This window comes from Acinetobacter sp. YH16038 (genome assembly GCF_013417275.1).
Taxonomy (GTDB): Bacteria; Pseudomonadota; Gammaproteobacteria; order Pseudomonadales; family Moraxellaceae; genus Acinetobacter.
Map to the genome: position 1 here is coordinate 1 of NZ_VPEG01000016.1, position 57,671 is coordinate 57,671.

55 protein-coding genes (1 of these 55 running past the window's edge) are annotated in these 57,671 nt (G+C 43.7%); 25 read left to right on the forward strand and 30 right to left on the reverse strand.

Going from position 1 to position 57,671, the window contains the following annotated elements:
• The 3 genes from FTV34_RS08475 to FTV34_RS08485 form a co-directional block, all read right to left on the reverse strand.
• On the reverse strand, positions 1-152 hold a 152-nt coding region (locus FTV34_RS08475; RefSeq protein ID WP_141214591.1), incomplete at its 3' end, for a DUF4372 domain-containing protein.
• A gap of 130 nt (positions 153-282) precedes the next feature.
• A complete protein-coding gene (locus tag FTV34_RS08480) occupies positions 283-807 on the reverse strand; it encodes a YecA family protein (protein WP_004784868.1) in 525 nt (174 codons plus the stop codon).
• A gap of 71 nt (positions 808-878) precedes the next feature.
• Positions 879-1,085: a PA3496 family putative envelope integrity protein gene (locus FTV34_RS08485; RefSeq protein ID WP_004784869.1), complete on the reverse strand. Its 207-nt coding sequence runs from the start codon at positions 1,083-1,085 to the stop codon at positions 879-881.
• A 373-nt stretch (positions 1,086-1,458) separates the two neighbouring features.
• Here FTV34_RS08485 and rpoD point away from each other — a divergent pair, with 373 nt between their 5' ends.
• The 6 genes from rpoD (at position 1,459) to FTV34_RS08515 (ending at position 8,010) form a co-directional block, all read left to right on the forward strand.
• Complete coding sequence (gene rpoD, locus FTV34_RS08490) at positions 1,459-3,345, forward strand: RNA polymerase sigma factor RpoD (protein ID WP_004784872.1); 1,887 nt, start codon at positions 1,459-1,461, stop codon at positions 3,343-3,345.
• A 107-nt stretch (positions 3,346-3,452) separates the two neighbouring features.
• A complete protein-coding gene (locus FTV34_RS08495; protein ID WP_159123449.1) occupies positions 3,453-3,740 on the forward strand; it encodes a YbeD family protein in 288 nt (95 codons plus the stop codon).
• A gap of 163 nt (positions 3,741-3,903) precedes the next feature.
• Positions 3,904-4,563 carry a lipoyl(octanoyl) transferase LipB gene (gene lipB / locus FTV34_RS08500; RefSeq protein ID WP_159123448.1) on the forward strand — a complete coding sequence of 220 codons (660 nt, stop codon included), beginning with the start codon at positions 3,904-3,906 and terminating at the stop codon, positions 4,561-4,563.
• A 74-nt stretch (positions 4,564-4,637) separates the two neighbouring features.
• Positions 4,638-5,171, forward strand: a complete 534-nt coding sequence (locus FTV34_RS08505) for a hypothetical protein (RefSeq protein ID WP_005236882.1) — start codon at positions 4,638-4,640, stop codon at positions 5,169-5,171.
• Position 5,172: 1 nt separating this feature from the next.
• Positions 5,173-6,357 carry an iron-containing alcohol dehydrogenase gene (locus FTV34_RS08510; RefSeq protein ID WP_180069916.1) on the forward strand — a complete coding sequence of 395 codons (1,185 nt, stop codon included), beginning with the start codon at positions 5,173-5,175 and terminating at the stop codon, positions 6,355-6,357.
• Between the two features lie 264 nt (positions 6,358-6,621).
• The gene (locus FTV34_RS08515) at positions 6,622-8,010 is read left to right on the forward strand and encodes an APC family permease (RefSeq protein ID WP_004784881.1); all 1,389 of its coding nucleotides are present in this window, start codon (positions 6,622-6,624) and stop codon (positions 8,008-8,010) included.
• A gap of 69 nt (positions 8,011-8,079) precedes the next feature.
• Here FTV34_RS08515 and FTV34_RS08520 read toward each other — a convergent pair whose 3' ends face one another.
• The 8 genes from FTV34_RS08520 to rplU all read right to left on the reverse strand — a co-directional run bounded on the left by FTV34_RS08520 (position 8,080) and on the right by rplU (position 14,432).
• Entirely contained in the window at positions 8,080-8,469 is a 390-nt protein-coding gene (locus tag FTV34_RS08520) for a hypothetical protein (protein ID WP_180069972.1), read from the reverse strand.
• 183 nt (positions 8,470-8,652) lie between these two features.
• Positions 8,653-9,129: a tRNA (cytidine(34)-2'-O)-methyltransferase gene (locus tag FTV34_RS08525; protein ID WP_180069918.1), complete on the reverse strand. Its 477-nt coding sequence runs from the start codon at positions 9,127-9,129 to the stop codon at positions 8,653-8,655.
• Between the two features lie 34 nt (positions 9,130-9,163).
• On the reverse strand, positions 9,164-10,537 hold the full coding sequence (gene cysG / locus FTV34_RS08530; RefSeq protein ID WP_180069920.1) for a siroheme synthase CysG: 1,374 nt from the start codon (positions 10,535-10,537) through the stop codon (positions 9,164-9,166).
• A 73-nt stretch (positions 10,538-10,610) separates the two neighbouring features.
• Positions 10,611-11,882: a serine--tRNA ligase gene (gene serS, locus FTV34_RS08535; RefSeq protein ID WP_005236894.1), complete on the reverse strand. Its 1,272-nt coding sequence runs from the start codon at positions 11,880-11,882 to the stop codon at positions 10,611-10,613.
• Positions 11,883-11,982: 100 nt separating this feature from the next.
• Positions 11,983-12,741 (reverse strand): DUF3298 domain-containing protein, encoded by a 759-nt coding sequence (locus tag FTV34_RS08540; RefSeq protein WP_180069922.1) that lies wholly within the window; start codon positions 12,739-12,741, stop codon positions 11,983-11,985.
• Positions 12,742-12,906: 165 nt separating this feature from the next.
• The gene (gene lolA / locus FTV34_RS08545) at positions 12,907-13,599 is read right to left on the reverse strand and encodes an outer membrane lipoprotein chaperone LolA (protein ID WP_004784895.1); all 693 of its coding nucleotides are present in this window, start codon (positions 13,597-13,599) and stop codon (positions 12,907-12,909) included.
• A 247-nt stretch (positions 13,600-13,846) separates the two neighbouring features.
• Positions 13,847-14,101 carry a 50S ribosomal protein L27 gene (gene rpmA, locus FTV34_RS08550; RefSeq protein WP_004784896.1) on the reverse strand — a complete coding sequence of 85 codons (255 nt, stop codon included), beginning with the start codon at positions 14,099-14,101 and terminating at the stop codon, positions 13,847-13,849.
• Between the two features lie 19 nt (positions 14,102-14,120).
• On the reverse strand, positions 14,121-14,432 hold the full coding sequence (gene rplU, locus FTV34_RS08555; protein ID WP_004784898.1) for a 50S ribosomal protein L21: 312 nt from the start codon (positions 14,430-14,432) through the stop codon (positions 14,121-14,123).
• Positions 14,433-14,876: 444 nt separating this feature from the next.
• Between rplU and sdsA the strand changes: the two genes are divergently transcribed.
• The 9 genes from sdsA to FTV34_RS08600 all read left to right on the forward strand — a co-directional run bounded on the left by sdsA (position 14,877) and on the right by FTV34_RS08600 (position 26,427).
• Positions 14,877-15,854 (forward strand): All-trans-nonaprenyl-diphosphate synthase, encoded by a 978-nt coding sequence (sdsA, locus tag FTV34_RS08560; protein ID WP_004784900.1) that lies wholly within the window; start codon positions 14,877-14,879, stop codon positions 15,852-15,854.
• A 15-nt stretch (positions 15,855-15,869) separates the two neighbouring features.
• The gene (locus tag FTV34_RS08565; RefSeq protein WP_180069924.1) at positions 15,870-17,912 is read left to right on the forward strand and encodes a site-specific recombinase; all 2,043 of its coding nucleotides are present in this window, start codon (positions 15,870-15,872) and stop codon (positions 17,910-17,912) included.
• Positions 17,913-18,071: 159 nt separating this feature from the next.
• Positions 18,072-18,674 carry a phosphatase PAP2 family protein gene (locus FTV34_RS08570; protein ID WP_180052311.1) on the forward strand — a complete coding sequence of 201 codons (603 nt, stop codon included), beginning with the start codon at positions 18,072-18,074 and terminating at the stop codon, positions 18,672-18,674.
• Between the two features lie 35 nt (positions 18,675-18,709).
• Positions 18,710-19,981, forward strand: a complete 1,272-nt coding sequence (locus FTV34_RS08575; RefSeq protein WP_166137622.1) for an efflux RND transporter periplasmic adaptor subunit — start codon at positions 18,710-18,712, stop codon at positions 19,979-19,981.
• A 13-nt stretch (positions 19,982-19,994) separates the two neighbouring features.
• Positions 19,995-23,165 carry an efflux RND transporter permease subunit gene (locus FTV34_RS08580; protein WP_180069926.1) on the forward strand — a complete coding sequence of 1,057 codons (3,171 nt, stop codon included), beginning with the start codon at positions 19,995-19,997 and terminating at the stop codon, positions 23,163-23,165.
• 5 nt (positions 23,166-23,170) lie between these two features.
• Complete coding sequence (gene adeK / locus FTV34_RS08585; RefSeq protein WP_103799675.1) at positions 23,171-24,637, forward strand: multidrug efflux RND transporter AdeIJK outer membrane channel subunit AdeK; 1,467 nt, start codon at positions 23,171-23,173, stop codon at positions 24,635-24,637.
• A 137-nt stretch (positions 24,638-24,774) separates the two neighbouring features.
• Positions 24,775-25,572 (forward strand): RsiV family protein, encoded by a 798-nt coding sequence (locus FTV34_RS08590; RefSeq protein WP_159123400.1) that lies wholly within the window; start codon positions 24,775-24,777, stop codon positions 25,570-25,572.
• Positions 25,573-25,629: 57 nt separating this feature from the next.
• Positions 25,630-25,986 carry a YbjQ family protein gene (locus FTV34_RS08595; RefSeq protein ID WP_103799673.1) on the forward strand — a complete coding sequence of 119 codons (357 nt, stop codon included), beginning with the start codon at positions 25,630-25,632 and terminating at the stop codon, positions 25,984-25,986.
• 3 nt (positions 25,987-25,989) lie between these two features.
• Positions 25,990-26,427 (forward strand): YbjQ family protein, encoded by a 438-nt coding sequence (locus tag FTV34_RS08600; RefSeq protein ID WP_159123399.1) that lies wholly within the window; start codon positions 25,990-25,992, stop codon positions 26,425-26,427.
• Here the strand turns inward: FTV34_RS08600 and def are convergent, their stop codons facing one another.
• The gene (gene def, locus FTV34_RS08605; protein ID WP_180069928.1) at positions 26,428-26,916 is read right to left on the reverse strand and encodes a peptide deformylase; all 489 of its coding nucleotides are present in this window, start codon (positions 26,914-26,916) and stop codon (positions 26,428-26,430) included.
• Positions 26,917-27,232: 316 nt separating this feature from the next.
• On the opposite strand from def, the gene FTV34_RS08610 reads away from it, so the two are divergent.
• Positions 27,233-28,510 (forward strand): MFS transporter, encoded by a 1,278-nt coding sequence (locus tag FTV34_RS08610; RefSeq protein WP_179992624.1) that lies wholly within the window; start codon positions 27,233-27,235, stop codon positions 28,508-28,510.
• A 53-nt stretch (positions 28,511-28,563) separates the two neighbouring features.
• Here FTV34_RS08610 and FTV34_RS08615 read toward each other — a convergent pair whose 3' ends face one another.
• The gene (locus FTV34_RS08615; RefSeq protein ID WP_159123396.1) at positions 28,564-29,061 is read right to left on the reverse strand and encodes a DUF2505 family protein; all 498 of its coding nucleotides are present in this window, start codon (positions 29,059-29,061) and stop codon (positions 28,564-28,566) included.
• A 138-nt stretch (positions 29,062-29,199) separates the two neighbouring features.
• Positions 29,200-29,472: a hypothetical protein gene (locus FTV34_RS08620; RefSeq protein WP_004784921.1), complete on the reverse strand. Its 273-nt coding sequence runs from the start codon at positions 29,470-29,472 to the stop codon at positions 29,200-29,202.
• A gap of 157 nt (positions 29,473-29,629) precedes the next feature.
• Between FTV34_RS08620 and FTV34_RS08625 the strand changes: the two genes are divergently transcribed.
• A complete protein-coding gene (locus FTV34_RS08625) occupies positions 29,630-30,511 on the forward strand; it encodes an alpha/beta fold hydrolase (RefSeq protein ID WP_180069930.1) in 882 nt (293 codons plus the stop codon).
• 34 nt (positions 30,512-30,545) lie between these two features.
• On the opposite strand, the gene FTV34_RS08630 is transcribed toward FTV34_RS08625, so the two are convergent.
• Complete coding sequence (locus FTV34_RS08630) at positions 30,546-31,031, reverse strand: hypothetical protein (RefSeq protein WP_180069974.1); 486 nt, start codon at positions 31,029-31,031, stop codon at positions 30,546-30,548.
• 379 nt (positions 31,032-31,410) lie between these two features.
• Here FTV34_RS08630 and FTV34_RS08635 point away from each other — a divergent pair, with 379 nt between their 5' ends.
• Positions 31,411-31,869, forward strand: coding sequence for a GNAT family N-acetyltransferase (locus FTV34_RS08635; RefSeq protein WP_227607400.1), 459 nt, complete (start codon positions 31,411-31,413; stop codon positions 31,867-31,869).
• Between the two features lie 13 nt (positions 31,870-31,882).
• Here FTV34_RS08635 and FTV34_RS08640 read toward each other — a convergent pair whose 3' ends face one another.
• The 5 genes from FTV34_RS08640 to FTV34_RS08660 form a co-directional block, all read right to left on the reverse strand.
• Positions 31,883-33,670, reverse strand: coding sequence for a GGDEF domain-containing protein (locus tag FTV34_RS08640; protein WP_257226141.1), 1,788 nt, complete (start codon positions 33,668-33,670; stop codon positions 31,883-31,885).
• Positions 33,671-33,901: 231 nt separating this feature from the next.
• Complete coding sequence (locus FTV34_RS08645) at positions 33,902-34,240, reverse strand: FKBP-type peptidyl-prolyl cis-trans isomerase (protein WP_004814829.1); 339 nt, start codon at positions 34,238-34,240, stop codon at positions 33,902-33,904.
• Positions 34,241-34,319: 79 nt separating this feature from the next.
• Positions 34,320-34,943 carry an MgtC/SapB family protein gene (locus FTV34_RS08650; protein WP_004784935.1) on the reverse strand — a complete coding sequence of 208 codons (624 nt, stop codon included), beginning with the start codon at positions 34,941-34,943 and terminating at the stop codon, positions 34,320-34,322.
• An 87-nt stretch (positions 34,944-35,030) separates the two neighbouring features.
• A complete protein-coding gene (locus FTV34_RS08655; RefSeq protein ID WP_180014591.1) occupies positions 35,031-35,561 on the reverse strand; it encodes a YaeQ family protein in 531 nt (176 codons plus the stop codon).
• 100 nt (positions 35,562-35,661) lie between these two features.
• Positions 35,662-36,666, reverse strand: coding sequence for a GTP-binding protein (locus tag FTV34_RS08660; protein ID WP_159123390.1), 1,005 nt, complete (start codon positions 36,664-36,666; stop codon positions 35,662-35,664).
• Between the two features lie 393 nt (positions 36,667-37,059).
• Between FTV34_RS08660 and FTV34_RS08665 the strand changes: the two genes are divergently transcribed.
• Both FTV34_RS08665 and FTV34_RS08670 read left to right on the forward strand, forming a co-directional pair.
• Entirely contained in the window at positions 37,060-37,314 is a 255-nt protein-coding gene (locus tag FTV34_RS08665; RefSeq protein WP_034170131.1) for a hypothetical protein, read from the forward strand.
• 327 nt (positions 37,315-37,641) lie between these two features.
• On the forward strand, positions 37,642-39,246 hold the full coding sequence (locus tag FTV34_RS08670; RefSeq protein WP_166137655.1) for a bifunctional 3-(3-hydroxy-phenyl)propionate/3-hydroxycinnamic acid hydroxylase: 1,605 nt from the start codon (positions 37,642-37,644) through the stop codon (positions 39,244-39,246).
• 61 nt (positions 39,247-39,307) lie between these two features.
• Here FTV34_RS08670 and FTV34_RS08675 read toward each other — a convergent pair whose 3' ends face one another.
• From FTV34_RS08675 to FTV34_RS08705, 7 genes are all read right to left on the reverse strand, one after another.
• Positions 39,308-39,922: a glutathione S-transferase family protein gene (locus tag FTV34_RS08675; protein WP_180069976.1), complete on the reverse strand. Its 615-nt coding sequence runs from the start codon at positions 39,920-39,922 to the stop codon at positions 39,308-39,310.
• Between the two features lie 123 nt (positions 39,923-40,045).
• Positions 40,046-40,942: a LysR substrate-binding domain-containing protein gene (locus FTV34_RS08680; protein WP_159123387.1), complete on the reverse strand. Its 897-nt coding sequence runs from the start codon at positions 40,940-40,942 to the stop codon at positions 40,046-40,048.
• Between the two features lies 1 nt (position 40,943).
• On the reverse strand, positions 40,944-42,146 hold the full coding sequence (locus FTV34_RS08685) for an MFS transporter (protein ID WP_159123386.1): 1,203 nt from the start codon (positions 42,144-42,146) through the stop codon (positions 40,944-40,946).
• A 41-nt stretch (positions 42,147-42,187) separates the two neighbouring features.
• Positions 42,188-42,751: a TetR/AcrR family transcriptional regulator gene (locus tag FTV34_RS08690; protein ID WP_166137661.1), complete on the reverse strand. Its 564-nt coding sequence runs from the start codon at positions 42,749-42,751 to the stop codon at positions 42,188-42,190.
• Between the two features lie 142 nt (positions 42,752-42,893).
• Entirely contained in the window at positions 42,894-43,415 is a 522-nt protein-coding gene (locus tag FTV34_RS08695; RefSeq protein WP_004784949.1) for an acyl-CoA thioesterase, read from the reverse strand.
• Between the two features lie 316 nt (positions 43,416-43,731).
• Positions 43,732-43,908, reverse strand: coding sequence for a hypothetical protein (locus tag FTV34_RS08700; protein ID WP_162835329.1), 177 nt, complete (start codon positions 43,906-43,908; stop codon positions 43,732-43,734).
• Between the two features lie 333 nt (positions 43,909-44,241).
• Positions 44,242-45,237 carry a patatin-like phospholipase family protein gene (locus FTV34_RS08705; RefSeq protein ID WP_180069941.1) on the reverse strand — a complete coding sequence of 332 codons (996 nt, stop codon included), beginning with the start codon at positions 45,235-45,237 and terminating at the stop codon, positions 44,242-44,244.
• A 121-nt stretch (positions 45,238-45,358) separates the two neighbouring features.
• On the opposite strand from FTV34_RS08705, the gene chrA reads away from it, so the two are divergent.
• Entirely contained in the window at positions 45,359-46,573 is a 1,215-nt protein-coding gene (gene chrA / locus FTV34_RS08710; protein WP_180069943.1) for a chromate efflux transporter, read from the forward strand.
• A gap of 52 nt (positions 46,574-46,625) precedes the next feature.
• On the opposite strand, the gene FTV34_RS08715 is transcribed toward chrA, so the two are convergent.
• The gene (locus tag FTV34_RS08715; RefSeq protein ID WP_180069945.1) at positions 46,626-48,101 is read right to left on the reverse strand and encodes a sodium:alanine symporter family protein; all 1,476 of its coding nucleotides are present in this window, start codon (positions 48,099-48,101) and stop codon (positions 46,626-46,628) included.
• Between the two features lie 42 nt (positions 48,102-48,143).
• The gene (gene gltS / locus FTV34_RS08720) at positions 48,144-49,382 is read right to left on the reverse strand and encodes a sodium/glutamate symporter (RefSeq protein WP_166137667.1); all 1,239 of its coding nucleotides are present in this window, start codon (positions 49,380-49,382) and stop codon (positions 48,144-48,146) included.
• Positions 49,383-50,309: 927 nt separating this feature from the next.
• Here gltS and FTV34_RS08725 point away from each other — a divergent pair.
• A complete protein-coding gene (locus FTV34_RS08725) occupies positions 50,310-51,017 on the forward strand; it encodes a nitroreductase (protein ID WP_180014575.1) in 708 nt (235 codons plus the stop codon).
• A gap of 79 nt (positions 51,018-51,096) precedes the next feature.
• Here the strand turns inward: FTV34_RS08725 and FTV34_RS08730 are convergent, their stop codons facing one another.
• Positions 51,097-52,308 (reverse strand): multidrug effflux MFS transporter, encoded by a 1,212-nt coding sequence (locus FTV34_RS08730; protein ID WP_180069947.1) that lies wholly within the window; start codon positions 52,306-52,308, stop codon positions 51,097-51,099.
• 145 nt (positions 52,309-52,453) lie between these two features.
• On the opposite strand from FTV34_RS08730, the gene yccS reads away from it, so the two are divergent.
• From yccS to FTV34_RS08745, 3 genes are all read left to right on the forward strand, one after another.
• Positions 52,454-54,628, forward strand: a complete 2,175-nt coding sequence (yccS, locus tag FTV34_RS08735; RefSeq protein WP_180011980.1) for a YccS family putative transporter — start codon at positions 52,454-52,456, stop codon at positions 54,626-54,628.
• 85 nt (positions 54,629-54,713) lie between these two features.
• Positions 54,714-55,274: a YcxB family protein gene (locus FTV34_RS08740; RefSeq protein WP_004784963.1), complete on the forward strand. Its 561-nt coding sequence runs from the start codon at positions 54,714-54,716 to the stop codon at positions 55,272-55,274.
• Between the two features lie 184 nt (positions 55,275-55,458).
• Positions 55,459-57,671, forward strand: partial view of a sulfite reductase flavoprotein subunit alpha gene (locus tag FTV34_RS08745; protein ID WP_180069949.1) — the 5' portion only. Its footprint extends 490 nt past the window's final position; 2,213 of the gene's 2,703 nt are visible here — the first part of the coding sequence; the start codon lies at positions 55,459-55,461; its stop codon lies beyond the right edge, outside the window.

Sequence of the window (57,671 nt, forward strand, 5' to 3'; positions counted from 1 at the left end):
GAGAATTGAGACATCAATATGGCAATAAACTGATCCCACCGGGAAGCCGCTCTAAATTTCTGTCCAACATGGTGTACTTTAGCAAGTTGTTCAAAATCCTGTCGCACAACAGGTTTAATTAGCTCATGAAATACGGTATTCTGATGTGACAAAACCTGAATCCTGGTCGTTAAAGTGTTTGTTTGCACTCATATTTTAACTGTTAGGACTCAGGTTTTTTTATTTAAAGCAAACTATGGGACAGCAGTGACCTGACGGTGCTTTTTCATGGCGGGGCATGACTTATTCTGGTGTGTGGTACATCAGATATAATTCATTCAAGTTTTCTGGAATCTCTTCTGCAAGCTCATCCATTAACTGGCCATTGCGACGGAAAGATTCCATTTGCGGATCTTCTTCATCGATGCCACTGAATACCATAATTGGCAGCGTTAAATCGACCAACTGTTCTTCAAATTCTTCTGTAAACCAGGCTTCTTCGTTTAGGAACATGGCATCTACAAAGCCCACGCTCCAGTCACCTAGACTTGATTCGGTATCTGCTTCTTCAATTTCAAACGGGAAAGTGATCCCTTCTTCATTGGCCAAGCTTTGACGGATTGACTCTAACCATGCTTTAACCTGATTGATGATTTCTGCAGGCACTTTTTTCTGGTTGCCTTCAAAAAGTTCATCCATCCATTTGTCAAATTGCGGGCCTACTGCGATAGCACATAAGAAACCATGAGTTGCCGCAAAATCCAGACCATACTCATTTTGGTCGCCATCCAGATATTCACTCAACAGGTCTAAATCTAAAGCACTCATTTAACATCCAAACTTAGAAAACCGAAAGGATTAGCATAGCATTTATTCAGGCTATGCTAAATCTGAATTCGTTAATCTTCGTCGTCAAAGTCGTCATCATCGTCGAAGTCATAATCAAAATCTTTGAGTTCGCGTTCCAGGCGGCGTTGCGAGAGCAGATCATCAATCAGACGACGTTTTTCCAACGACTCTTTCGCACTTAGCTTACTCGATGCCTCATCGAAATTAACATCATCATCACCGTAGCTATCATCTAGTTCAAAATCTGTCGAAGACACTAAAACTACCTCGTAGTGAAAAATGTAAATGGGTCTAGGCGCTATTTATCTTGCCTTTAAAAACTTGTCAAGTTTTATTTATATATTTTGTATGTTTATACTAGTTGGCTCTTGTTTTTCTACAGCATAATTGTGTATTTATTAGCTGGTTAGATAGTGAACGCTTTTTATCCCATGGATGAGGGACGTTTCTAAAATTAGATTGGGAAATACACTTGAAAAGATAAACTTAGACCCAATATCGATATTCAATTGTTATTCAAACATATTTATAAAATCATGCTTGACTGATCAATTCCAAAACTATTTCAGGTGAATTGTGCTATCATGCACGGTTTTTCACTGCCACAGATTCAACGAAGAGTAAGCAAAGATGAGCGATATGACTTCCCCTACTTCTCAAGTAGCGGCTCTGATTAGCCGAGGCAAAGAACAAGGTTACTTAACCTTCGCTGAGGTTAACGATCATCTCCCGGACTCCATCACAGAAAGCGAACAGATTGAAGACATCATTCAAATGCTGAATGATGTGGGTATTCCTGTCCATGATCGTGCGCCTGAATCTGATGATGCAATGTTCGAGGATACTGCAGAAGCTGCTGATGAAGTTGCAGAAGAAGAAGCTGCGGCTGTACTTGCATCTGTAGAAAACGAACCAGGTCGTACGACTGACCCTGTACGTATGTACATGCGTGAAATGGGTACCGTTGAACTTTTAACGCGTGAAGGCGAAATTAGCATTGCAAAACGCATTGAAGAAGGTATCCGAGACGTTCTTCACTCTATTGCTTACTGGCCGAATGCTGTAGAAGTTGTACTACAAGAATACAAAGATTATGAAGCTGGCGAACGCCGCCTTGCTGACATTCTGTCAGGTTATTTAGACCCTGAATCAGATGAAGAAATTCCAGAAGTCCTGGAAGAAGTCGCTGAAATCGAAGAAGACGAAGAAGCAACGACCAAGTCAACCAAAGATGTAAAACTGGATGATGACGAGGAAGATGAAGAGTCTGATAGCGATGACGATTCTGAAGGTGACTCAGGCCCAGATCCAGAAATTGCCAAAGTTCGTTTTGCCGAACTTTCCGATGCCTGGAAAAATACCAAAGCGGTACTGGAAAAACACGGCCGTAACAGCAAAGAAGCAGAAGAAGCACTTCAAGCGCTTGCTACTGTGTTCATGATGTTCAAGTTCACGCCGCGTCTGTTCGATATCATTTCTGAAATGATTCGTGGCACACATGACCAGATCCGTGGTGCAGAACGTGAAGTGATGCGTTATGCCGTGCGTCGTGGCCGTATGGACCGTACCCAGTTCCGTACTACTTTCCCGGGTCAGGAATCGAATCCAGCCTGGTTAGATGAGCAAATTGCGAAAGCGACTGCTGATCAGAAAGCTTATCTGGAAAAAGTACGTCCTGACGTATTGGCCTTCCAGCAAAAAATCGCAGATATCGAAAAAGACCTTGATCTTAAAGTTCGTGACATCAAAGACATTGCCAAACGTATGGCAGTCGGTGAAGCGAAAGCGCGTCGTGCCAAGAAAGAGATGGTTGAAGCAAACTTACGTCTGGTGATTTCGATCGCGAAGAAATATACCAACCGTGGTCTGCAGTTCTTGGATCTGATTCAGGAAGGTAACATCGGTCTGATGAAAGCGGTAGACAAGTTTGAATACCGTCGTGGTTACAAGTTCTCGACTTATGCCACCTGGTGGATTCGTCAAGCGATCACCCGTTCAATCGCGGATCAGGCACGTACCATTCGTATTCCAGTGCATATGATTGAAACGATTAACAAGATCAATCGTGTATCTCGTCAATTGCTTCAGGAAATGGGCCGTGAACCGACACCGGAAGAACTGGGCGAACGTCTGGAAATGGACGAAGTGAAGGTTCGTAAAGTACTGAAAATCGCTAAAGAACCGATTTCGATGGAAACACCGATCGGTGATGATGAAGATTCGCATTTGGGTGACTTCATTGAAGACAGCAACATCACCTCTCCTGTTGATGCTGCTACTTCAGAAGGCCTGAAAGAAGCGACTCGCGAAGTACTGGAAAACCTGACTGAACGTGAAGCGAAAGTCCTGAAAATGCGTTTCGGTATCGACATGCCAACGGATCATACTTTGGAAGAAGTCGGTAAACAGTTCGATGTAACCCGCGAACGTATCCGTCAGATTGAAGCGAAAGCACTGCGTAAGTTACGTCACCCTTCCCGTTCTGAACACCTGCGTTCATTCCTGGAAAATGATTAAGATTTAATACAATTTTGGAGACTTGAAATTTCATCTCTCGTCTCCATTTTGTATTGCAATACACCCAAACGCCTGCGCTATGCAGGCGTTTCGAATAGGGGGACTACATGTTAGACCGTACACCATCTCGTGAACTCCGCGAAGATCTTTGGGTTTTTCCAATGGATTACCCAATCAAACTCATTGGCCTGGCAGGTGAAGAACTGCTGGATGCAGTCGTTGAGATTTTTACCAAGCATTTCCCTGACTTTGATGGCGATAGCGTAAGCATCACTCCATCCCGTACTGGTAAATATCATTCGATCACTGCTCAGCTACGTTTCCTTGAACTAGAACAGGTGCATGCCGTATATGCTGATCTTGCAGCTTGCCCACTAATCAAGACTGCACTTTAAGATTATTCTGCTCCAACCTTGGCAAATTAAAAAACACGCTTTCGGGCGTGTTTTTTATGTGTGTGACTAGCTCACCAACAATTACTACGAATCTCTCCCCTATCTATTGCTGAAATCATTATAATTATTTGCAGTATGATTTAATTTTCTAAGGACGCACACTGTGACAGCTGCGGTTCAAAAACCCTCCCTGATTATCCGTCAATATAATAACCTGACTCCCTACGAAGACCGTTTTCTGGAAATGAAAAGCTTCACGGAAAACCGTGATGAAAATACGCCTGATGAGTTATGGATTTTGCAGCACCATGATGTACTGACCCAAGGTCAGGCCGGTAAACCGGAACATATCCTGATTCCAACTGATATTCCTGTCATTCAAACCGACCGTGGTGGTCAAGTCACTTGGCATGGTCCTGGTCAGCTCGTCGCATACTTTATGTTTGACCTGAACCGTCTGGGCTGGAATGTCCGTACATTGGTGTCTTATGCCGAAAACCTGATGATTGAACTACTTAAAAAGCATGAGATTGAAGCCTATGCCAAGCCCGATGCTCCGGGCGTCTATGTGAATGAGCGAAAGATTGGTTCTCTCGGCTTTAAAATCCGTAAAGGCCGTAGCTATCATGGCTTATCTTTAAATATTGATTGCGACCTGACTGGTTTCCATACCATCAACCCGTGCGGCTATGCAGGCCTGGAAATGGTGCGAATTAATGACCTCGTCAGCAACCCGCCAAAGTTTAATGACTTGTGTGTTGAAATTATTGAAACTTTAAGCAGCAGCGGTTACTTTAAGCAGGTGAACGTCGAGCAAAGATAAAGCCTTTGCATTTTAACAATAAATAAATTAGAGTAATTACTCTAAACCAATAATATCAAGATAGGGATCATCACGTGATTGCGACAAAATCCGTAAAACCCGCTTTGCAGCTTGCCTATGTCAAACTGATGATGGATATCATTGGCCGTGGCCTGGTCATGGCAAGTCAGGTAGACCCAGAAATCAAACAGGAAGTTGCCCAGTTTCCCGCCAATTTTAGGCTTTCAATGAATGTTTTTCCGCATGGCCCGGCCTTCGTTGCCCGGGTCACGGAACAACATCAGCTGGAACTGGTCAAAGACAGCAGCATCAAGCCAGACCTGACCATTACCTTTAAGCATCTGCATCATGCCTTTCTGGTGTTTTCCTTTCAGGAAAGCACGTCTCAGGCCTTTGCCAATGACCGCATGATTGCCGATGGTGATATTTCCTATGCGATCCGTCTGGTACGTTGCCTGAACAAAATGGAAGCGCTGATCTTGCCGAAAATGGTGGCGCAACTGGCAGTAAAAGAATACCCGAATAATCTGGGACTCAAAGATAAAATCATGGAAGCGAGCAGCATCTACTTAAAAGTCGCTCAATCTTATTTGAAACGGAGTGTATAACATGGCAAAACCTTATTATGAATTTTTCTGCCCAGTCAAAGTAATTGCTGGTCATGCCGCGTTAGAACACATTCCTTTTGAATTGGCCACTTTAGGTGCCAAACGTCCACTGATCATTACCGATAAAGGTGTACGTGCCAATAACCTGCTGGCGCCGATTGAAGCTGCTTTTGAATCGACCGATGCCAAAATTGCAGCGATTTTCGATGATGTCCCGCCAGATTCCAGTTTAGGTACAGTGCGCAGCGCAGCACAGCTTTATCATGATCATGATTGCGATGCCATTATTGCTGTTGGCGGCGGTTCAGTGATTGATACCTCAAAAGCGACCAATATTTTGGTCTCTGAAGGTGGTGACGACTTACTCAAATATTCTGGTGCGCATAACCTGCCTAAACCGCTGAAGCCATTTTTCGTAATTCCTACGACTTCAGGAACTGGTTCTGAAGTGACGATGGTTGCGGTAGTTTCAGACACAGAAAAAAATGTGAAAATGCCATTCGCATCTTATTACCTAATGCCGCATGCAGCAATTCTGGATCCACGTATGACTCAGACCCTGCCACCGCATCTAACTGCCATGACAGCCATGGATGCGATGACTCATGCGGTAGAAGCCTACACCTGTATGGCAGCCAACCCAATTTCAGATGCCTATGCCACAGCTGCCGTGAAAAAGGTCAGTGCCAACCTGTTTAACGTACTCGACAACCCAACTGATGCCCAAGGTCGTCTGGAGCTGGCTCAGGCCTCTACCATGGCCGGAATTGCCTTCTCCAATTCAATGGTGGGTCTGGTGCACTCCCTTGGACATGCTCTAGGTGCAGTCGCGCATTTGCCGCATGGCCTATGTATGAATCTGTTCCTGCCTTATGTACTGGAATACAACAAGGAAGTGAATGGCGACAAGATTGCCGAGCTGCTGCTGCCATTGGCGGGTGCAGACATCTATGCACAAACACCAGCACACTTACGTGCAGACAAGACCATTGCTACAATTTTAACCATGCGTGATCGAATCTATAGCTTGACCAAATTACCGCGCACATTAAGTGAAACAGGTAAGATTTCTGAAGCACAGCTGGATGAAGTTGCTGAAAAAGCATTAAATGATGGTTCCATCATTTACAACCCAAAAGAAGCCAGTTTGGAAGATTTGAAATCTATCTTAAAAAAGGCTTGGTAATTACTGAAAAATAAGCCAATATAGCGAAAAATTTAAGCCTGATGTTTTTTTAGACATCGGGCTTTTATCTTGCAGGAAATCGCCGTTTTTTGCTTCGAATGGCACATTTCGTGCAGGCCTAAATTCAAAAAATAGCTAGTAAAAGCCGTAATTTTAAAGTAGATTGGCGCGCTTTTATAGAAAATTGTAGGGGGGATCGTTCGTCTCAAACGATCCTTATTAAATATGACTGATCCTTGATCAACGATTAAGAGGATAACGCCGTTGACAAATTTCTCTGGGACTCAATCGGCAGCTAAACTGCAAAAAACGCTAGGGCTCTGGCACATCATTATTATTGGTTTAGCTTACATTCAACCAATGACCTTATTTGATACTTTTGGTTTGGTATCTGAAGAAAGTCATTTGCATGTTCCTACTTCTTACATCATTGCCCTAATTGCAATTTTGTTTACATCGATCAGCTATGGTCACATGATTCGCCGCTACCCTTCTTCGGGTTCGGCCTACACCTATGCCCAAAAATCGATTCACCCGAATATTGGCTTCATGGTGGGCTGGTCTTCCTGGCTGGATTATCTGTTATCACCAATGGTGAACATCATCCTGGCAGTGATCTATCTTGAAGCACTATTTCCTGATGTGAACCACTGGGTCTGGGTAATCGTGCTGACTGCCTTCATGACCGGGGTAAACCTGCGCGGTGCACGCTTCGTGGCGAACTTTAACAGTTTGATCGTACTGGTACAGTTACTGGTGATCGGTATCTTTACCTGGATGGTCTTTACCAAACTGCAGGCCGGTTTCAATGCTGATGGTCCGATTACAGCTGAACAGCGTTACCAGCTTTGGAGTCTTGAACCGTTCTGGAATGAACTGACTTCGGTAGGCGCCCTGATTACTGGTGCGACCTTACTGTGCTTCTCATTCACCGGTTTTGACTCTTTAAGCTCTCTGGCAGAAGAAACCAAAGATACTGAAAACACCTTGCCTAAAGCGATTTTCTTGACTGCTTTAATCGCTGGTGTGATTTTCATTATCAGCACTTATTTCATGCAGCTGTACTTCCCTTCTACACCGGGTTCTTACTTCAAGAATATTGCTGAAACTCAGCCAGAAATTCTGCTTCTTGTAGGCGGCTCACTGTTCCAGTCTTATGTTCTGACTTTTGCGATCATTACCGTAATGGCGTCTGGTATCTCTGCTCATGCAGGTGTATCTCGTCTGATGTATGTCATGGGTCGTGATGGCGTGATCAACAAGAAAATCTTTGGTCATATCAGTCCGAAAAGCTATACGCCAAACTACAACATTCTGATTGTAGGTGCAGTGGCCTTAACTGCTGGCTTCATGGATCTAGATATCGTGATTTCGATGATTAGCTTCGGTGCCTTGACTGCGTTTACATTCGTGAACCTGTCAGTAATTTCACGTTATGCACTGCGTGATGGCCGTACTAAAACTGCGAAAGATATTTTCAGCTTTGTGGTCATCCCGATGCTTGGTTTTATCAGTATCTTTGCGATGTGGTTGGAAATTGAAGAAACTGCACTGAAATACGGTTTATGGTGGGCGATGTTCGGTATTTTGTACCTGGGTTATAAAACCAAGGGCTTTAAGCACCCTGCTCCACAACATAACGAGTTTGAATAATCGATATTGTTCATACCTAAAAAGGCGCTTTATGCGCCTTTTTTTATTTTCTTGGATAATAGACTGAGCTTATTGTAGGCGACAATCAAAACCCATCTGGGTATTTACCCGGTTATTTTGAAAGCCCAATTTTTCAATAAACTGATCACGATTGGATAATAGTTTCTGATCTTCCGGACTGAGTCGAGCCTTGTTTTTCACTGCCATTTGATACATTTCATTCACCACGCCCTGAAAAATATCACAAACTTCCTGACGTTTGGCTGGTTTCATCTGACGTCCACGCCAGGTCCACTCGAAATCATCACGGCTAAGGGTTTTACCCCATTGCTCAATGCGGCTATTCAAGCGCTGTTGCATCGCTGCCAGTCCCTGACGGATTTCTTCCTGAGTAATGGGCTGAACTGTATCTTGTGATGATACTGATTGCTGTGGCGCTTCTTGAGCCTGTGTCATCATGCTAGCCAGCAATAACGTACTACATCCTGCTAGAATCCATCCTATTTTCACATCTTGTTCCTTTTTTCTACATTCTCAAGAGCTTATCTACAAGATTACCTGAAAGACCTAATATGTACCTGCATCTGTTACATAAAATAAAAAAGCTGCCCTTAGGCAGCTTTTTAAATCGGTACGATGAACTTAAAGCGGTTTAAAACCCTGCTGACGCCATGCTTCATAGACAATCACAGCAGTCGCATTAGACAAGTTTAAGCTACGTGAATTCTCTGCCATTGGCAGACGAATCCAATGCTCTTTCGGAAACATCATACGTACATGCTCTGGCAAGCCACGAGTTTCAGGCCCCATCAACAAGGCTACAGAACGATTTAGATCTGAGGTATGCGGGGTTTCAAAACCTTTGGTAGTCAGCGGATAAACCGCATCCACACCTACGCCCTTAGTAGCCAGATCGGCTAGACAGTCTTCAATATTTTCCCAAATCTGCATATTGGCATATTCGTGATAATCGAGACCGGCACGTCTTAGTTTTTTATCATCTAGTTCAAAGCCAAGCGGCTTGACCAAATGTAACTGTGCTCCCGTATTTGCGCATAGGCGAATAATATTACCTGTATTGGCAGGAATTTCAGGTTCATATAAAACAACATGGATCACAGCTTTTCTCTACTTTTGGGAGTTCAGTGGCCGTTTAGGACCACTTCAATTTTTCACGTAAACGCACCACTTCACCAATAATGGTCAAAGTTGGTGCCTGAATATGGTGCTCATTCACTTTCGATGCAATATCTTGGAGCGTTCCCACCACGACTTTTTGCTCTGGTGTGGTGCCTTTTGAGACTAGGGCTACTGGCATATCTGGACGCTGACCATGCTCAATCAATTGTGCACAGATTTTTTCCAGTCCAACCAGTCCCATATACAGTACTAAGGTCTGGTTTTCATAGACCAGTTCATTCCAAGGCAGCTCTGGTGAACCTTCTTTTAAATGACCTGTCAGGAAGCGCACGCTTTGCGCATAATCACGATGAGTGAGCGGAATACCAGCATAAGCTGAACAGCCTGAAGCTGCAGTAATGCCAGGCACGACCTGAAAGGCCACGCCAGCAGCAAACAGCTCTTCAATCTCTTCACCGCCACGGCCAAAGATAAACGGATCACCGCCTTTTAGACGACAAACGCGCTTGCCTTCGCTGGCATATTTCACCAGTAAGGCATTAATTCCTTCTTGTGGCACTGCATGATTAGACCGCGCCTTACCGACATAGATCTTCTCTGCATCACGGCGACAGAGATCCATGATTGGTGCAGAGACCAAACGGTCATAGATCACCACATCGGCTTGTTGCATCAAACGTAAGGCTTTTAGCGTCAATAACTCTGGATCACCCGGTCCAGCACCGACCAGATAAACCTCACCTTTTGGCTTTTGCCATTCATTTAAAGCTTGTTCAATCAGACGGTCAGCTTCAGCCAGATTGTCATTAAATACCTGTTCTTTCAAAGGACTGGCATATAAATCTTCCCAGAAGATACGGCGTTCATCGGGATTAGTGATCTTAGCTTTAACTGCACTACGCCACTTACCAGAGAACTCAGCCAGTTTACCCATACCATGCGGAATGGTAGCTTCAAGCTGAGTACGGATCTGACGGGACAATACCGGTGAAGTACCGTTACTGGCGACTGAAATAATCAGTGGTGAGCGGTCGATAATTGCTGGAACCATGAAACGGCAATGTGGTGGATCATCAACACTGTTGACCAGCACATTTTCGGCTTCACAGTCTTCAAACACCTGACGGTTGACTCCAGCATCATTGGTCGCTGCAATCACCAGACGATAGGAACGTAGAGAAATTTCAGAATTGAAAGGTGCCTGAACATATTGACCGGCGGTCGCTTGAACAATCTCAAGCAGACTCGCTTCAATCTTAGGTGCAATCACCGAAATGACTGCCCCTGCTTTCTGTAGCAATACCGCTTTACGGTATGCAATATGTCCACCACCGACAATCAGACAAGGTTGCTGTTGCAACTTTAACGAGATTGGAAAGATATCCACAAAATGCCTCAAAAAGTTTTAAATCTGACTGTCTAAGCAATTTTCATGCACATTTTGGTGCATACACCGATATTTAGTCGATGTAAGTTGCGCCACCCATATACGGACGCAGTACTTCAGGGATCTCAATTGAACCATCAGCACGTTGATAGTTTTCCATCACTGCCAGTAAAGTACGACCTACAGCCAGACCTGAACCATTCAGCGTATGTACGAATTCAGTTTTTTTCTGGTCAGCACGGTAACGCGCTTTCATACGGCGTGCCTGGAAATCCCACATATTTGAGCAAGATGAAATCTCACGATACGTATTTTGACTTGGCACCCAGACTTCAAGGTCATAAGTTTTGCATGCACCAAAGCCCATATCACCGCCACACAGAATGATTTTACGGTATGGCAGACCTAATGCCTGCAAAATACCTTCGGCATGACCAGTTAGCTCTTCCAGTGCCTGCATAGAGTCTTCAGGTTTCACGATCTGAACCATTTCAACTTTATCGAACTGATGCTGACGAATCAGACCACGGGTATCACGGCCATAAGAGCCAGCTTCACTACGGAAACATGGGGTATGTGCTGCATATTTTAGTGGCAGACGGTCAGCATCAATGATTTCATCACGCACGAAGTTGGTTACAGGCACTTCAGCCGTAGGGATCAGGTAGAATTCTTTCTCACCTTGCAGCTTGAACAGGTCTTCTTCAAATTTTGGTAATTGACCAGTACCACGTAGAGAATCTGCATTCACCAAATAAGGAACATAGGCTTCGGTATAGCCATTTTTAGTGGTATGCGTATCCAGCATAAACTGGGTAATCGCACGTTGCAGACGCGCTAAAGGACCTTTCAGAACGCTGAAACGTGAACCGGTCAGTTTGGTCGCAGTTTCAAATTCCAGACCGCCCATCATTTCGCCCAGGTCAGTATGGTCTTTGATTTCAAAATCAAATTCGCGTGGTGTACCCCATTTCAGGACTTCCACATTGTCATTTTCATCTTTACCTTCAGGTACAGATTCATCTGGAAGGTTTGGAATAGACAGTGATTTTTCTTCTAGTTCAGCTTGCAGTTCAGCCAGAGCAGCTTCAGCAGCCTTAATTTCATCACCAATCGCAGACATGCGTGCCATAATTTCAGAGGCATCGCCACCTGCTTTTTTGATCTGACCCACTTGCTTGGCACCGGCATTACGCTCAGCTTGCAAGGATTCAGTTTTGGATTGAATCTCTTTACGTCGAGCTTCTAATGATGCCCACTCCTCAACATTCAGTTGAACACCACGTTTTGCCAAGGCTAAATTTACAGCCTCAATATTATTTCTAAGTAATTTCGGGTCGATCATAGCCAATCTTTGGATAAGAAAAAAACTGGCTATAGTGTAAGCTCTTAACGTCAAAAAATACAGTGACTGACCTACCGGCTGGAGTTTATTAGCGCAATATTTAAAGGCTTGTTTGAGGCAGAAGCGATAAATATTCAGGCCGGATGATCTCGCTTAATGCTGTATAAGGTACTTTTAATTCTGCCATGTCACTGATTGGCTTACTCAACTCACCTGCCGGATAAACCAGTACCAAGCCCTGACCGTCAAAATAATAATTGTCGCTCAATGCTAATTTCTGCTGGTTGATTTGATAACGATCCAACCATTCTTTATTTGCTTGATATAGAGCCTGTTTCAGTTTTTCATCTGTATTACCGCGCATAACCTGATGAAGAGCTAGACGTTTCTTTTGTTTTAGATCCAGATTGACATATTCAGTATGAGATTGTGGCTGGGCACGTTCAGGCTGATGAGTAGTTTTAAATATAAAAGTGGCCAGATGAGCATGCTGATTCAGGTAACTCACCTGAATGGAACGCTGATCAATAAATTTCGGCTGATCCTTTGCTTTAATTTTATTACTGGTCACTTTGCTAAAAGCGACCGGCTCAGTACGCTGGATACGCTCCATAAAGTATTGGTTAATCCAACTCATATTGGTATCTACAGTCTGCAAATCAAAGCGCACACAACCTTCGATTTCACACACGACCTGATTAGCATTTTTAACCGGAATTGTTTTGGACTGAATTTGCCCCGTGTCTTCTGATTGCGCGGATGTAGTGACTGAAGAGGTTTGAGGCTGACAGGCAAATAACCCCAGATTCAAACATAAAATACAATTAATCCATCCTGCTTTACATGAAGTCATTTTCATCCTGAGCTCCTAAAATTTTGCAATTTCATTGACTCAACTTTTGTTTATTCTAAAACACCCGAACTTCTAGATATACGCTAACCTTGTAATGACTCCAAATCCATCCCGATCAGGAACAAAAAAAGCAACCCGGAGGTTGCTTTTTTATTTAGGGTGTATTGATGCTTACTGATCAATAATGTCTGTGCCTTTTGGCGGGGTAAAATTAAATGTAGATGCCGGAATCGTGGTATTCAGTTTTACATTACTAAATTTAATATTGGTGGTCTGGCCTAATGAATCCTGCAAAATCATCAAGCTAGGCGCTTTGTTCGCACCAAAACTAATAGTCAGGCTTTCAAACACCCCATCGGTATTTTTCGGATAAAGCGTATAATAGGTTTTAGCTTTATTCGGCTGAGTTACGCGATAAGATTGCATAATCTGGCTGGTATTGCCGGACAATAATAATGCCGGTGTATTTGCCACCTGGTCGTCTAGACTCTGACGCACTGCTTGCTGCAAGTCTGGATCATAGATCCATACGGTTTTACCTGTAGTGGCAATGGTCTGTTTAGATGGACTAGAAGTTTCCCAGTAGAATTTACCCGGACGTGCCACTTTCATCACACCTTTAAAGGTCTGGTTCATGTGCTGGGCGGTTAAGCCTTTTTTCTGGGTCGCTTTCGGATTCGTGACTTTAGTCGTTTGTTCAAAATTTGCAGTTAAGCTACGGATATTGCTGAGCTGTTTCACCAGATTCGCAGTAGCTTGCTGCTCCGTCGCTGCAGTTGCGGCAAATACAGTCGTGCTCATGACAGGTGCCAGTGTCGCCGTACCGATTGTTATGGCACATACAGTTTTACGAAGCATACTCATAATCTCACCTTTTTGTATTTGCATATTGCTATTTATCTAATGGCTCATATTAAACCAATTTCTCGAACTAAGATGATAGAAAATAAGAAGTTTTGTATTGTTATTAATGCAGAATTCCTGTTTTTATTCATCATGATGAAGATTCAATAGTGATATTTACATTCGCTGTCACAGCTTTATAAGCCGATAAATCTTCATGCATAAAAAAACCCACAGAAACTGTGGGTCTTTTTTCTATTTCAGCAAATTATGCTTCAACAGATACGTAGCGACGGCCAAATTGACCTTTCACTTCGAATTTTACTACGCCATCAGCAGTAGCAAATAATGTATGGTCACGGCCCATACCTACGTTTTGACCAGCGTGGAATTCAGTACCACGTTGACGAACGATGATGTTACCTGCAGTTACAGTTTGGCCACCGTAAACTTTAACACCTAACATCTTAGGATTCGAATCACGACCGTTCTTAGTCGAACCACCGGCTTTTTTAGTTGCCATGTCTATTTACTCCTAGTAATTAGCCTGAGATACCAGTAATTTTCAACTCAGTGAACCATTGACGGTGACCTTGTTGTTTACGGTAGTGCTTACGACGACGCATTTTGATGATGCGGATTTTGTCGTGACGACCATGGCTAACTACTTCTGCAGTTACTTTAGCGCCAGCTACAACTGGAGCACCGATTTGAATGCTATCACCGTTTACAAGCATAAGTACGTCATCAAACGTAATTGTTGAACCAGTTTCAGCTTTCAATAATTCAACTTTAAGGGTTTCACCCTCAACTACACGGTGCTGTTTACCACCGCTTTGGATTACTGCGTACATAATGTACTCCAAACATGCCCGTGTCGACGTGCCGATAAAGGAATATATCGATCTTAAAACGCGCGCCACTGGGGGTTATACAAGGGCAAAGATTTTAAGGGATATTATAAGAAACAACAAGCCATTTTAAGGAAATAATCATAAACTCCATTACAAAGCCTATAAACCATTAAATTATTCATTCAAAATCAAAGATTAATACCGGATATACTGACCAAAAAACGCTGCTCAATTCCGAGTTTTCCAGCTGCCTGAGAATGTTTAGAAAAAAACTTTAGCGGAAAGATATTGTTCATTTTTTAAATGTCGAAATTTAGGCTAAACTCGAATAAGTGCTATAAAAAGCTGATTTTTAGTGGAGTTTGTGCTTTTCTTAGCTTTCACTCATGTTATAAATTGTTAAACTACCCGCTGCGATTTACCAAACTAGAGGTTTTCTTTCACATGGCCATCGACTTTAAGCAAGATATTCTCGCTCCTGTTGCTAACGACTTTGCTGCGATGGACACATTCATTAACGAAGGAATTACCTCAAAAGTAGCGCTGGTGATGGCGGTCAGCAAGCATGTGGTTGAAGCTGGCGGCAAGCGTATGCGCCCAATCATGTGCCTGTTGGCAGCAAAAGCCTGTGGTGCCGTAGAACTGGAACAACATCGCAAACTGGCCGCCATTATCGAAATGTTGCATACGGCAACTCTAGTTCATGATGATGTTGTGGATGAGTCAGGCTTACGCCGTGGCCGTCCAACTGCCAATGCGACCTGGAACAATCAGACAGCTGTGCTAGTGGGTGATTTCCTAATTTCGCGTGCCTTTGATTTATTGGTCGACCTTAACAATATGACCCTGCTCAAAGACTTCTCTACGGGTACCTGCGAAATTGCCGAAGGCGAAGTTCTGCAACTGCAATCGCAACATCAGCCAGAAACCTCAGAAGAAACCTATTTGAGCATTATTCATGGCAAGACTTCTCGCCTGTTTGAACTGGCGACCGAAGGTGCAGCTATTCTTTCCGACAAGACTGAGTTCCGTGAACCGTTACGTAAATTCGCTGGTCACTTCGGTAATGCTTTTCAGATTATTGATGACATTCTGGACTATACATCTGATGCTGAAACCCTAGGTAAAAACATCGGTGATGACCTGATGGAAGGCAAACCGACCCTGCCATTGATTGCTGCCATGAAGAATACTACAGGTGAATCACATGAAATTATTCGTCGCAGTATTGCAACGGGCGGAACAGATCATTTGGCAGAAGTCATCAAGATTGTAAATGATTCTGGTGCCTTGGATTATTGCCGCCAGCGTGCAACCGAAGAAACAGAAATTGCAATTCAAGCCTTGAATGCACTACCCGATTCAGAGTATCGTCAGGCCCTCGTTAATCTGGCCAAACTGGCTCTTCACCGGATTCAATAGCCGCTTACCTCGCCTATGCATATTAATTTTCTTGATATTTTTCAAAGCATGCAGCACCAGCTTGAACAACCACAGGCGGTGCTGGATGAGAATTTGCTCATCCAACTTGTAGAACGTATACGCCCAGAAGACAGCAGAAATACAGAAGAAATCGAAACAAAATTTAATGCATTTATCCGGGCCTTACTGCTCACTCCCAATGCAGTCTTAACCTTACAAAGTTTCACTTTAAGAGTTATCAATCGTTATAAACAAGCCAGCCTGTTTTCCGATACTGGGATTCTTTCTCTAGATGGTTTTTGGAACCAGCTGAATCAGCGGATCGGGGCACATATCCTGCCGGTGATTCCAGATCATCTACAACTTCAGGAATTGTTCCGCAAAATTTTCTATTTGCGTACCGATAAATACTGGCTGGATTATTTTGATGAAGCAGACTGGCAGCGACTTTTTGCTGTTGTAAATCAGGGTCATTCTAATCAGTTAGAAAAAACCCGAATCAAAGATCAGATCATTAAAGCACTAACGATTCTGTCCTACCGGGTGAGTGGGATCGGTCTGCATCCTGAATTTATTAATGCTCAGCCTGAGCTCATGGAATATGAATCACCTTTTCTGGTGCAAAACCGTGAGATCATTGAATTTATCCAGGAATATAAAAAACGCTATAACACGGTAGAACTGGTGGATGCGATTACGCCGCCAGATGCTTCCCAAGCTCTGGTCATGCTGGAGCAGTGTCACGATGTTGTCGCCAAAATTCGCCGCTCTACCAAACGGATTGGGGTCAGTGTCAGCCTGACCTATATGCTGGCCTTACTGGAACAGTGTCTGGAACGGATTGAAATCCTGCTGAATATGGTGCTGGATGATGATGACCTGCGTTATCAATCCATTGGCCTGTTTATCGCCGATATTACCGAAGCAATTTATAGTGAACGCAGTGTGCGTGCCTTACTGACTACCAATAGTGAACTCCTAGCTTTACAGGTGACTGAAAATGCCAGTAAAACCGGTGAACATTATGTAAGTACCGACAAGCAAGGCTTTCTGGCCATGTACAAATCGGCAGCCGGTGCCGGTGTCATCATTGCCTTTATGGCTTCGCTGAAAGTCTTAATGGCGCGTGTCACGATGGCACCTTTAATGCAGGCCTTTAGCTATAGCATGAACTATTCGCTCGGTTTTATGCTCATTCATGTGCTGCACTTCACCGTTGCAACCAAACAGCCGGCCATGACCGCAGCTGCACTGGCTTCTACCGTACAACAGCGTAAGGGTTCAAAAACCGCCCAGATTGCTGAACTGGCTGCACTGATTGTGAATATCATTCGGACCCAGTTTGTCGCAATTCTTGGGAATATTTCCATCGCAATTCCGGTTGCAGCACTGATTGCCCTGATGTGGGAATTTGCCCTACATGAGCCATTAATGACACATGCCAAAGCAGCCAAAACCTTATATGACCTGAATCCATTTACTTCTTTGGCGATTCCTCATGCAGCAGTGGCTGGAGTATGTTTGTTCCTGTCAGGCCTATTAGCCGGTTATTTCGATAATATGGCAGTGTATCGGAAGGTTGGTCCTCGTCTGAGAGCTCATGTGCGCCTGTCGCAACTGATGGGACAAGAACGTTTACATCGATTTGCCGATTATATTGAACGTAATCTGGGTGCACTGGCGGGTAATTTTATTTTTGGGGTTATGCTGGGCAGTATGGGTACCATCGGTTTCATTCTTGGCTTGCCTTTAGATATTCGTCATATTGCCTTTGCCTCTGCCAACTTTATCCAAGGACTGATCAATATTAATGGTCCAGATATTGGACTCATTATCATCTCTTTCCTGGGTGTTCTGCTGATTGGTCTGACTAACCTTTTTGTAAGTTTCAGCCTGACCATTATTGTGGCATTACGCGCACGACGGGTGCGTTTCGAACAGTGGAAACCGCTCGCCAAACTGGTCATGACCCATTTCCTGACTCGCCCAAGTGAGTTTTTCTGGCCGCCGAAGCAAACCATTGAAATTGACGAAAATCATACATCCACAAAACTGTAAAATTGCGAGAATATTTGGGCATTTAGGTACAAAATCCCATAAATAAAAAATGGAATTTGCATAAAATACGCACTCTTGAAAAAAAGTGTACTGGCAAGTACACTTTAGCGCAGACAGTTAACCGGTTGAATAACGGTTAAAAGGACAAGGATTTTTGGCATGCATTACTTGTTACTTATTGTCGGAATTTTATTTTTAATTTTCAGTGTGTTATTTCTTGATATTGCAACTTTAAGCCAGTTAGATGTGTTTGCAATAGAATGGATTAGCGGCTATCGCACAGAATTTTTAAATCAAATTAATCAGTCCTTATCAGTGATAGGTGGCATGCCATTTGTATTATTTTTATCCACACTATGGTGTATTTTTCTACTGTGGTATAAAAAGTATGCAAGCGTAATTTTTATATGTATCGGAATTATCGGAGGAATTCTCCTAGGCTGGCTTTTAAAATTCAGTATTGCCCGACCTCGACCAGCAGAGTCTTTTCATCTGGTTGAAAGCTATGGAAGCTCCTTCCCGAGTGCCCATAGCGTCTATGCAGCCTGTCTCGGCTGTCTGGCAATATTCATATATCGGCAACATCCCCGACATACCATCATCTGGATGGGTGCAGGTGCATGGATGCTGATTATGGGTATTTCAAGAGTTTACCTAGGCGTACATTTTCCTTCAGATGTCATATCCGGCTGGAGTATAAGTTTTATTTGGATTTCGTTGTGGTATATGGTCTGGATCAGATATTGCACGGCTCACAAATAAAAAAATTTAGATAAGAATCCAATTGAGGTGGAACAATGATGTCTGCAAAGCTTTGGGCACCCGCCCTGACTGCTTGCGCATTAGCAACAAGTCTTGCACTTGTTGGTTGTAGCAAAGATCCTAAAGAGGGCCAGCAAGCTGGTGCTCAGCAGCAAATGCCACCGACTGAAGTCGGTATTCTTGTTGCACAGCCACAAAGTGTCGAGCAGTCTGTAGAGCTCTCAGGTCGTACAACAGCATTTGAGATTTCTGAAGTACGTCCACAGGCCAGTGGTGTGGTGCTTAAACGCTTATTCACTGAAGGTAGCTATGTCCGTGAAGGTCAGGCACTGTATGAAATCGATTCAAGCACTAATCGCACTACTGTCGATAATGCTCGTGCTGCGATTGCCCGTGCTGAAGCGAATCTAGGTGTATTGCGTGTTAAAGAAGGCCGTTACCGTCAACTGGTCGGTACCAATGCCATTTCTAAACAGGAATACGATGACATCGCAGCACAGGTCAAACTGGCTGAAGCTGATTTGAATGCCAACCGTGCAACTTTACGTAATGCTGAAATCAACCTGGGCTATTCAACCGTACGTGCACCGATTTCTGGTCAAACTAACCGTTCTTCGATTACGGCGGGTGCGTTAGTGACTGCAAATCAGACAGAACCACTGGTTACGATTCAGCGCCTAGATCCAATCTATGTAGATATCAACCAATCCAGTGCTGAACTGCTGCGCCTGCGTCAACAGCTAAGCAAAGGCAACCTCAACAGCTCAAACAACACCAAAGTGAAGTTAAAGCTTGAAGATGGCAGCATCTACCCTGTCGAAGGCCGTCTTGCATTCTCGGATGCCAGCGTGAACCCTGAAACAGGTACTGTGACTTTACGTGCAGTATTCCCGAACAAAAACCATTTACTTCTGCCAGGTATGTTTGCCACAGCGCAAATCGTACAAGGCGAAATTCCAAATGCCTTCCTGATTCCACAAGCAGCGTTAACCCGTACACCTACGGGTCAGGCTATGGCGATGCTGGTGGGTGCTGATAATAAAGTGACTCCACGTCCAGTAACGACAGTCGGGACTCAAGGCAGCAACTGGATCGTAACCGAAGGTTTGAATCCGGGTGATAAAGTGATTGTTGACGGTATTGCTAAGGTAAAACCTGAACAGCAAGTGGTGCCTAAACCTTATCAACCTCAAGCGGCTGCCCCACAAGGTGCTGCTCAACCAGCTGCACAGCAACCTGCAGCAGATGCAAAAAAGGCAGATGATGCAAAGAAACAACCTGAACAAAAACCTGCTGCAAATGCATAAGGAGTAATGGTTCATGGCTCAATTCTTTATCCATCGCCCGATTTTTGCATGGGTGATTGCATTGGTAATTATGCTGGCGGGTATTTTGACCATCAGCAAAATGCCAATTGCTCAATATCCGACGATCGCGCCACCGACAGTCACCATTTCTGCGACTTATCCGGGTGCATCTGCAGCGACTGTAGAAAATACAGTAACGCAGATCATCGAGCAGCAGATGAACGGTCTGGATGGCTTGCGTTATATTTCTTCGAACAGTGCCGGTAACGGTCAGGCATCCATCGCCTTAAACTTTGAACAGGGTGTCGATCCTGATATCGCACAGGTACAGGTACAAAACAAGTTACAGTCAGCGACTGCACTTTTGCCTGATGATGTACAACGTCAGGGTGTACGTGTTACCAAATCTGGTGCCAGCTTCCTTCAGGTATTAGCTTTCTATTCGCCTGATGGCAGCCTGACTGCAGATGACATTAAAGACTATGTGAACTCAAATATTTCTGAACCTTTAAGCCGTGTGGCCGGGGTTGGTGAAGTTCAGGTCTTTGGTGGTTCTTATGCAATGCGTATCTGGCTGGATCCAGCCAAAATGGCTAGTCTGCAAGTGACTCCAAGTGATGTGGCTCAGGCAATCCGTACCCAGAACGCTCAGGTGGCTGTCGGTCAATTAGGTGGTGCGCCACAGATTGAAGGTCAGGTGCTGAATGCGACGGTGAATGCGCAAAGTCTGCTGCAAACACCTGAACAGTTCGAAAACATCTTCTTGAAAAATACCACTTCAGGTGCTCAAGTCCGTCTGGGCGATGTCGCACGTGTAGAACTGGGTGCAGACAACTACCAGTTTGATTCTAAATTCAACGGTAAACCGGCTGGCGGTGTTGCGATTAAACTTGCAACTGGCGCCAATGCGCTGGATACCGCTGAAGCAGTTGAAGAGCGTTTAAAACAGTTACGTCCGAACTATCCTCAAGGGATGGTGGATACACTGGCATTTGATACCACACCATTCATTCAGTTATCGATTGAATCGGTGGTTCATACTCTCATTGAAGCGGTCATTCTGGTCTTCATCGTAATGTTCTTGTTCTTGCAGAACTGGCGTGCAACGATTATTCCAACTATGGCCGTTCCAGTGGTTGTACTGGGTACTTTTGCAATCATTAATATCTTCGGCTTCTCGATCAACACCTTAACCATGTTTGCGATGGTACTGGCGATTGGTCTGCTGGTCGATGATGCGATCGTTGTGGTCGAAAACGTTGAACGTGTCATGGCTGAAGAGCATCTTGATCCTGTGAGCGCGACTGAAAAGTCGATGAAACAGATCTCTGGTGCGCTGATCGGTATTACCTCTGTACTGTCTGCAGTATTCGTACCAATGGCATTCTTTGGTGGTTCTACAGGGGTTATCTATCGCCAGTTCTCAATCACGCTGGTCACAGCAATGGTTCTATCTCTGGTGGTGGCCTTAACCTTTACCCCTGCCCTGTGTGCGACCATTCTGAAACAGCATGATCCGAACAAGCCGCAAAGCAACAACCCGGCTGCGCGTTTCTTCCGCTGGTTTAACCATAGCTTTGACCGCGTTTCTGTGAAATATCAGGGCGGTGTCAATCGTATGACCCACCACAAGATTTTCTCCGGTATCATCTATGCGGTGGTGATCGGGATTATTGTGCTGATCTTCCAGAAACTGCCTTCTTCATTCTTACCTGATGAGGACCAAGGTGTCGTGATGACGCTGGTACAGTTGCCACCAAATGCAACCTTGGAACGTACCGATAAAGTCATCAATACCATGACAGGCTACTTCCTGGAAAATGAAAAAGATCATGTCCAATCTGTCTTCAGTGTGGCTGGTTTCTCATTCACAGGTGTAGGCCAAAACGCTGGTCTGGCATTTATCAAATTGAAAGACTGGTCTGAACGTACCACACCAGAATCACAGGTCGGTGCAATTATCCAGCGTGGTATGGCACTGAACATGATTGTGAAAGATGCGTCTTACATCATGCCATTACAATTGCCAGCAATGCCTGAACTGGGTGTATCTGCCGGCTTTAATATGCAGTTAAAAGCAGCAAGTGGTCAAAGCCATGAGCAACTTTTAGCAGCGCGTAATACTGTTCTGGGTCTGGCTGCACAAGACAAACGTCTTGCAGGTGTTCGTCCAAATGGTCAGGAAGATAACCCGCAGTACCGTGTGATTGTCGATCATGCACAAGCCGGTGCTTTAGGTGTCAGCATTTCTGAAATTAACAGCACCATGAGCATGGCGTGGGGTGGTTCGTACATTAACGACTTCCTTGACCGTGGTCGTGTGAAAAAAGTGTACGTTCAGGGTGAAGCCAGCTCTCGTATGATGCCGGAAGACCTGAACCAGTGGTATGTTCGTAACAACCGTGGCGAAATGGTTCCGTTCTCGGCATTCGCAACCGGCGAATGGACCTATGGTTCGCCTCGTCTGGAACGCTATAACGGCGTATCTGCGATGAACATTCAGGGTACACCAGCACCGGGTGTGAGCTCAGGTGATGCAATGCGCGCAATGGAAGAAATCATTGCCAAGCTTCCTGAAATGGGCATGCAAGGTTTCGACTATGAATGGACTGGTCTGTCTCTGGAAGAACGTGAGTCTGGCGCACAAGCACCATTCTTGTACGCGCTTTCACTGTTGATCGTGTTCCTGTGTCTGGCTGCATTGTATGAAAGCTGGTCAATTCCATTCTCGGTTCTTCTGGTTGTACCACTAGGTATCGTGGGTGCATTACTATTGACCTTTGGCGGTATGATTCTGTTTAAAGACCCGAACCTGTCGAATAACATCTACTTCCAGGTAGCGATTATCGCCGTAATTGGTCTTTCTGCGAAAAATGCAATCTTGATTGTGGAATTCGCCAAAGAGCTGCAGGAACAAGGCGAAGAGTTGTTTGATGCAACCTTGCATGCGGCAAAAATGCGTTTACGTCCAATTATCATGACCACCCTTGCCTTCGGTTTTGGTGTACTTCCACTAGCACTTGCTTCAGGTGCCGGTGCGGGTAGCCAGCACTCTGTCGGTTACGGTGTCCTCGGGGGTGTAATCAGTTCGACGCTTTTAGGTATCTTCTTTATTCCTGTATTCTACGTGTGGATTCGAAGTATCTTTAAATACAAACCAAAACAACAAAATCAGGAGTACTAGTCGTAATGCAAAATATATGGTCTATTACAGGTCGTAGCATTGCGGTATCTGCCCTCGCGCTTGCTTTGACTGCATGTCAAAGCATGCGTGGCCCAGAGCCCGTTGCAGAGGCAAATATCCCAAGCAGTTATACCAATGCTTCAGGTACTTCTGTAGCAGAACAGGGTTATAAAGAATTCTTTGCTGACCAGCGCCTGTTACAGGTACTGGACTTGGCATTGACCAATAACCGTGATTTGCGTACTGCCGCATTAAACATTCAGCGTGCCCAACAGGCTTATCAGATTTCTGAAAATGACCGCCTGCCAACCATTGGTGCGAGCGGCAGCGTGTTACGTCAGGATACTGGCAGTAACAACCCGCAAAGCCGTGGCGCTGTAACGACTTATAATGTCGGTCTAGGCGTAACTGCATTTGAGCTGGATTTCTGGGGTCGTGTGCGCAGCTTGCGTGACAATGCACTGGATACTTATCTGGCGACTCAAAGTGCGCGTGATGCGACTCAGATTTCTCTGATCGGTCAGGTGGCCCAAGCATGGCTGAGTTACTCATTTGCCAATGCCAATCTGGCGCTGGCTGAGCAAACGCTGAAAGCCCAGCTTGAATCCTATAACCTAAACAAGAAACGTTTTGATGTGGGAATCGATAGCGAACTTCCAGTACGTCAGGCGCAAATTTCTGTTGAAACTGCGCGTAATGATGTTGCCAACTATCGCACCCAGGTGGCTCAGGCACAAAACCTACTAAACCTGCTTGTGGGTCAACCTGTACCGGCTAACCTGTTACCGGCACAACGTGTTACCCGCATTACCTCTAATGCAGCACTAGGTGCTGGCTTACCAAGTGACCTACTGATTAACCGTCCGGATGTACGTGCAGCTGAATACCGTCTGTCTGCGGCAGGTGCCAATATTGGGGCTGCCCGTGCACGTCTGTACCCAACGATCAGTCTGACGGGTTCTGCAGGTTTTGCATCTGCGGATCTGGGTGATCTGTTCAAATCTGGCAGTTTTGCGTGGTCTATAGGCCCAAGTCTGGATATTCCAATTTTCGATTGGGGTACACGTCAGGCCAATATTCGTATTTCTGAAACAGATCAGCAAATTGCGCTGTCAGATTATGAAAAATCAATTCAGACTGCATTCCGCGAAGTGAATGATGCCCTGGCGGTACGACAGAACATTGGTGACCGTATTGCTGCTCAACGCCGTCTGGTCGATGCAACCAATACCACTTACCGTCTGTCTCTAGCACGTTTCCGTGCCGGTATTGACAGCTATCTGACTGTACTGGATGCACAACGTGCTTCATATGCAGCAGAACAAGGTTTGTTATTACTTGAACAAGCGAATCTGAACAGCCAGGTTGAACTGTACAAGAGTCTTGGTGGTGGTTTGAAAGTTAACACTTCAGACACCGTACCGTATCGCCCGTCTGTGACCGAACAGCGTCGTGCCGAACAGGCAAAATAAGCTTAATCTCTTTTTCAGAAAAGCTCACTTCGGTGGGCTTTTTTTATACGTTGGTCCAATAGCCGATATATTTTATTTAATCAAGAAATCTGTATACTCAATTGGATGAGACTTAACACTTTATAAAATGTAAATCGATGAAAAAAATATTGTTATCTGCCTTGGTAAGTTCAATTTTCTTAACCGCATGCCAACAAAAAAATACAGTAGATTCAAAACCTGAACCAACAGCAGAAACCGTCGCTGAAAAAGAAAGCTTACCGTTGATTAAGGCTAAAACTGAACGTGTACAGCTCAGTAAAAATGAAGTATGCCATCCAGCCAGTGAGGATGAGTTTGCCAGTTGCACTAAATATCATCTGCAAACAGTGAAAACGAATGTAAATTGGTTAAACCAATATTTTTTGGAGCGTTTACAAAAAGACCATGCTGAAGCTTTCGACAAATCACCTGCTGTAGAGGTCACTCTTGATCCTGAAATGCCATCAACCAACTACAGTACCACTGCTGTACGTTATATCGGTCAGCATTACAATATCGCAAACTTTACATACTTTTCCGAATATTACCCAGCAGGCGCTGCACATGGTATGCATCATAGTGACTACGTTATTTTTGATCTCAATACCAAGCAGCGTTTAAGCCTGAATGATATTTTGGCACCTGCAAGCAAAGAAAAACTCAAAACTGAACTTTACGAACATAATCGTGAGTGGCTTGAACAACATCATATTGAGCAAAATGCATTTGAAGTAAGTGATAATTTCTATTTCAATGCCAATGGAATTGTATTTGTCTATCCATTGTATGAATTGGCTTCTTATGCAGAAGGTATTACTGAACTTGAACTTCCCTATTGGTCAGCTCAAGGGGTGATCCAAACAAAGTATTTACCCCAGCTGCCTGAGTCATCTGAAGAAATTTATAATGACTAAACTATCTATTTTAAGTGTAATAATAATCAAAGTATTTTTTCTAATTTAGGGATATGAATGTTACTCAGCAATCTGGAATCTGTACCGGGACATACCATTCGCCAGCAAATCGATGTGGTCTATGGCAGTACTGTGCGCAGTAAGCATGTTGGACGTGATTTACTGGCCGGCCTGAAAAATATTGTCGGTGGCGAGTTGACCGCTTATACCGAATTACTGGAAGAATCCCGTCAGGAAGCCATGAACCGGATGATTGAAAAAGCTCGCAGTATGGGTGCCAATGCGATTGTGGGTATTCGTTTTTCTACCTCAAATATTGCCCAAGGTGCTTCTGAACTGTTTGTTTATGGCACAGCAGTCATCGTTGATCCGGTCATGCCTAAACTGCCTGATCCATTTCCACAGGCGAACTAATGCATGGACGGATTGATTATACAGATTGTCATTTTTGCCATTCTGTTCAGCGTGGGTTTCGGTTTTGGTCGCTATAACGAGCGCAAGCATCTGCAATATCTGGATGAGCAGGAACAGCGTTTAGCTTATATCCGGGTCAATAATAGCCGTTTTAACGAATCTACATTCCCCGGTCATATGATCAGCAGCAATGTGGTCATTTCACATGATTACTTTAAATATGCGATTGCTAATGTGCAAAACATGTTAGGTGGTCGTTTGACCAGTTATGAGAGTGTCGTTGAACGGGCACGACGTGAAGCTATAGTACGGTTAAAACTGGAAGCAGAAAAAATGGGCGCTGACCAGATTATGGGAATCCGCCTCAGTACGACTGAACTTGGCATGCAAGGCGGTATGGTTGAAGTCTTTGCTTATGGCACTGCAATTCAGACCAAGTAATTATGCTTCTGCAAGCTTCTCTACAAATAGAATTCCATTCAGGTGGTCAATTTCGTGCTGTACAATTCGTGCCGGAAAGCCTTTGAACACTTGAACCATTTCATTTCCCTCTAACGTAAAATAACGTACCTGAATCTCTTCTGCTCGAACTACCCTCCCTCTTTGCTCGGGCACACTTAAACAGCCTTCCTCACCCAATACTTGTGTAGCTGAAGTACTGATAATCTCCGGATTGATCATGGTCACAGCTTCCATATACGGCGCGTCTGGATAACGTAAATTGGGCCGTGATGCGACAATAATAATGCGTTTAGAGACATAAACCTGCGGTGCTGCAATGCCCACGCCCTGACGTTGTTGCATGGTCTCCATCAAGGCGCTGTTAAATTGCCGCAACCAGTCACTGTCAAATTCAGCCTGTGTGACCGGACTGGCAATTAAGGTCAAAATGGTCTCGCCTTGCTGCGCCACCGCCAAGGTATTTGTCATCACGTTATCCTGCAATTTTTCATCCAACTCTATCTTAGAGAGAAAATTACAGAATGAACATCATACTAAAATGAATAAATACGTCTAAAAAAGATAAGCTGGGTTTTAAGTAATATGTCGAAATCCAGCTTATTTTTGCCTTAAAAACTTCACCTGAAAGGAAAATAATTAATCAAAATATTCCAAATAATTTCGTTCGTTCAAATTTTAATAACTTTTAGTTTAGATTAAACAAAGAAAGATTGATTATTCAAGAAAATAACCCTTCTTTAAAATCAGCATTCAAGTCATGGATATTAAATAATGGAACGACCACATGAATGCACAACCCTATCTGAGCCGTGCTGATAAACGCACCCTCGGACTATCGTCCCTAGGTGGCGCACTGGAATTCTACGATTTTGTCATTTATGTGTTCTACGCCAAACTAATTTCCGAACTGTTCTTTCCAAGTACCCTGAGTCCATTTTGGGCCATGCTGAATACCTATGGCATCTTTGCCGCAGGCTATTTCTTCCGCCCACTCGGTGGTGTGGTGATGGCACATTTTGGGGATCTGATCGGTCGTAAACGTCTATTCAGTCTATCCATCTTGCTGATGGCGCTACCGACCCTCATGATCGGGATCATGCCAACCTTTGAAAGTATTGGTTATGCTGCACCATTACTGCTGCTATTGATGCGTGTTATTCAAGGTATTGCGATTGGCGGTGAAATTCCGGCTGCCTGGACCTTTGTGTCAGAGCATGTGCCAGAACGCCGGATTGGGATTGCCAATGGTTTGCTGACTGCCGGCCTATCGCTCGGGATTCTACTTGGTGCCCTAATGTCGCTATTTATTTCACTTCAGTTCACTGAAGCGGAAATCAAAGACTGGGCTTGGCGCGTTCCTTTCATTCTGGGTGGGATTTTCGGTTTTGTGGCACTGTACCTGCGCAGTTATTTGAAAGAAACTCCAGTCTTTAAAGCCATGCAGGCGAAAAAAGAACTGGCGAAAGAATTACCGGTCAAACAGGTACTATTAAGCCACAAAACTGCTGTAGGCATCGGGATGTTATTTACCTGGTTCCTGACCGGCTGTGTGGTGGTCTTGATTCTGGCGATGCCGAATTTACTGGTGGCCAGTTTTGGCTTCGAACGTGCTGATGCATTCAAGATGCAAAGTGCTGCAATCCTGATGCAAATGCTCGGCTGCATTATCGCTGGTGTACTGGCTGACCGTTTCGGTGCAGGCAAGGTCATTTTACTTGGCTCTATTTTTGTCGCGGCAATGGCCGGGATTTTTTATCACAGTCTGGGTCATGTTGAAGCGTCAACGGTGTTCATGCTTTACATGTTGCTCGGTCTAAGCTCAGGAACCGTGGGCATGGTGTCCTATAGCATGGTGAAAATGTTCCCGGCACAAATCCGTTTCAGCGGAATTTCATTTTCCTATAATCTGGCCTATGCGATTGCAGGTGGAATCACCTTGCCACTGGTGCAATGGTTGAGCCTGTATAGCAATATTGGTGCCCTGTACTATATCTGGACTGTGTGTCTAGTGACCCTATTCACTGCCCTGCTTTACCGCAGCAAATTTGAAAAAACAGCCTAAAATAAAAAAGAGCCTGACTCACAGGCTCTTTTTCTAATCGTAAAAATACGAGCTTAAGCTGTCAGATTCTTGCGTAGCTCATCTTCCACGATGCTGATCTCGATCTCACTGAATTTACGGATTTCACCTTCGGCATGTTTTTCCAGCATGCCACCGACCAAAGGCACTTTCACATTCACCGTCCAGTTTAACTGGAACTGGATCTGCTGTTCATCACCTGTAACGGCACGCTGACATTTGGCTTCAATCGGCAGATTGGCACCTAGTTCCACAACAGAAGTCATTTCTTCTAAATTGCTGACATCGGTACGTTGCAAGCGAAATGCATCTTTTAGCAGTTTTTTGGCAATATCTGGGATTTTGACATCCAGATTGTAGGCACGTTTCAGGGTATACAGGTGTCCCTGCTTTTCTGAAACCAGAATTTCCATATTTTGAGCAGGGATCCGATGACAAACCGCTTCATGCAAACTGATGTCATTTGCCAGACGTTTAAACTCATCAATCGAAACACCGCGAATAATTGCATTTACGGTAAACTGGTGGGCCATATCTATTTTCCTTATTTTTATTAGGGGTTATGGACTCAAATTAAGTCAAATGAATCATCTGACAGAGAAGATAAGCTATTTAAGTCAATTTTACATCGGCTGTCATTATTTTTTTATTGAGAAAAATTGGCGTTGAGGTCAATGTTTCCAGGCAATTTTTGCAGATATACAGGGTCCGCAGCTGAGTAAAAGCTGAACTTCACGATACTCAATAACCGCATGAAATTCTTCTGCACCATCATCCAGACCTGAAGCATACCAGACCGTGCCCGCAGGAAATTTCTTTAACCAGCTGGCCTTATAAAAATCAGAAACGGAATCAAACTGTAGATAGTGTTCCGGTTCGGCTTCAACCTGAGTCGCCAGAGCCATAAATTTCTGTAATTGTGCCTGATGAAAATCAATCAGCATGAGGCAGCCCTTCCGTTTGTATGAGGCGATTACATGCCATATAGGTAAGCATAGATGTCATTTACGACTCGTGAGTTTTGACATCATGGCTTAGATCAGATTAAAAATAATATAGATTCACCTCCCCTGATTCAATCCACGTATAAGGATATCCAGTATGCAACAAGGAAAAGTTCAGGTTGAAACCGTGCAGTTTCTGGCAGAAGATGGCTATACCTTAACCGGCAAGCTGTACCGCAGTGAATATGCCAAAGCCAATATTGTCATCGCCTGTGCGACAGGTGTTCCCCAAGCTTTTTACCGGCGCTTTGCCGATTATGCAGCACATGCAGGTTTTCAGGTACTGACTTTTGATTATCGCGGGGTGGCTGATTCTGCACCTAAACGGTTAAAGAATTTTAAGATGTCCTATCTGGACTGGGGACAATATGATCTCAGCGCTGCGATTGATTATCTCAGCCAAACCGGTCTGGATATTTATATGATTGGCCATTCCTATGGCGGACAGGCCTTGGGATTAAGCAAATATCATGATCGTATTGAAGCAATGTACTGCTTTGGCACTGGTGCTGGCTGGCATGGTTATATGCCTTTAACTGAAAGAATCAAGGTTCAGGTAATCTGGAATATTGTTTTTCCACCGATGGTGGCAGTGACAGGCTATTTGCCATGGAGCCGTTTAAATATGGGCGCTGACTTGCCACGTGATGTTTATCGTCAGTGGCGAAAATGGTGTAAAAATCCGACCTATTTCTTTGCCGATCCTGAATTGAAAGACCTGCATACCCATTATGCCGCGGTAAAAACACCTATTTATGCCGTAGCCGCGCTTGATGATGCCTGGGCCTTACCTGAATCCAGACAGGCTTTTATGCAACATTATCGTCAGGCTCCGTTGCATTATATCAATATTCAGGCAGCTGATTATGGACTCAAGCACATTGGACATATGGGTTATTTCCGTCAGGGCGCAGAACAGCTCTGGGATGAAGTGCTCACCAAGTTCAGCGAATTACATCAACTCAAATATGCAGCTTGATTTTAGTTTCTAGAGCATTTAAGCATTTAGCTGCTTAAGCATAACGTGCCTGTTGAATATCGGTTCTGATTTCCTGACGGTGTTCCTCGCCGAAACGGTCGACATGGGCATAAAATACTCCATAACGGCCGACATAATACTCCAGTGACTGGTCATAAAAATTCCAGAAAATTGACCATTCGCCTAAATCCATCTGACGGATTTGTGTACCGGTATGCATCGGCATCTTACGGAGCAGTTCCTGCTGTAACTGCTCTGCTTCATTGCGGTCCTGAATCTGAACCTGATGCTGGAAAAATAATTGCGCCACGTCATCAAACAGTTCCAGCTCATAGGCATCGACCACATGCAAGGTTTCCTGAGAATCAGATTGATTCTCTTCAGCATTCCTGGAAATCGGGTCCGCTTTTTTGACACGTTTACTCTTTACATAATGCTGGGTTTTATAGATTTTCATGCCGATAAACCAGGTCGCATAAATTATCAGGGCTAGACATGAAAAAATCAGGAATTTAAGAATCATTGATCATCTCGTGTGGTTAATTTTATTTTTATCACGGTCTGCCAATTCTTGATTTGGCGATCTTCTTTCAACTTAACACAAGTCTATTTTTTGTACAGCAAACATGAGGGTTTTTTTTAGATCTTTTCGGATTTTTTCTTCGGTTGAGTCTTATTTCCCAGTATTTAATTTGAAATGAAAATCTAGAATCTTGTTAAAAATTAGAATTAAACCAGAAGGCCAATATTGATCAAGATAAATAAATCAGACAAATCACTACAGAATCGATCATCAACTCTCGGTTTTTTAGCAAATGCACTCAAAAAGCTACACGATTGGTATTTGTTTTTCTGAGCATTTTCCTTCAAATAAAAGGTCCCTCTTTATGGTCGAGTAAATGAATAAAATTATGATTCGTGAAGGGAAGATTCAAGATATACCTCAAATAATTCAGGTCATCCACGACAGTATTCAATCCTGTATTTTGGATCATCAACGTGAAGACAGCGTGATCCAGCGCTGGCTGGAGCAGTTTAATCACGCCCAGTTAATTGTGGAAATGCTTTATAACGACTGCTGGGTGTATATTTTAAATGATCAGATTGTCGGCTTTTTGCTGGTCAGTGACACTGGAGAAATCCTGATGCACTATGTGGCTGCACGTTTCCAGCGACTCGGGTTTGGCACCCAGCTTTTTGATCAGATGCACAAATCCTTAGTGCGTAAAAATATCCATAAAATTAAAGTCCAATCGACTCAAACGGCTTTAAGTTATTATCAAAAAAATGGATTTTTCTCACCGAATTCTCAATCGGAAAATGAAGAAAATTATCATTTATATAAATACGCTTTTTAAAATTAAAAATTTTTCATGCCATTTTAAGTTGATCTCGCCCTGCCTGCTTAGCCGCATATAACTGTACATCTGCCGCTTTCATCAGTGCATGAATATCTGGATATGGATGTGTTTGATCCATCCAGGAAATGCCCATACTGACCGTGACATAGGATTTATCATCTGTGCGATTTAAATGTTCAAATTGCTGTTCGCGAATCTTGATTAAGACTTTTTCCAGAGATTGAAATGCTGCCTGGACAGGTACATCAGTAAGTAGAATCGCAAATTCTTCTCCACCATAACGGGCTAAATACGCGGATTCGGGTAGTACCGTCTGAATGACCTTGACCAGATTCTGTAAAATTTCATCTCCTTTTAAGTGCCCATAATAATCATTGTAGTTTTTAAAATAGTCGACATCGAGCATGGCAAAAATCAGTGTACTGTGTGGATGTTGCTGACAGTATAAAAACTGCTGCTGGATTTGGTCATTTAAAGCACGGCGGTTAAAGGCACCCGTCAAAGCATCAATATTCACCTGATGTTCGAGTTTGGCATTCAGTTCACGTAATTGCTCGGTACGTGCTTTGACTTTCTGATCGAGTGAATTATTTAACTCTTTCAGATTCATATTCAACTGCTCTGTCGCATAGGTTTGATGGGCATAATTTTGCGACTGCTGAAACATGATGATCACGGCATACAGACTGGTCGAGATAAAAGACAGATGCACACTTTCAATCACATTGATCAGCAATAAATAGTCATTTATAAAGGTCAGGCATAGAAAAATGACCGCATAGAGAGTCAAGCGCGAATAATTGTCTTTATGATGTAAAGTCTGATAAAAGCCATAGATAAAATTGACCACCACGACTATCCCGAAAATCGCACTATACAAGGCCAGACGTTGAAAATTTTCCGGATCGGTCAACAGGGTTACGACACAGTTCAGTAGTAAAAGTCCTGCGGCAACACTATAAATAAATCGATGCAAATAGCGCTGATTAAACAGGTACATATAACTGAGGAAAAATAGAATCGCCAGGAAAGTGAACAGATATTCTAGGCGTGTTCCCCATAGCCAACCGAGCTTAGTCACGATCGAATAGGCATACGGCGCTGCAAAAAAGTTATGCAGGGCCAGAAAAATAATGAACAAGCCAAAGATAAAAATACTTTTGCTATTGCGTTCTGTTGATCCCCTAAACATTGAAAAAAGAATCGTAAAAAAACCCACCCCAAGCACCAGTCCACAGACTATACTGATGCTCATCATAAGCTGCTGATACTGACGGTTAATAGTTCCGGCTGTTCCAATGCGTATAGGCTGTTCAATCCCGCCATGCAGATGGGTATAGTTTGAGGCCTGAATACTCATGGTGAAATATTCACTCTCAGGAACAAAATAACCGATTCGAGGAGCCCTTTCATTTCTCTGCTCTTCCGCTGTTTTCGCAATTTCCCCATGGCGCAGAATAAATTTTCCATCGATATAGATTCGATAGGCACCATATTCAGCCGGAATATGCACGGCGATCCGACGTCCGATAAATTCTGATGGAATTTTGAAATGTCCGATAAAGGTTCCATAGCCAATATTTGAACCGGTCAGGTCTTTAAATGAAGCGGGTAATTGAACCTCTTGCGGAGTAAGTACGGAACTTGGTTCAGTAATAAACTGGTTTGGATAAAACTGCCAATTTTGGGGCAATTGGCTACTATGATCTTCAGTAAAGTGAATTTCGGAAATATGCGGTTGACTGTGCTGCGTGACAGAGGAAGATTCAAGAGATGCCTGGGCGAAAACTGGAATCATCACTAATAGGACCCAGCTAATACTCCAAATCAATATTACAGAATAGACATTCCTTATCACGTTTTGCAAAGACAGTATTTTCCTGAAAAGTGCTTTATTCTTCTTATAATCTACGTCGAATAACAGAGAGTGCAAAGCTTTTTTTGTAGCTCATCGGATGAAGTCCATCTAGCTATGACTTCACCCGTTCAACATTCACTCATCACAATGAATGAAGCTTATTTCAGTGAATCAATCACGTGTTTTAACATCATACAGTTCGATTTCAAAAATCAGGTTTGAATTGGCCGGGATGATATTCCCCATTTTACGTTCACCATAAGCCAAATGAGCAGGCACAATTAGTTTACGCTTACCGCCCACTTTCATACCGATAATCCCTTGATCCCAGCCCTTGATCACACGGCCAGTGCCAATCACGGTTTCAAAATAGTTACCACGATCCAGTGATGAATCAAACTTGGTTCCATCTTCCAGCCAGCCAGTGTAATGCGTGGTAATCAGTGCACCTTTTACCGCTTCTTTACCTTCACCCACCACCAGGTCAATAATTTCTAGTTCTTTGGTCATCGCCAATATCCTTCATTTTGCAAATAGCCCTAGTATAAACACGATTAAGCCAAATTCCTCAGACTTTCACTCCAATGGATCAAAAGCTGAGTTCCTGAATCTTGTTATCCTGTAATAAATACTGGGTTAATTTCTGGTGATTTTTAGCCGAACCCATCAGGATCCAGCGGCCTGTGATCCGTCGGTCGATTTTTTGCTGGCTGGAATGAATGACTTTTAATTTGTATTGTTTAAACAGTTTTTCATAATGATCCGGCTCATGCTGCTCAAAAGGACAGACAATTTCGTAGTTACGTTCTTGATTCAGATGCTCAATCCCACGTTGCACATAGACCAATAGTACCAGCACCACCAGCACAATCACCGTTGCCCAGACACTTAACAGTTCATAGCCGGCACCGACTGCCATGCCCAGTGCAGCAGTCATCCAGATCGTGGTCGCAGTGGTAATACCAGAAATCCGGTTATCATCTTTTAAAATTACTCCGGCTCCCAGAAAACCCAGACCGGTTAAAACATTGGCTGCCAGACGGTCGGGGTTGGCGACGCCGATTTTTAAGGAAATAATAGTAAATAGACAGGAACTCAGACTGACCATGATCATGGTGCGCAGTCCGGCAGATTTACTGTGATATTCCCGTTCTGCCCCAATAACTGCACCAATCACGACTGCTAACAGCAAATCATAAAGTTCATGATACATGCTTCGTCCCTGGACCTTATTATTGTCTCCAGATATACGAAATATTGGGGCGAGGATACAAGTCGAAACTTGCATCCTTGTGAGTTGTTATTGTAACTTTTCCCATTCAATTACAGCTTGGGCCTGATCACCGATCAAGGTCCATTCGCCATCCATGACATTTAGTTGCAGCTGCATGGTACGTTCGCATAACTGTTGTACCGCTTCAGTGCTGGCAGTTGAAATTTTCCAGACCTCAACATTCGACAGCGTTTTCAGTTTGGAATTACGTTTATACCATTCATCAACTGAAGAACCATAAGCAACTACTGCGACCTGTTTGCAACGTGCACTGGCTTTTTTGACTTTATCTTCGTCAGGACAACCCACTTCGATCCATTTCAATAATTGGCCAGTCAGGTCTTTTTCCCACAGCGCTGGCTCATCAGTTTCAAACAGATCCTTGGTAAATTCAAGCGCCTCGCCAGCAAAACGTGCATAAGCCAAAACACGTACCATCAGACGTTCAATGGTTTCCGAAGGATGCAGCGCCATCGTCAACTGATAGTCTTCATAACGATGGGTATCCATATCGGCAACGTTCAAATCTGCCTTATAAATTGTCGCTTTTAACGCCATAATACAATCCTCAAATTTGGCGCCTAGCATATAAGATTTATTGCATTTTTGCTGAACAGATTTCATCTTATCCAGCTATTTTCAACACGCAGATTCGAAGTTATTTTTCCTGAACAATCCGGCATTGCATTAAGGCGGTTTCAAATTCCAGCCAGTCACGTGAGGTCTGGTAAATCACTTCTACCCGGTTATCAATGCCTTCTTCAGCAGACTGATAATTAAACTGATCAGGATTGAAATTAAAGCTTTTCCAGCCCTGATTGGTATTAAAAATCCCTTTGATTCTGAGCCAATCCTGCTGCTCACAAAGCAGATCCAGCAGATCATAAAAATCAAACTGCCAGCGTTTTGGCAATTTCCAACCTGCCACCTGATAGCCTTGTGCACTTTCAACATAATGATAAGGCAACTGATGTACGACAGCCGGCACCTCTCCCAACACTTGGCGCTGTTGCTTGAGCAGTGGCTGAATCTGACGTGAAGCACCCTGATAATCCTGTTTGATTTGCTCAATATCCAGCTGTCCGTTTTCTATCATCAGCCAGTGCTGGGCATATGGCTGATACTCAGACTTGAGTTCAGTTAAAGCAGCATGATCAGTTTCAGTCATCAAATCAGCATGGGAAATAACCACGATATTGGCAACTTTCAGCTGATCCGCATACAGGTTCTGATGCGTCCAGTCACGATCATGTAAACGTGAACCATCGACTACCGTGACCAGAGCCTGCATTTTCAAATGACTCTGCCAATGCGGTTCGGTGAGCTGTTCCAGCAGTTGCCCGGGATGTCCGAGTCCTGTAGGTTCAATAAATAGCCGGTCCGGTTTGGTTTCTGACAATAGCCGGGATAAAGCAATCTGCATTGGCAACTGACTGCTACAACATAAACAGCCGCCCAGCAATTCTTTTACTGCATAGCCCTGATCCTGAGGCAGTAATTGCTGGTCGACGCCAATCTGACCAAACTCATTCATCAGCACAGCCCAGACTTCCTGCTCCGGTTTCTGGCTCAGTAAATATTTTAATAAAGTGGTTTTACCAGCACCCAAGAATCCGGAAATGATGTGTACAGGAATAGGCTGCTGAGCGGCAAGAACTTTCAAAATTGATTCTCTCTCAAAGATAGAATTAGAATGAGTAAACCTGACTATTATAGAACACTGGACTCTTGCAAAAATGTTCATTCTTGGATGATTAGATTCTATTTATCTCGGTTCGAATAAAAATAATAGTCTGTATTAAGCACTTCTTAACCGTTAACTAGTTCACTTAAATGCTATATTTGAAATATTTACACACATTTCCAGCTAACAATATCCTATACATTTAACAGAAGAAAACAGATTTCCAATGATTGTATTTGCTTGGTTAACAGCTTCGTGCGGCTTTTGTTAATTGCTTTGCTCCATAAAATTTCCATGCTTAGGATGAATTCCTGCCGGATTGATGTGATGGTCATTCGGCAGTTTATAAATGTAATAAAAAGGATGCTCAACATGAAATATGCACAAATCTTACTTGCAACAACGCTTACTGCAGCCGCAGCTACCAGTTTTGCAGCAAACAATACCACTGACACGAAGACCACTGAGGAACAGAAAGTCACTGTGACAACTCAGGAACTTCCTGCAACGAATAATCCAAATCCGAATGTAACCACGGCTGGACCTGCTGACCAGCCTGCTGCGTCTGAAGCTGCTACAGAAGACAAAGATGGTAAAAAAACGACTAAGTCGACATCGACTCGCTAATCAGGTTTAAAGCAACATCTGGTATAGTAAATCTCCAGTAGGTTCAACCTATGCTGCCGGATGTAGACTGAGGCTGAATCATGCAACTGCGTGATTCAGCTTTTTTATACCTTATAGGCTATTCACTATAGCCAGAAATGATCATAGGATTCATTCATCTTATGAATAAATTTAAATATTATTATTTATTATCAATAATTTATTAAAACTAAAATCTTTTCAACTAAATCTTTTTGATAGACATGACCTACTATGGACTAGCTTGTTTAGCGCTATTGATTGTTCCTTAATAGTCTCAATCCTGAATTGATTGAATGGACATTCGCTATGAGCAATACAAATTACACCACTGAAGTGGCGATTTTGGGGGCTGGCCCGGTAGGTTTAACGATTGCCAACTATTTAAGCAAACAGGGTATACAAGTCACCGTAGTTGAACAGCTAGATAGTCTGATCGATTACCCGCGTGCCATCGGCATTGATGATGAATCCTTGCGTACCATTCAATCTTTGGGACTGGTTGATCAGGTCTTGCCGCATACTACCCCGAATCATGCCATGCGCTTCCTGACACCCAAAGGCCGTTGCTTCGCAGACATTCAGCCACTGACTCGTGAATTTGGTTTCTCCCGCCGTAATGCTTTCATTCAGCCACAAGTAGATAACGTTCTGCTAGAAGGACTCAAACAATATAAGAAAACTGAAGTACTGTTCTCTCGCCATCTGACGCATTTCAGCCAGGATGCTGAGGGTGTAACTTTAAATGTTCAGACTAAAAATGGCAGCTTAGAAACCATTCGTGCGCAATACCTGATTGCCTGTGATGGTGGAAACTCTTATGTACGCCGTACCCTCAACATTCCATTCGAAGGTGAAACTGCGCCAAACCAGTGGATCGTGATTGATATCGATAATGACCCATTGGCAACCCCACATATTTATCTATGCTGTGACCCGGTGCGTCCTTATGTATCAGCTGCCCTACCGCATGGCATTCGCCGCTTCGAATTCATGGTCATGCCAGGCGAAACTCAGGAAGAACTCAGCAAACCAGAAAATATTGCCAAACTACTATCTAAAGTTTTACCGAATACCGATGGAATCGAAGTGATTCGTCAACGTGTCTATACCCACAATGCACGTATTGCAGATAAATTCCGTGCTGACCGTATCCTGCTTGCTGGTGATGCTGCGCACATCATGCCGGTATGGCAAGGCCAAGGCTATAACAGCGGTATGCGTGATGCCTTTAACCTGGCCTGGAAAGTTGCATTGGTGATCCAGGGTAAAGCAAGCCATGAATTACTGGACTCTTACCAGGTAGAACGTAAGGATCATGCCAAGGCGATGATCGATCTTTCAGTCATGGCAGGCCACGTCCTTGCTCCACCAAAAAAATGGCAAGGCTTTGTTCGTGACGGTATTGCTTACGCATTGAACTATATCAAGCCAATCAAACAGTACCTGCTGGAAATGCGCTTTAAGCCTATGCCGAAGTATCATGATGGTGCCCTGCTGGCCAATACTCAGAAAGACTCTCCAGTCGGCAAGATGTTCATTCAGCCGCAGGTGAAACTGGAGTCTGATGAAACTGTATTGCTGGATGAAGTGATTGGCAATGACTTTGCCATCATTGCCTGGGGGGTGGATCCGAAATGGGGCTTAAGCAAGCAAACGATACAACAGTGGAAAAAACTTGGCGTAAAATTTATCCAGGTTATTCCTACAGTTCAATTGTCTAATCAACATCGTAAGCAATACGAAGATGTGATCACCATTGGTGATATCGGTACGGACATTCGTACCTGGTTCGGCAAGACCAAGGACTCTATCGTCATCCTGCGTCCAGACCGCTTCGTGGCAGCCTTAGCGATTCCTCAATCTATAGAAAGCACAAGTCAGGCGCTATTTAACAAGCTCCATGTCAAATAATTGACCTCAGTCAAAAAAACCACGCTACGGCGTGGTTTTTATTTATAGATGAACATAGAAGCTAAGTTCGGTATTGCTCAAACCATGAAATATCTTTGAGAGAATCACGACGTGCCATCTGCTGTAGGAAAGATTTAAATTCTTCCAACGGCGGCAAAATTTTTGTACTAATTGCGAAGATCAGACAATAGGCCACATATAGATCTGCAGCAGAAACTTTTTCACCTAAAAGATAAGGCTTGGCATGCGACAAACCTCGTTTAAAAAAATCAAATACCGCGGCTTCGTTACCAAAACTTAAACTGGTTCGGACCTTTTCAATCTGTTCTTGAGATACTTGTAAATTTTTTACATCAATATATTCAGTCAGTGGCCCATGACAGAAGAAAATCCATTTTAAATAAGTACCACGCTTGGGATCATCTAAAGCGGGTGCCAATCCTTTGTCCTGATACTTATCTGCCAGATAGATGATAATAGCCGCCATTTCTGAAATTACGACGCCTTGATCAACCAGACAGGGAACTTTACCCATCGGATTGATCTGAAAATATTCAGGTTGATGCATATCTTTAAAAGGAACTTCCACCTGCTCAAGCTGGTCTTCAATCTGTAGTTCTTTAAGGATAGGCAGCAAGGTCATGCCGCGTGACTGAGGGTTGTTATAGAGCTTCATCATTCTGCTTCAACCGATTTCTTATTTTTTGAATTTCAGTATAAAGCGATTTTCTTCTGCGATTAAAAAGCATGTGCTACAGATCATTTCTGTAACACATTTCATTTATGGAAGATCAATAATTTACTTAAAAAGGTCTACACAAAACTTTTCTTTGAGCACTTTCAGAATCAGTTCAATCGCAGGATGCTGGTTATTTTTACGGTAACTGACATAGAGAGCAATCATCGGTAAAGGTTCCAGCGTTTTTTTCACCACAATATTATCGCCGAGTAATGGAATCACATAGGCTGGTACCAGACTCCAGCCAACCCCCATGCCGACCAGATTGACATTCAGCAGAATATTGGTGGAATACTGCACCACATTCACGTTCAGTTTCGACTGCCTAAAGAAATCATCAATAATCTTATGCAGCTGTGGTGAGGCTTGTTCATCACTAATCACAAAGTCCTGATTTTCAAACTTCTTGATGCTGACATAGGGCATTTCTGCGACCGGAGAATTTTTCGGCACAATCAGCGTCAGTGGCTCATCAAAAATCTGAACGGACTCAAACTCATCCGACTGATCTCGGTAGCGGGTAAAGGCAATATCAATACTGCCCTGTCTCAGCGCGCTAAACTGTTCTGCATCGGTCAGGCTATGAAACAGTGCTTTCAGTTCAGGAAAATGTGCACGGATATTCGGCATGATATAAGGAAAAATTTTCATTTCCGCGACCGGTACGAAGCCGATATTCAGCTGACCCTTATGTGCATGGGCGATCTGACGGGCTGCCTGCACGGCACGTTCCGCATGTTCTAAGCTCAACAGAGCTTCCTTTAGAAAAGCCTGTCCAGCCTCGGTCAGCTCAACCTTGCGGTTATTCCGCTCCAGCAATTGCGCATCCACTTCACGCTCCAGATCCTTAATCTGCTGACTGAGTGAAGGCTGTACAGTATTCAGTTTTTCAGCTGCCCGGGTGAAGTTCAGCTCTTCAGCCACTGTAACAAAATAACGTAAATGTCTTAATTCCATTTTATTCTTCCGGTAAGGATGCTGAAATCGAAGGTCGCTTCCTGGCCACATATTGACGGTAGATCAATAAAGTGAAAATCACCATCACTGCACAGAACATATAGGTCTTTTCAAAACCGTATTGCGCAATGATCATACCCATCACTACTGAACCCACTGCCAGTCCAATATCAAACAGGGTAAAAAAGGTAGAAATTGCATGGCCCATACGCTGTTTTTCGACAGATTGAATCGCTAGAGTTTGTAAACATGGAAATAATGAACCGTAACCAATTCCGATAAATACCGCAGACAACCACATAGTCCATTGGCTGGACATGACACTGACAATCATCATGCCAATCGCAAAGAAAATAAAGGAAGGATAGATAACTGCACTTGGTCCTTTACGGTCGTAAATTTTGCCCACCCAAGGCCGTACCAACAACATTGAGGCCGCAAAAACAATAAAGAAGATGCCGGTATAAGCCAGTAGTTGCTTGGTTTCACTAAAGGGCGTGATAAAACTCATGATACTGGAGTAAGCAAAAGCCGTGAGCAGTGCCACAAAACTCACCGCCAGCACTTTGACTTCAATAATGTCATGCAGGCTGAATTTTGATTTTTCGACCACTGTAGCTTGAGGTTTTGCTAATTCGGTAATTTTCAGCATGAAGGAAAAGATCAAGCCGATAGAGATAATCACGGCAAGCAAGCCAAACAGCACTTTAAAGCTGGTGAACTGAACTACGGTTAAGGCCAGTAATGGACCAAATACCACACCCAGATTAGTCGACATGACAAAATAGCCCATGCCCTCACCCTTACGAGATTCCGGAATAAACTCATTTGCAACGGGAACGGTGACCGTCGTCAGTATGCTGAACCAGATCCCATGTAAGAAACGCACTGCCAATAATGACCACATGCTATCGACCAGCAGATAACTAAAGGAAAATAAGGCAAAAATAACTCCGGCTCCGCGCATTGCCAATTTCTTGCCGAGTTTCTCGATGATCATGCCAGAAAAAGGTCGAATGGCGATGGATGAAACTAAGAACAGGGTCAAAGCCAAACCTGCTTCTTTGACTGATCCGCCCAGATCTTTCATGATATAAACCGGCAGAATGGTCAGTAAGGCAAAGTAATAGACAAACAGGAACAGATTGTTCAATAAACACAGAATAAAGGAGCGATTCCATAAGCGCTCAGGACTAGCAGACATAACACGCAACTTTTAAAAACAAATTTAAGAACTGACTAAACTCAGGGAGAAATCAAAGCTGGGCTTAAGGCCAGATCTACCAGATTCTGGATATATTGATCATCCGGCATGCGGTTGAAGAAAATGATCTGGTAATGAATCGGCCCGTACAAGGTGTCCAGCATCAGATCAAAAGGATAATCCGCACGTAATTCCCCACGCTCGATGGCCTGTTGAATCAATTGGTGGGTTTGTTTTCGACGTGGTAATAGATACTGCTGAAAAAAGTCTGCAGCCAGCTCCCGATGATTGGCCATAACGACCAGCAAAGCTCGGCCTACCGGATGATTAAGCGCCTGAACCAGCAGAGTTAGCTGTTGAACCAGATTGCTGCGCAAGCTTTGTGAAGCATCCAGTTCAAATACCCCTGCTGTGCGCTGCTTGAAAGCATCTAGTACCAGTTCAGATTTATGTTTCCACCAGCGGTAAATCGTAGATTTGCCAACCCCTGCCCGTGCAGCCACATCTTCAATCGTTAGCTGATGATATTCACCTTCTGCCAGTGCATCCGAAACCGCCTGCAGAATACTGTGCTGACGCCGTGAACATTTTTCTTCTTCACTCATGCTTAAAACCAAAAAACAAAACGATACGTATCGTTTCATATTAGATTAAAAAAGAGGCTTAAGCCAGAGTTAAATGAATTTTATAGGCAAAAAAAAGACCTCTCATTGAAGGTCTTTTTAATAAGCAAATTAAGTTTAGTTCTTAGCTATGCGCTGATTTTTTATAGATACTGCATGAAGGATGATGATTTTCCTGCAGACGGGCAACTTTACGTTGTTCAGCTGCTTCAAAACGGCAACGTTTCCAGTCATTGTCCAGATTCAGCGGTGGAATCTGTTTAGGCTTACCATTTTCATCAACAGCGACCATCGTGAAGTAGCAACTATTGGTATGGCGTACAGTACGTTTCTGAATATTTTGCGCTTCTACACGAATGCCAATTTCCATTGAAGTACGACCTACATGGTTCACACTTGCCAGGAAAGTCACCAGCTCACCCACATGAATCGGTTCTTTGAAATTTACTTTGTCTACAGACAGGGTTACGACATAACTACCCGAATAGCGACTCGCACAAGCATAAGCAACCTGGTCCAATAATTTCAGAATTGTTCCACCATGTACATTTCCTGAAAAGTTCGCCATATCTGGCGTCATAAGAACCGACATCGTTAACTCTGACTGGTCATCCGATGCTGTTGCAATTTGATCTAAAGGGGCCATCGTTTTCTCTGAACTCTTTGAATGACAATGATATAGACCATTATTATAGCGTTTTTGGCCTAAATAAAATGTTCAATTCGGCAAATAAAACATCATAATTCTTGATATGAAATTTTTCTCCATACAAAAAAAAAGATATCCCTCTGAGGATCCATAGAAATCATCAGAAAGTTATTTTCAGTAACTATAAAATAAACAGGAATTTATCCACTAAAGTATTTTCTTGAATCAATGCACTGCAATGAAGAAATTTTCCATTAAGCATGCACAACTCGGTTTAAGAAAACTGCATGCATTAACAAAAAATAACCTCGAATTAAGCAGGCACTTGTCTCAACATTTCTCGCGCCACATTCTCATAACTTAAAGTCTGCTGGCCATGCAATATCGTTTCAACGGTAAAAGAACCATCGGGATGAACTTTAGTTACAGTAAAAATCGTATTTTCAAACTGAGCTAATGTGACTTGCTGGCCAATTTCGATGTGATTCATATGGCTTTTACATTTATTAATCTGTCGATTTTTATTCTGTCATGATCTTCTAAGCTTTTGAACAGTTGTTTAACTTAAGTCTGTGAATAATTTTGTTAAAATCAAAAAATAGCCTTAAAATATTTTCATAAAATCACTATATTTTTATAATTCAAAGATTTATTTCCCATTAAAACTTGGGCTTTAAGTGACTTTCAATAGGTAGAAAACATCAGCTCATCTCTAAAAACGATGAGCAAAAATGAGCCGCTTTTCACCTATATGAGGAAAGTGGTGAATATCTTTATACATCTATTTGAAAAATAAATACTTTATTCAAAATCTTAGAACAAACTATTGTTGCTGAGCCAAGAGCAATGGAATCTGATGACCTTGACTATAATTATGCTTCTGATAGACCTGAGCAATTTCTGGTAGCTTGAGTTTAGCCGCCTCAATCCCAGCATCCATGGTCAACTCCCTGCCACGCACGTCAAAGATATGACCTTTTTCGCGTAAGTCTGGTTGAATCACTACATCGGCGTATTGCAGTTCCTCAGAAGCTAGACGTTGCTGCATGATATTGATGTTCTGGTTGAATAGGCCCCAGACATTGGTGGTTTCGGTATGGATCGGCTGTGCCAGAATATCGACAGCAATCACAATATCAGCGCCCAACTCACGAGCTACTTTGACCGGTACCGGACTGACCAGTCCTCCATCCACATATTCTTTTTTCTGGATGACAGTGGGAATAAACATGCTTGGAATAGAAACGGATGCACGTACTGCCTGACCGGTATTACCATAATTGAAGACTACCCGCTTACCCTCTTTCAAGGCTGTGGCTACCACAAACATCGGGATTTTCATGGCTTGCAGAGGCGTCTGATCAACCTGTAAATTCACATAATTTTCAACTTTTTTGCCATCAAAAAAGCCTTTACGGTCCAGCTTGATGTCGCGAACATCAGTCGCTTTCATGCTTAATGCAATATTACGCAGTTCAATCGCCGGTTTACCACTGGCATAAATGGAGCCGACAATACTGCCGGCACTGGTTCCCACAATAAAGTCTGGTTGTATACCTGCCTGTTCCAACACTTCAATCGCCCCGATATGTGCATAGCCACGCGCACCGCCACTGCCAAGAACCAGTGCAATCACCGGACGGTTTTCTGTTTGCTTGATCTTGCGGAAATTGATCTGGTTTGGACGTGCCTGGGCTTCTGCTACTGAACTGGCAGATTTAATATGACTAGAGTTAGGTTGATTCAAACCGGATGTCGTTTGGCAGCCGCTCAGACCTACCATTGTCATCGCCAATATACTCAGTACATATTTCTGCATGCAGAGCACGTCCTCATTTTGTTAAAGCAGCATAGTGTATAAACACATGCTTAAATAATCTGTAGAATTTCGTAAAACTGTCATACAGTTGCACTAATGTCTTTCAATTTTCAGCCACTGTATGAATACACCTTCACTGTACCGGATCTTTCTCACTTTCCTGCAACTGGGCTGTATGGCATTCGGTGGACCGGCAGCGCATCTGGTGTTTTTTCACCGTAAATTTGTCGACCAGTTACAGTGGTTAAATGCGACACAATATGGACAGCTGGTTGCATTAGCGCAGCTTTTGCCCGGCCCAAGCAGCAGTCAGGTAGGCCTTTCAATTGGCTATCTGCAAAGGGGTTATGCTGGAGCATTCATGGCCTGGCTTGGGTTTACCTTACCTTCAGCGCTTTTGATGAGCTTGATCGCCGTACTTGGTCAGTACTATTTCCATATTCTAAACTCAAACAGCTTTCATAGCATTCAATTGATCGTTTTTTCTGTAATCGTCTGGGCATTCTGGCAAATGCTCAATAGCTTCTGCAAGAGCATCTGGCAATATGTACTGGTCTTCATTTCCGTCCTGATTCTGAGCTTCATTAGTATCAGTTTGAACCAGCTACTGGTCATTATTTTAGGGGCAGTTTTTGGCCTCGTAATGGCAAAATTTTCCAATTCTCCTCAGGAAAATAAGCCTGCTTCAAATTCATCTACCATTCACTCAAGCTATATTCGGCCACGTCATGCACCTTACTGGTTCATCGCATTTTTATTACCATTTTTTCTGATTCCTATACTAGTCAAATCTGGTTCTTGGCCTGAACTCGCATTTTTTGCTGATTTCTATCAAACTGGCTCATTGGTCTTTGGTGGCGGGCATGTCATTCTGCCTTTGCTGCATCAGGACTTTGTGGCGACCAATTTACTTTCGCCCCAATCTTTCGATCTAGGTTATGCATTTGCCCAATTGATGCCGGGTCCATTATTTAGTTTTTCCAGCTATGTCGGTGCTCTGTTGCCTTGGACAGGCTCACCCTGGATTAATGCACTGTTAGCAACCTGTGCCATTTTCCTGCCTTCGTTTTTTCTGATTTTTGCTACTTTGCCTTATTGGTCATGGTTAATGCAACAACGTATTATTTTTCAGGCGGTAAGCGGGATTAATGCGGCAGTGGTCGGACTACTTTTATATTTGCTGATTGATCTCTCTCAGGCATATTTTCGTTTCTGGTCTGATCTGGTTTTTGTCATCGTGATGATTCTACTGTTACGCTTGAAATTACCAGTCTGGTTCAGCCTGATTGCCGGATTTATCCTATATCAAAGCTATCTTAATGTTGTGTCATTCTAACCATTTAAACCCATAAAAAAGCCCCGAACCAGTCGGGGCTTTTGCTCAAGTCTTACCAGATATCTGATTTAACTTTATCTTTAAATTTCGGATGATCATCGAGCTTAAACTCTGGTTGCTCGATGCCACGTTTCAGCTGACCGGTATAGTCCTTGAGCAGCATCAAAATAAATGGCATCAGCAGTACAATCGCAATCAGGTTAATACTGGCCATGACGCCCATGAACAGGTCCGCCATATTCCAGATCAACGGTACACTGGCAATCGAGCCGAAATACACCATAAACAATACCAGCAACCGGAAAATAAACATGACCTTGCTGTTATTATTGATGAACTGAATATTTCCTTCTGCATAGGCATAGTTACCAATGATAGAAGAATAGGCAAACAGGAACAGAATCAAGGCCAGGAAGTCATCGCCCCAAGCACCAATCTGGCTTTCAAGCGCCATCTGGGTCAAGGTCACGCCTTCAAAACCGGCATTTTCATATAGGCCAGAAACCAGAATCACGATAGCGGTACATGAACACACAACGAAGGTATCTACAAATACGCCAAGCATTTGAACCAGACCCTGATTCACCGGATGTTTCACGTCAGAGGCAGCCGCCGCATTCGGTGCTGAACCCATCCCCGCTTCATTCGAAAATAAACCGCGCTTAATCCCCATCATCATGGCCATCGAGATCATGGCACCGAAGAAACCGCCTGCAGCTGCTTCAAACTCAAATGCTTTGCTAAAGATCAGCTGAAAAATAGACGGCAATATATCGTAATTGATGACGGCGATATATAAAGCTACACCCAGATAAAGAACTGCCATGAAAGGGACCACCCCTTCAGCAACTTTTGCAATCCGTTTGATCCCGCCAAAAATAATCATGGCCGTAATCAAGACCAAGACCAGACCAATCCAGGAAACTTCCAGATCGAAACCACCTAATGGCAACATCAGATTGGCTTCATTCCAGCCCCAGGCATGTGAGGTTGCACCCGTAATGGCATTGGCCTGCACGGCATTGAACACAAAGCCATAGGTCGTAATCAGTGCAATTGCAAAGACAATTCCCAGCCATTTCTGTTTAAGACCCTGAGTAATGTAATACGCAGGTCCACCACGGAATTGCTGATTCTTGTTATCCCGAACTTTAAACAACTGGGCTAATGATGATTCTACAAAAGCAGAACTCATTCCCAGAAATGCAGTAAACCACATCCAGAACACAGCACCTGGACCACCGACAGCAATCGCAATGGCAACACCTGCAACATTACCCACACCGACCCGGCTAGCCAGACCTGTTACAAAGGCCTGAAACGGCGTAATACCATGGTCATCATCGACCTTGCCACGACTACGTTTCATGACTTTGATACTGTGCCAGAATAAACGGATCTGTACTGCACCGGTCATGATCGTATACAAAATACCGACTGCGACTAGAAACACCACCAAAAAGTCCCAGAGTGGACCATTTAAGGCATCGACCCAGCCCAGTAAGGTTTCATTTAGCTGATCATTCATGTCATATCCTTATGAGCTTATGACTCATTATCAAGCTTAAAATTAGACGAAAAATTTCAAGATCATCTGGATGATCGTGGCATTAATCAAGTCAACGAAGAAAGCACCACATAATGGAACGATCAGAAAGGCTTTATGCGAAGCGCCATACATATTGGTAATCGCCTGCATATTGGCAACAGCCGTTGGGGTTGCACCCATCCCGAAACCACAGTGACCTGCAGCAAGTACTGCGGCATCGTAGTTTTTGCCCATCACCCGGAAAGTGACAAATGCTGCATATAAAGCCATAGTCAAGGTCTGTGCACCGAGAATCACCATCAATGGTCCTGCCAGATCCGCCAGTTGCCATAATTTTAATGACAGCAGCGCCATGGCCAGATAAAGCGACAATGAAGCATTACCAAACACATCAATCGCACGGTCGAAGATCTGGATTTTCAGGATGCCTTCCAGCACGTTACGCAGAATCACGCCACCTGCCAGTGCCCATACAAATGTTGGCAGTTCAAATACTGTATCTTTACTGAAGCCAGTCATCAGTTCTGCAAATGCCAGACAGCCTGCAAACAGACCAAGTGTGGTAATGGCATTATCAGCGGTGATCAGACGGACACGATGTGGATATTCAAATTGCACATATTCATCTGTTGTGCTGTCCATTGGCGTATTGTCACGCTTTTCGATCTGCTGATCGGTACGTGCCACCGCAAGATTATGACGGTTAATCAACAGTTTCGCCAAAGGTCCACCGATAACACCACCAATGATCAGACCAAAGGTTGCACTTGCCATCCCGAGCGCCAAAGCCCCCTGAATACCATGCTCAACCTCCATAATTTCACCCCAGGCGCCAGCAGTACCGTGTCCACCAGTCAAGGTAATCGAACCGGCAATCAGACCGATCAGAGGATCAATACCTAACAAGCTTGCCAGCCCCATACCCACTGCATTTTGTAGGGCAATAAATGTTGAGATGGCAACCAGGAAGATCACCAGTCCGATCCCGCCTTCGCGTAATTTAGCGAAGTTCGCACTCAGACCGATCGAAGCAAAGAAAATCAGCATAAAACTGGTTTGCAGTTCCGCGCTCGTGGTAATGCTGTAGCCCCAGAACGAATGAACCAGCAGAGAGATAACCGCTGCAACCAGACCACCTGCGACAGGTTCAGGAATGTTGTAACGTTTTAGAAAATCGATTTTATCTACCAGAAACCGGCCCAGTAATAGCACAATTACTGCAGCGATCAGGGTATAAAATGCGTTAAAAGTAAAATCCATAATTTTTTTGTCCAAGATGGTTCTGAATTTTTGTCATTCTAAAAGTCGTGTTGCGATTCATTTCCACAGAAGAAAACCTTACATTACCCCATGTAATTGTCATCTACTTCATTCATCCATCGCCTTTAGAATCAACAAAGCATTCCGCATCTGTTTCAAACTTATGAATATCATCGTGATGATCATATTCAGTGAGAGATTTATAAAAGCGAAAAACGGCCTTTTGCTGATTGCATAAGCTACGCCAGATGCGTAAATTCATCTAAACGTGCAACTCATAGCGATAACATCCAGCCTATATTTTTTTACTTCTCAACCAGCATGAATTGCTGCATGAGTGCTTTTAACCTAACTGAGTTCATCAAGTCATTTGCAATAAGATATTTCAAATAGAGCTTGACCATGCAATCTTCATTATTTCTTCAAAATGCATGTATTCAACTGAAAAGTCGCACATTATGCTGTTTCTTTGTATAAAGTTTTATTGTTTTTTATTAACTATAGTTAGTGAATATATAAAAAATAATTATAACTTCTTATTTTTTATAGTTTACTACCCCCAAATTTTAATCGAAATAAAATATTAATTGAACGTAAAAACGGATATTTAATTTTATTTTTAAGATTGAATTTTATTCATTCTATTTTGTTCTTAACTTTCCTTTTAGTTCCAGCCATCGATGTTAATTGCTCAAGATATCAGCATCTAAAATATCGGTTGCATGTTTAGAAGGAGTTTTGTTTAAGCATTCAATAAATTTCTTAGGCTATTTATATAACTTCTATATCTCTTAAGTGCATTCTCATTCATGTGATTTTTATTAATCATCATAATTCACTGTGAAACTAAAATTCCCCCTGCCCGACAGAGTTTGTTTGGTTTATAGTCAGTTCACCATCATTAAGGATATGAGATTGGAAATTAGAATGGATCAAAACCTCGTTCATGCTGTAGATCAAACCATTACTTCCCGTCATTCAGTTCGTGCTTTTCTGGATACGCCGGTCAGTACCGGCATGCTCAAAGACATTTTGACTGTGGCCAGCCGCGCCCCTTCAGGGACCAATACCCAGCCATGGAAAGTATATGTGCTGACAGGGAAAAAGCGTGATGAGCTGGTGCAGCGTGTCTGTCAGGCGCAAATGGAGCTTTACCAGAATCCGGCACTGGCCGAGCAATATAAAGAAACCTTTGCCTATTATCCCGAACAATGGTTCTCTCCTTATATCGACCGACGCCGTGAAAATGGCTGGGGCTTATATGGTTTGCTGAATATCCAGAAAGGCGAAAAAGAAAAAATGGCGCGCCAGAACCTGCGTAATTTTGAACTGTTTGATGCACCAGTGGGGCTATTCTTCACCTTACATAAAGATTTGGGCGTAGGTTCAAAAATGGATATTTCCATGATGATTCAAAACGTGATGCTGGCTGCCAAGGCACGTGGTCTGGATACCTGTCCGCAGGCTGCCTGGAATCATTTTCATAGCATTGTGCTAGATGTACTGGGAGCAGGTGAAGATGAAGAGCTGGTCTGTGGCATGTCACTAGGCTATGCAGATCCAGACCATATCGTAAATACCTTTATCACCCCACGTGTCCCGGTAGAGGAATTTGCCGTTTTTGTAGATGAATAAGATTTGATAAGCCATGATCCAAGCATCAACTTTGAGCTGCTTGGATTGTCTGACAGAGATATAGAGTTCTTGCAGCTCCTTATTTCTGTTTAACTCTAGGCAGTTCTAATTTCAATACAGATCTAAAGGCTATAACTACAAAGATCGCCATTACCAAGGCCATATTGAATAAAGCATCCCACAGCATAAAGTTCAGCAAAACCCCACCCAACAAACCGCAGGCAAATTGCATACTGCCCATGATCGCACTGGCGGTTCCCGCACGCGCGCCCTGTTCTGCCATGGCCAGCGCCATCGCATTCGGTCCCACAAAACCAATCGAGGCCACAACGACAAATAAGGCCGCCATAACTAGGACAACAGATTCAATATTCAGATAGCCTAAAACCAGTAAAGCCAGGACACCGATTCCCTGTAAAGAAGCACCTAGTTTTAAGCGACTTAATACTGAAAGATATTGAGCCAGATGCTTATTCAGGGTCGAGAACAGCATGATTCCAATGGCATTCCCCCCGAAAGCATAAGCAAACTGCTGCTCGGTCAGATGATAATGATCCATCAGAATGGCTGAAGAAGCGCTGATATAGCAGAACATCACCGCCCCAGAAAAACAGCCCACCAGCATCGGTCGTCTGAAACTTTCATCCTGAAAAATGGTTCGGTATAAACTCAATACCTGTTGCAAATTCAGTTTAAGACGGCGTTCCGAGGGCAAGGTTTCCTGAAAGAAAAAATGCACACAGACCAGACTAAACAAGCCACAACCCATCAGCACCAAGAAAATAATATTCCACTCAAAGAACATCAGTACCCATGCGCCGAGACTTGGCGCAATAATCGGTGCAATGGTCGTTACAATCATCATGCTGGCAAAGGCCTGGGCAGCCGCCTGCATATCCAGCCGATCACGAATGGTTGCTCGGGCAACCACGACTCCTACACATCCTCCTAAGGCTTGTAATACCCGTGCTGCAATCAGGCTCCATTCATTCTGTGCAAACATACATAACAGGCTGGCCAGAATATACAGACTCAATCCAAAATAAAGCGGTGGCTTACGTCCAATCCGGTCACTGATCGGGCCATATAGCAACTGCCCAACCGCCAGTCCAAGGAAATAAGCTGGCAGACTATTGGAGACCATCTGGGTACTGACACCAAAATCCGCTGCCATTTCTGGCAAGGCAGAGAGATACATATCAATGGATAAAGGACCAAGTGCAGTCAGTGAAGCCAGCAAAATAATCCAGGACATGGCATAAGGTCGTGGTGCTGTCGTATTGGAGTTCATGTAATTAAAGATTTTAATGCGCAGTAGGCAGACAAATTAACATAGCGCATAGTATGATTTACATGGAAATTAAAAGTTATAAATATACTTTTTCTCATATGTATATTCAGCTTTGCAGCAAAGACTGCAAGAGAAAGGATCACCGTTGAAATCTTGGCTCAATCGTCTTAAGCACGCGACTTATAACACGACCCTGATGTATAACCTGCGTATGCTGATTGCTTTTGCAGGCACTGCCTTTGTTCCCTATTTCATGGGACAGCAGTTAATGACTATTCCACTCACCCTTGGAGTGGTGGCCGCAGGTTTAAGCGATATTGATGACCGCTTTTCCGTACGTATCCTGAATCTGTTCTATACCTATTTAGGCTTCTTCATTACCGCAGTGGCAGTCTATCTGTTATTTCCTTATCCGCTGCTGTTTGCTTCTGCCCTCATTGTTTCTTGTATTGTCCTGATTCTGCTCGGCTCGCTTGGTCGACGTTATGCCACGATTTCCTATGGCTGTCTGGTGATTTCTGTCTATTCCATGCTGGGGGTTGAACTTTTTGATGGATGGTATCAGCAAGCGAGCTTGCTGCTGATTGGTGCGGTCTGGTATGGCTTTTTGTCGACCCTGAGCTTTCTACTGTTTCCTGCGCGACGTGCACAGGATAACTTAGCCAAGTGCTATGCTTCACTGGGTGATTTCCTCTATGCCAAATCGAATCTGTTCGATGTCGATATGACGGCAAAAAGTTATCAGCAAAGTATGATCGAGCTATCACTGGAAAATGGCAAACTGATTTCAATTTTTAATGAAATGAAGACTGTTCTTTTGACCCGTCTGAAAGGTGATCGTGGTCAAAAGGATACCCGTCGTAGCCTGCAATACTATTTTGTAGCGCAAGATATTCACGAGCGTGCCGATTCTGCGCATATTGATTATCAGAAACTGGCCAAGATTTTTGAACACAGCGACGTTTTGTTCCGTTTTCAGCGCATCCTGTCGATTCAGGGCAAAGCCTGTAAAGACCTGAGTGAAAGCATTCAGCAGCGCAAAACCTATAAACATAATAAACGCTTCAAACATGCCTTTGAAAACCTGAGATTGTCCCTGGAAAAATTGCGTACAGAACAGCAGTATGATCAGGTCTGGATCAATGCCCTATTTGCTTTATTCCAGAATCTGAAATCCATTGATGCGCAGTTACGCAACCTGGAAACTGAACGTAATATCAAATTTGATCGTGCTAAACATATTGAAAACCAGCTCAAAGATGACGACCTGAAAGGCTGGGAAGATATCAAGATTCGGGTCAAGCAGCATTTGACGCCTGAATCCGTGTTGTTCCGTCATGCTATTCGCCTGTCGATTGTGCTGCTGATCAGTTATATCATTGTCCAGCTGACCGATATTCAATATGGCTACTGGATTCTACTAACTGCGCTTTTTGTCAGCCAGCCTAACTTTAATGCTACCAAGCGCCGCTTACGTTTACGTATTGTCGGGACTCTGGCAGGTATTCTTTTGGGATATGCCATTCTGTACTTTATTCCTTCTGTTGAAGGACAATTATTGCTGCTGATTTTGAGTGGGATTCTGTTCTTTGAATTACGCAGTAAACAGTATGCACAGGCCACTGCCTTTATTACCATTCTGGCCCTGATCAACTTTAACCTGGACGGTATGGGCTTTGCCGCAGCTATTCCACGTATGATTGATACCCTGATTGGCTGTGCGATTGCCTGGTTTGGTGTGAGCTTTATCTTTCCAGACTGGAAATTCCGTCGCTTGCCACGCAGCATTAGCCGTAGTCTGCAGGCAGAATGTGACTACTTGAGTGAAGTGATTGAACAGTATAAGTCTGGACGGAATAATGGACTAACCTACCGCGTGGTACGTCGCGCAGCCCATAATACGGATGCTGAAGTCGCTTCACTGATTTCGACTTTGGCCACTGAACCTGATTTTGATCCGGTGCAAAAATCACAGGCTTTTGAGTTCCTGTGCCTGAATCATACTTTTATCAGTTATATTGCCGCGCTGGGTGCGCATCGTGAAAAAATTCAGGATCAGGATGTGCTGGACTTGCTAGACCAAGCCCTAGAAAATATTCGTGGTGCCCTGCTCTATGATGAAGTCCCTGACCTAAGCACCCAGAATATGATCCAGAATATCCGTCAGCGTCTGTCACAACAGCAGGAAGAAGACCAGAAACCATTGATTATTTTGCAGCAACTGTCTTTAATGTTTAGTATCTTGAAGCAATTGAGTCAGTTAAAGCAAAGTTTAAGTCACGAACGTGATGAACAGGCCACTGAATTGGCTTCATTATAATTTGGCCGATTTTGGAACAATATACTCACTGAATCAGCACAATTAATGCTAAACTTTTTACAGTTTTAAATCTGTTAATTTCATTATGACCGCGAAAAATTTATACGCTTATACCTTACAGCCTGTGAACTATGAAATTTCAGAAGCTGAGCAGCGTCATGCTCAGCTGATGATCTGGCGTAGTACCAATAAAATTGGCATGAAAGCCTGGCTGATCATGGGTGCTATTGTTGCCTTGTCTATTCTGGGAATTATCCTGATCAAGAACTACTCAACAGTCATCTGCTGGGTGGCGATTGTCTGTGTAGTCCTGTATTACCTGATTCGTACTTTCGGTCTGGAATGGTATGTTAAACGCAAGATGAATGAATTTCCGGTACAGGAAATTAAAGGTATCCGTCTGGGCGTACAGCCACATGGTATCGTGATGCGCCAGAAAATGGGCATGCAGGAAGGCGTGGGTGCTATTGGCTGGAAAGACATCTATGAATGGTATAATACGCCGGAATTCATGCTGATCAATTTTAAAGTCAAAGGTCAGCAAGGTGCTTATATCCTGCCTAAACGTTTAGACAGTAAAAACTTCTCTTTCGCGACCATTCGCAAGCATCTGCAAGAAGAAGTGGGCGCACCAAAAGAAATCTAAGACATATCCCGATTTTGAAAGACCTCCTGTTTCGACATGGAGGTTTTTTTATGACTATCTTTTATCCAACTCATCGACACAAATGATAATGAGAATAAATATTATCATCATAATCTATAATTTGTTCTGATTCTTCAGTTATAATTTGCCTACTTTTACACATACCACCATAAATCTGACCATCATGTTTAAAAAGACATTTTTCCAAATCCACTGGTTTCTGGGGATTACTGCAGGTTTGATTCTCTCAATTATGGGAGTCACAGGTGCTATTTATTCTTATGAGCCGCAAATCTTAAAATGGATGAATAGCGACAGTTATACTGTACAGGTTCAAGAGCGAGATAAGCTTAGCCCTGCCCAGCTGTATCAGCATTTCCAGACCCAAAACCCTGAAATGAAAATTAACAGTATTACCGTCGCACAGGATCCAAGTGCCTCCAGTACGGTCAATATTGTAAAAGAGGGAGCACGTCGTGGTTATAACATGATGGTCAACCCCTACACGGCTGAAGTATTGCCTGAAATTAAAGGTCGTGAATTCTTCCAGTTTGTACAGCAACTACATCGTAATTTAACGGTAGGACCCGTCGGTAAACAGATTACCGGTGCGTGTACCCTGATGCTGATCTTTTTCGTTTTGTCTGGCCTGTATTTACGCTGGCCAAAACGTCATTCGTTCAAGCAATGGTTGGCAGTGAAGCCACAACTGAAAGGCCGTAACTTTATCTGGGATCTGCATGCAGTGGTGGGTACCTGGGTGGTAATTTTCTACCTGATTCTGGCTTGTACCGGTCTTACCTGGTCTTATGGCTGGTGGCGTGATGGTATGTATAAAGTTCTGGGCGTAGAACGCCCACAACCAGAAATGCAGGCCAATGGCGGTCGCGGCGAAGGTGGGCCACGTGGTGAACGCGGTCCTCGTGGCGATGGTGAAATGCGAGGTGAAGGTCGCCAAGGTGGTGAGCGTGGACCTCGCGGTGAAAGTGAAATGCGTGCCGAAGGTCGTTCAGAAGGCGAACGTGGTCCTCGTGATGAACGCGGACAACGTGGTGAAGGCCGTGAAGAAGCTGGCATGAGTCCAGAAAGTATTTCACGTGCACTGGATCAAAGCTGGGCTGGCTTCAGTACTCAATTTGCAGGCAAATATTCAACTGTGACATTTAACCTGCCGAAAAAACCGGATGGTGAAATGCAGTTGAGTTTTGTTGACCCTGTGGCACAGCATGAACGTGCCCGCAACAATGCGACTTATAATTATCGCAGTGCTGAATTTACCGAAGTCCAGCTCTATGAAGATAAGAAGCTCAATGAAAAAATCATGAGCAGCATGTTACCGGTGCACCGTGGCAGCTTCTTTGGTCCTGTGTACCAGTTCCTGGTCATGATTGCTGCATTATTAATGCCATTGTTCTTCGTGACTGGCTGGATGCTCTATCTGAAACGTCGCAAGCAGAAAAAACTTACTCTGGCTGCACGCCAAGGCGCAACTGCCCTGCCTTTGGATCCAAATACCAAGCCTTGGCTGATTACGTATGCCTCACAAACAGGTGTCTCTGAACAACTGGCATGGCGCACGGCCACTGCCTTACAGGAAGCACGTCAACCTGTCAGCGTTAAAGCAGTACAACAGTTAAGCCTTGCAGATCTGCAACAGGCAGAACAGGTTCTATTTGTAGCCAGTACTTATGGCACAGGTGAAGCACCTGACCTAGCCTCCTCTTTTGAAAAGAAAATTTTGTCTGCCAAAGCGGATCTTAATCATCTCAATTATGCAGTTTTGGCTCTAGGCTCCCAGGAATATCCTGATACCTATTGCAGCTTTGGTCATCGGATCGACCAGTGGTTACAACAGAGTGGTGCCAAGCAGCTCTTCAAGACCATTGAAGTGGATAATGCCAATAATGAGCATATCCAGCAATGGACCAATGCCCTTGCCCATGTGACCCAGTTTGAATTGCAGGATATGGGTATCGATAAAACCTTCGATCAATGGACTTTGAGCAAACGTGAATTACTGAATCCAGACAGTCTTGGTGCGCCTGCGTTCAATATTGAACTGGTTCCACAGCATGAAGCCGTCTGGCAGGCAGGTGATATTGCCGAAATCCAGCCAGGAAACAGCCCTGAACGTATCCGTGCATTTATGGAGAAATACCGTATTGCCGCGGGTACACAAGTGCCTTCTCTGAAGCAAAGTATCGAACAGGCACTTTGGAATCGTGATTTGACTCAGGTTGATCCTTTTGATTCAGTAGATGAGCTGTTACAGCAATTACCAACTCTTGCTACACGTGAATATTCAATCGCCAGTATTCCAAGTCAGCAAGTGCTACGTCTGGTCGTGCGTCAGCAATCTGATGCACAAGGCCAGTTAGGTCTGGGCTCAGGCTGGTT

Coding starts and splice junctions, on each gene's coding strand:
- FTV34_RS08480 (WP_004784868.1), bottom strand. CDS start 807: ATGAGTGCTTTAGATTTAGACCTGTTGAGTGAATATCTGGATGGCGAC.
- rpoD (WP_004784872.1), top strand. CDS start 1,459: ATGAGCGATATGACTTCCCCTACTTCTCAAGTAGCGGCTCTGATTAGC.
- FTV34_RS08495 (WP_159123449.1), top strand. CDS start 3,453: ATGTTAGACCGTACACCATCTCGTGAACTCCGCGAAGATCTTTGGGTT.
- FTV34_RS08510 (WP_180069916.1), top strand. CDS start 5,173: ATGGCAAAACCTTATTATGAATTTTTCTGCCCAGTCAAAGTAATTGCT.
- FTV34_RS08520 (WP_180069972.1), bottom strand. CDS start 8,469: ATGATGACACAGGCTCAAGAAGCGCCACAGCAATCAGTATCATCACAA.
- serS (WP_005236894.1), bottom strand. CDS start 11,882: ATGATCGACCCGAAATTACTTAGAAATAATATTGAGGCTGTAAATTTA.
- FTV34_RS08540 (WP_180069922.1), bottom strand. CDS start 12,741: ATGAAAATGACTTCATGTAAAGCAGGATGGATTAATTGTATTTTATGT.
- lolA (WP_004784895.1), bottom strand. CDS start 13,599: ATGAGTATGCTTCGTAAAACTGTATGTGCCATAACAATCGGTACGGCG.
- rpmA (WP_004784896.1), bottom strand. CDS start 14,101: ATGGCAACTAAAAAAGCCGGTGGTTCGACTAAGAACGGTCGTGATTCG.
- rplU (WP_004784898.1), bottom strand. CDS start 14,432: ATGTACGCAGTAATCCAAAGCGGTGGTAAACAGCACCGTGTAGTTGAG.
- sdsA (WP_004784900.1), top strand. CDS start 14,877: ATGGCCATCGACTTTAAGCAAGATATTCTCGCTCCTGTTGCTAACGAC.
- FTV34_RS08565 (WP_180069924.1), top strand. CDS start 15,870: ATGCATATTAATTTTCTTGATATTTTTCAAAGCATGCAGCACCAGCTT.
- FTV34_RS08570 (WP_180052311.1), top strand. CDS start 18,072: ATGCATTACTTGTTACTTATTGTCGGAATTTTATTTTTAATTTTCAGT.
- FTV34_RS08575 (WP_166137622.1), top strand. CDS start 18,710: ATGATGTCTGCAAAGCTTTGGGCACCCGCCCTGACTGCTTGCGCATTA.
- FTV34_RS08580 (WP_180069926.1), top strand. CDS start 19,995: ATGGCTCAATTCTTTATCCATCGCCCGATTTTTGCATGGGTGATTGCA.
- adeK (WP_103799675.1), top strand. CDS start 23,171: ATGCAAAATATATGGTCTATTACAGGTCGTAGCATTGCGGTATCTGCC.
- FTV34_RS08590 (WP_159123400.1), top strand. CDS start 24,775: ATGAAAAAAATATTGTTATCTGCCTTGGTAAGTTCAATTTTCTTAACC.
- FTV34_RS08595 (WP_103799673.1), top strand. CDS start 25,630: ATGTTACTCAGCAATCTGGAATCTGTACCGGGACATACCATTCGCCAG.
- FTV34_RS08600 (WP_159123399.1), top strand. CDS start 25,990: ATGGACGGATTGATTATACAGATTGTCATTTTTGCCATTCTGTTCAGC.
- def (WP_180069928.1), bottom strand. CDS start 26,916: ATGACAAATACCTTGGCGGTGGCGCAGCAAGGCGAGACCATTTTGACC.
- FTV34_RS08610 (WP_179992624.1), top strand. CDS start 27,233: ATGAATGCACAACCCTATCTGAGCCGTGCTGATAAACGCACCCTCGGA.
- FTV34_RS08615 (WP_159123396.1), bottom strand. CDS start 29,061: ATGGCCCACCAGTTTACCGTAAATGCAATTATTCGCGGTGTTTCGATT.
- FTV34_RS08620 (WP_004784921.1), bottom strand. CDS start 29,472: ATGCTGATTGATTTTCATCAGGCACAATTACAGAAATTTATGGCTCTG.
- FTV34_RS08625 (WP_180069930.1), top strand. CDS start 29,630: ATGCAACAAGGAAAAGTTCAGGTTGAAACCGTGCAGTTTCTGGCAGAA.
- FTV34_RS08635 (WP_227607400.1), top strand. CDS start 31,411: ATGAATAAAATTATGATTCGTGAAGGGAAGATTCAAGATATACCTCAA.
- FTV34_RS08640 (WP_257226141.1), bottom strand. CDS start 33,670: ATGATTCCAGTTTTCGCCCAGGCATCTCTTGAATCTTCCTCTGTCACG.
- FTV34_RS08645 (WP_004814829.1), bottom strand. CDS start 34,240: ATGACCAAAGAACTAGAAATTATTGACCTGGTGGTGGGTGAAGGTAAA.
- FTV34_RS08650 (WP_004784935.1), bottom strand. CDS start 34,943: ATGTATCATGAACTTTATGATTTGCTGTTAGCAGTCGTGATTGGTGCA.
- FTV34_RS08655 (WP_180014591.1), bottom strand. CDS start 35,561: ATGGCGTTAAAAGCGACAATTTATAAGGCAGATTTGAACGTTGCCGAT.
- FTV34_RS08665 (WP_034170131.1), top strand. CDS start 37,060: ATGAAATATGCACAAATCTTACTTGCAACAACGCTTACTGCAGCCGCA.
- FTV34_RS08670 (WP_166137655.1), top strand. CDS start 37,642: ATGAGCAATACAAATTACACCACTGAAGTGGCGATTTTGGGGGCTGGC.
- FTV34_RS08675 (WP_180069976.1), bottom strand. CDS start 39,922: ATGAAGCTCTATAACAACCCTCAGTCACGCGGCATGACCTTGCTGCCT.
- FTV34_RS08680 (WP_159123387.1), bottom strand. CDS start 40,942: ATGGAATTAAGACATTTACGTTATTTTGTTACAGTGGCTGAAGAGCTG.
- FTV34_RS08685 (WP_159123386.1), bottom strand. CDS start 42,146: ATGTCTGCTAGTCCTGAGCGCTTATGGAATCGCTCCTTTATTCTGTGT.
- FTV34_RS08690 (WP_166137661.1), bottom strand. CDS start 42,751: ATGAGTGAAGAAGAAAAATGTTCACGGCGTCAGCACAGTATTCTGCAG.
- FTV34_RS08695 (WP_004784949.1), bottom strand. CDS start 43,415: ATGGCCCCTTTAGATCAAATTGCAACAGCATCGGATGACCAGTCAGAG.
- FTV34_RS08700 (WP_162835329.1), bottom strand. CDS start 43,908: ATGAATCACATCGAAATTGGCCAGCAAGTCACATTAGCTCAGTTTGAA.
- FTV34_RS08705 (WP_180069941.1), bottom strand. CDS start 45,237: ATGCAGAAATATGTACTGAGTATATTGGCGATGACAATGGTAGGTCTG.
- chrA (WP_180069943.1), top strand. CDS start 45,359: ATGAATACACCTTCACTGTACCGGATCTTTCTCACTTTCCTGCAACTG.
- FTV34_RS08715 (WP_180069945.1), bottom strand. CDS start 48,101: ATGAATGATCAGCTAAATGAAACCTTACTGGGCTGGGTCGATGCCTTA.
- gltS (WP_166137667.1), bottom strand. CDS start 49,382: ATGGATTTTACTTTTAACGCATTTTATACCCTGATCGCTGCAGTAATT.
- FTV34_RS08725 (WP_180014575.1), top strand. CDS start 50,310: ATGGATCAAAACCTCGTTCATGCTGTAGATCAAACCATTACTTCCCGT.
- FTV34_RS08730 (WP_180069947.1), bottom strand. CDS start 52,308: ATGAACTCCAATACGACAGCACCACGACCTTATGCCATGTCCTGGATT.
- FTV34_RS08740 (WP_004784963.1), top strand. CDS start 54,714: ATGACCGCGAAAAATTTATACGCTTATACCTTACAGCCTGTGAACTAT.